A 57,671-nucleotide genomic window follows, 5' to 3' on the forward strand; every position below is an offset into this window, starting at 1 on the left:
TGGAGTGGGGGAAAGTCCTGCGGCACCTGTTTTTATTGAGGGACAAAAGGTAAAAATTTTACGGGGTGATCACATTGCTGAAGAATTTGAAGCGCTTTTGAGTGATTATATTCATACACGCTTTGGGCAAGGTTGAGGTAAAAATCGCATAAGGTTGAAGTAAAAAGGGTGTGTCGTTTTTTTTAAACAAGCTGTCTTCAATGTGAAGATGGTGCTGTTGTATGCTGCTTTAGCTATGGTCAATACTGTTGTTGGTTGCTTATTATTTTAGGTAAAACCAGATGATATGCCTGTTTTAGAATCAGAAGCTTATGAAGGATATTAATGAGTTTGAGTGTGTTAAGACTATTAAGCAAAACGATATGAATACTTTAAATAGATCCGTAAATGTTGTTGCTGGTTTTTTGGCTGCTCTTGAGACAGTAAAATATTTAACGGATTCTTCAAATATCAAATTATAGAAAGAACATTGTTTATTGATTTTTCAGGCATTTTCCCAGCATTTTTTTGGGTATCAAATTGATAGGATTGGAAATCCTTATAGCGATTATAGTCCTATTTGTCGTAAAATGTAAGCTTTTATATTGATATAAAATGATGTATACGGGTGCCTTTTTTGGCGTTATTGGGGGAGTGCATGACAAGTATATTAGCGTTTGGCTTTTTATTTAACGGTATAAGGATTTTAACTGGCGCCTTTATTGTCTTTTATATGCTTGAAAAAGGCTTAACGCTTATTGATATAGGTGTCATTAAGTCGTTTCAGGCTTTTATTATGATGGTTACCGATATTCCTCTGGGATATTTTGCTGATCGAAAAAGTTATAAAATATCGATCGTTTTGGCAGCGGCTTTTGCTGCCACATGGCTCTTTCTCATGGGATTTTCTACAAGCTTTTATGGTTTTCTTTTGGCAGAAACTTTTAATGCCTTATCGCTGACATTAATTGCTGGAGCCTATAATGCTTTACTTGTTCAATATGCAAAAGAAAAATTGACATCCACTAAAAAAGTGCTTGGTTCCAGCTCTCAATATAATTACATCGGCATGTTTATATTCAGTTTAATCGGGGCATATTTTGCTGATTATTCGAGCCAATATATATGGTATATCGCGGCGTTTTTAATGTTGATGACAACACTATTTGGTTTGTTTTTTCTTGATGACTTGAAGGGGGAGAAAAAACCAAATAAAGCGAATTCTCTCATTTGTGAAGCTAAGGAGATGTTATCTATTTTTATTAAAGTTCCTTATATCTCTTTATGCTTTTATTTTTCATTGATTTTTTTCAATATATTCTCGCAGTATTGGCAGTGGATATTTAAAGATCATAATATTAATGTCACTTATTTTGATCTTGGTGTGACATTTTCATTGATATTGCTCTCTCAGCTCTTGGCTAGTTTTCTCTTTACAAAACTAAGTGAAAGAGTGAATTTTATTTTACTGTTGTTTCTTTCGGCTTTACTGATTTCTACAGTCGCTTTCTTTGAACCAAGAAAAGAAATGGCTGTCATTTTAGTCTGTATGATTTTTTATCTCATTAAGTATACATATCTTCGTGTAGAAGTTATCTTGCACGATAGTATTAGTGATCATTTCAGGGCTACATATGAATCTTTCTTGTCAACCGTTGGGAGATTTAGCTTATTGGTATTTTTTTACATGAGTGCGTATATGGTCAATATATTTGGCTTTTTCTCACTCGTTTATATTTTTGCTATTTATTTATTGATTTACTTGTTGGCGGTATTTTTTTTAGAAGGAACTCTCAAAAAAGTTCAGTGAAAATATTAACTTATTACGATACGTATTTTATAGGGTTTCATAGTGGGGCAAGGCTTTTATTTATTAAGGCGCATCGTTGTTTTTGCATGTTGAATGAGAAAGCTGAATAGTCTCAGTTATTCTTATTTAAAATCTATGTATGTTGAAGCAATCAAAGTCATCTGCTTGTACGTTATAAGTGGGCGTGGCATAATAATCGTTAAAAGGGAAATAAAAATGCTGCTCATGAATATTGCACAAAGAGTTGCTGATAAGATTGGACGCTGATAAAGAAAATGATTGTGCCAGATTATATGCTTATTAAGGAATGGTGATGAAGCAGTTTTCCCCATTTTCATTGGTTCCTTGCTGCTAACCCTTTATCTCATTAGAGCTAATTTAAGCAGTCGGACAATTTATAGCCTGTCCTCATAAGAATTCCCGTATGATCGATTTTGATATTTTGATGATCTATTTTATTGTTGGTATATTTAGCGGATTTTACCATTGCCTCCTTTAAAATATCAATCATCTTGTTGAGATAATTTTTTTACGTTGTACATTCTCATTTTTGAGTATTTTCTCTTTGATTGTGGCGTTAGCTCTGTATTTTCTGATGTTAGAAAATACTCTTATCCAGATAATAAACTTATCTATGGAAACTTTGAATGATATCTCCCCTCGTTGAGAGGGAATAAAACCAAGTACAGAAATATTGTTGAGTACAATTTGCTATAAATAAGCCACAAGAAAACAGCATATATTGATATATTTGATAGGAATCTGTTAAGCCGTACAAATTATGGTCATTAAAAGGTAAAGCGATGAAATCGTTATCCATAACGCGTGTTGTAACATTTATAACTCTTTTTTTGTATCTGTGTTGTTGGGATGTACGCGCGTAGATAGTCTAGAGTAGTATAATAAACTTTACGAAGAATATATAAGTGAAAAATACGAGGCTTTTGAACATTTTCAAAAGCAGGAACAAGCAAGAAATTTCGTCTATAGCCGTGGCTATCAGAATATCGTACCAAAGTTTGACATTATACGGCATCGTCACATACTGATTGTTTTATGTGGACGTTTTGTTAATTTATTGCGTGGTGATTATAATGAATGGATATCAGCAGATATGTTACTCAATGTCATAAGCAGTTTGCGTTATGACTATAATTGGAGAGAAAGCGATTTTATCTGGGCTTATAATATGTCTATGAATTCTACCGACCCCATGATTGATTACGCGAAAAAGTTTCTTAATTCTTCAAGTGAAAATGGCATGAGTTTCAAAACACAAATGATTGATCTCGTGTCGAGTATGAGGACCGGTGATGATGAAAATGTTAAACAAATAGCGCGTTTTTGCATAGAGCTAAACACGATATATGACATGATGAAACCAAGAAGAATTTACAAATGACATTGAATGGATAATGAGAAAAATTCTCTCGAAGGATATTCAATGGCTATAATACTCTTGATAATCGCGGCATTTTCTTGGCCATGTTGCATGTTTTTTTATTATGGCTTCAAAAGGTGGACATATTTTCCAGCTTTTACAACAGGCATAGGTTCACTTACAATGATGCTTTTCATCTTAATAAGAAAATTGCACTTAAAGGAGGAAATTTGCACTTGGATTGAAAAAACTACTTATCACAAATTAGATTGCGCTATTATATATAATAATAAGGACTTTTTTTATCTTTCTGTTGCAATGATCATTCTCTGTTTAATCTTATCAATTTTCTTTTTATGTGATGAATTGAATAAACGAGATAAAGAGCGTGATGAATTAAAGTTGTACAGTGATCATGATTATTATTCAATTGAAGTTATTACACACTTTTGTAAATAAAAATGTTTCTGCTTTTGAAGGAGCATGCCGACACAATTATTCACTTTGCTAGCCCCTAATGTTGCGGACTGCCCTTGGCTTTTAAGACGGTTCATAAGAGGCAGTTTTTAGTCTTTTCTTTGATGTTTTGCCCCACACGGCTTTTCCCGCTTGTGACGTGCAAGCAAGTGATTTTGATTGATTTAACATACACAGATTTGAAATGAGAGAATCTTACGGTATTCAGGGTTCTTATTCAAGTTAAAAACCGCAAATTATCATTATAAATCAATGTATTATATATTTCTTGCTAAGAAAAGAGAGATCGGTAATAATATTTTTTTGGTCTTTCGTTCTATTGAAATTAATGGCTTTATTTATCCTGTTATGCCGTAACATACTGTCATTTGAGGGGTGGTGAAGGTATCTTGTTTGATACATTAAGTATTTTAAGAAGTGTATGGTGAATATTCTTAAGTCTTGTTTATTGCGTCTTTAGTTTAAGTGAATCGCATGCGTGGAAAACGAGAGAAACCTACTCGGTAGGACACTAGACTGTTTACAGAGCAGATTGGATTAAAAGACTTTGTTCTTTGAGGGTGGCATAAAAATCAAAATAGCCATTATATTCATTTTTTTCTGATATTTTAAATACGAGCTTCAAAAAAATGATGCCTAAACTAAACAACGAGCACTTTTGTAAAAATGTTTTTAGAGAGCAAGTAATACACGAGTGAATTTACAGAATGTGACCATATTTGATCTTTTACAACAAGATAGCGTGGAAAGGCATAAAAATTACGACTCTTTACTGAGGGCAGTGTACTCCTAGGGTTGGCAATAAACAACAGATGACTTTGATAAGGCTACAAAGCCAATCGGCATTTTTATTGTTTTTTGCGGGTTTATAAAATGCCTTGTTTTATTACTTATTCTGTTTATTTTTTGCCTTATCGTTAGAAGATTAAAGACATAAAGGAGAAAACGAGTTTTTCTCTTTCCGGTTGTTTTTTATTCGGCTTTAAAGCACCCACTACCCACTGTAATATCTTTTAAAACATGGTGATTACGCATTGTTTTACATTTTGTTTCTTTTAGTCTTTAATGAAAGGCATTTTTCATGCAAAATAGGATACCTAGAATGCATTTGTGTTATAAATTTACGCGGCTTGTTTTAATGAAATTCCTCTTAAGATTTGTCGCACCCATTTCATGATAAGGACTATAATGGAGATTAATGGTAATGTTTCTTGGAAAAGTCTATTATGCATTCAATAAATATGACGGTGTACACTATGTACAATAGGTGGATGAAGTTTAATTTTGGCGTATTGCACTAAAGTGTGCTGCTTGTTGGAGGGGGAGTGCTTTAGCGCCAAAAGGATGTAAGAATGCTTCTGCTTTACTGATGAGTGTATCTCGCTTTTTTTGGGTTTCTTTAATGCCGTAGAGATGAACAAAAGTGGCTTTTTGTGCCGTTTCATCTTTCCCAGCCGTTTTTCCTAGGGTTTGCGTGTTGGCGGTGACATCAAGAAGGTCATCGGTTAATTGAAAGGCTAAACCAAGATAGGTACCAAAATCAGTAAGTTTTTCAGTTAATTCTTTAGATGCATTGCCAATGATGGCACCTGCTTGGCAAGCAAAGCTTATCAGGGCTGCTGTTTTCATGTGTTGTAGAGTGATAATGTCAGTACTTTCTTGCGGTCTTTTTTCAGCTTCAAGGTCCAGCATTTGTCCACCTAACATACCGCCAAGCCCTGCCGATTGTGCAAGAGACGTGATCAGCTTGATTCTAATATCTGTAGATAAAATACTAGCTTTATGAGCAATAATTTCAAAGGCAAATGTTAAGAGGGCATTGCCTGCTAGAATTGCTGTTGCTTCATCAAATGCTATATGGACGGTGGGTTTTCCACGCCGGAGTATATCGTTATCCATAGCGGGAAGATCATCATGAATGAGCGAATAACAATGGATACATTCTAAGGCACATGCAACATCAAGAGAATGTTCTACAGGGACGTCAAAAAGTGCAGCACTTTGAATTACAAGAAAAGGACGCAAGCGTTTTCCACCGTTCAGCACACCATAGCGCATGGCTTTGATTAAGTTTTTAGGGCGTGAAATTTCACCATTTTGGATTTGATCACTTAACAGGGTATCAAGCCGTTTTTCAACGGTGTCTCTATGTTTTGCAAGAAGGGTGGTAAATTCGTGCATTCTTGCTTCCTTTGTTTTTACAAAAATGAAATTATGAAGTTTAAAGAGAAAGGTTGTCGCTTTTTCTTGTTTTCATAAATTGGCGTCGTTTTTTATTAAAAATCAACTTCTCTTTTTATCCGTATCTCTACTGTATGCGCAAATCCCTTTTTAAACCAAATAAAAATTGAATGAAGGGCTTATAAAAAAGCTTTCATTGGTGTATAAAATTCTTAAATTTTGCAGTGTTTTTGATATTCATTTGATTATTGTGACACCATTTTTGATAACAGGAAGGTCATTTTTGGTAAGAGGAGGATCATTTTGACATTGCCTCTTCTTTTTTATCAGTGTATAATATCCTCGAATTTTATGGTGTTTTAAATGAAGCATTGTCATTTTTGACATTGCTTTTTCTGTTTTAATGGATTTGGAGTGTCTTTTTATGGCTGTACCTAAACGAAAAACCTCTCCAGCGAAGAGGGGCATGCGCCGTTCGGCTGATGCTCTGAAGGCGCCGACTTATATCGAAGATAAAAATTCTGGTGAATTACGTCGTCCTCATCACATTGATTTGAAAACGGGAATGTATCGTGGGCGTTCCGTTTTAGTGGTTAAAGACTGAGCGTTTTCTTTCTTTTCCAGAGGTGAACTTCTTTTATTGCATCGATCAATACACGCTTGGGGCGTGCATTTTCGCTTTAAGGTGAATGTTGAGGTTCTCTTGCATCGTCTTCTATCGATGTGGAACAGGGGATGTATCGTGGACGTTCTGTTTTAGTGGTTAAAACTTTAGCGTTTTCTTTCTTTTCCAGTGGTAAACTTCTTTTATTTCATCGATCAATGCACGCTTGGGGCGTGCATTTTCGCTTTAAGATGAATGTTGAGGTTCTCTTGCATCGTCTTCTATCGATGTGGAACAGGGAATGTATCGTGGACGTTCTGTTTTAGTGGTTAAAACTTTAGCGTTTTATCTCTTTCAGTGGTAAGTTTCTCTTGATTCATTAGTGCATGCATTGGGTAAGATGCGTTTTTCGCTTTTTCTTGGGAACATATGTGGGATAAAGTTTTGCCGTAGAGAAATGATTCTATTGTGGGAGATGATTTTCTTGTTTTCTTGAGAGGCTATAAAGGGCTACTTGTATCAGTGTCTTTTATGATGACTTCGTTAAGAGCTTGGGTATTGATATAAGTTAGCTCAGTAATAGAATCATTTTGTATCGCACTTAATCTTTATTGATTATAGAGAGAATCCTATTAGACCGTAAAATATCGTCGTTTAAGGCAGTTGATCTATGTAAGGCTTTAAGCATATCGGTGTTTTTTATGAGAATATTTAAGGCAATGGTTGTCTATAGGCTTATATTGTGACATGTGATTCTCCTTAAAAAAATAGAGATCGACATCACATTGATTTATAAAGATCATTTGTTGTTTTGCGCCTTGAATGGAAGGTCTATCGTAGGATTTTCTCATTTCAAATCTCTCTATCTAGAATCAATCAAAACCACTTGCTTGCACGTCACAAGCGGGATGAGTGTGTGGATAAAATTTGTATAAGAAAGGACTCTTATGAATTGTCTTAAGAGCCAAGGGCTGTAGCACAACACCCACGAGCTGACAAATATAACGATGGTGCCGGCTTGCTTCTTCACAAACGTAAGAGATGGTGGTGGTCAATGGATTTACCGTTATACCTTTCCGGGGGCTGCGAAATGGGTTTGGGTGCCTTGAGAGATGTTTCTTTAAAACAAGCCCGTGAATTGGCAACTGGGTGGCGGGCTGTTTTACGTGAGGGGCGTGATCCCATTAAAGAACGTGAGAAACAAAAGCGTGAGGCAATGCGCAATCTCCATTATTTAAAAAATATTGCTTTAGATGCTTTTGAAAGCCGTAAAGCTGAATTAAAAAATGATGGTGAGGCGTGTGATTGGTTTTTACACTGACGCCTTTATATTCTCCCCAAATTAGGTTGTCTGCCCGTTTCAGAGATTACGCAAACTGAGATACGCAATACGCTTTCTCCCATTTGGCATGCAAAAGCTGGAACAGCTCAGACAGCACTGAAGCGTCTTAATCTTTGTCTTAAACATGCGGTTGCATTAGGGTTTGGATGTTGATTTACAAGCAACGATAAAAGCACGCGCGCTCTTAAGGTAAGCAACGTCATAAAACGTAAAATAGACCAGCTATGGATTGGAAAGATGTCCCTGCTTTTTATCAGTTACTCTGTAAAACACAAAACATAACACAACTGGCTTTGCGTTTGCTTATCCTGACAGGCGTTCATACTAATCCTTTGCGTCATATTCGTGAAGATCAGATTGAAGATGATATCTGGACAATTCCTGCTGAGAATATCCAATCTTTAGCGGTTTGTTTGAAACAGAGATTGAGACTTTTAAGAGTTCTATGAATCATTCTAGATTTTATGTGTCCGATTGGAGTAAGAATATTGCGTATATCTCGTAATCTCTGAAATGAGAAACCTCATTTGGGAAAAATATGAAATTGAAAGGGCAATGCTAACGTTCATTTTTATTGTTATTTTTTAAGTTAATTTTACAGCTTTCAAAAGTATTTGGAATGCCTTTTACAGAATGGAGATGATGGTTTTAGTTCATGCTTTTTTTATCGCGTTTTTTAATGGGGGGAATGCTTCTCATGCAAAATAGAGTGCCCAAGACAAAATATGCTTATGTTGTACTGTCACGCTTTTTTTAAAAGGAATATTTTTCAATATTTGTGGCATCCATTTTATGACGGTGTTTTTGAATGTTCCAATGGTTTTGTAGAAGGGGGTAAATGGTAAAGTTTCGGTGTAGTGTATAAACGGCACTATGATCTTTACGCTTAATAAAAAAGCAAGCCTGCAGCCTTACACATCTTGCCAGATTCCAATGTTGGTATATCCTTTGGTGCTTGAGACAGTGTCTCGCTCTTTTTGTACAGTTTTTACCCACAGATCAGCTCCGCTTGTGATTGACAAGCAAGTGATTTGATTAATTCAACATGAGAGCAATTTGAAATGAGTAATCTTACCATATTCAAGATTCTAATTTAATATGAATAATGCTAGATTATGATGATTAATCAGTTTGTTATCTATGAAGAAAGAAAATAAGGAGGAGGAATTTGTCGAAAAGTTAGATTGTTTATAGATTGGCGCTGGTTAAGAAACTTTGTCCTTAAGGGCAGAGAGGATGTTAAAAAATAAAACCAGCTTTTCGCTGGTTTTATCGAAATATCATCATTATGATGAAAGAGTGTATTATGCAGCGTAGACAGCTTTACTGTTTTCATCTGTTTCTTCTCTCTCAGTTTTAAACTCGCGTTCCGGCTTGTTGGAGAGATGCATCTCTATGAGATTGATAGCTTCTGTTTCAGAAAGACTATTGATAACCGCAATTTCACGGGCCATTCTTTCAAGAGCAGCTGTATAAAGTTGGCGCTCAGAGTAAGATTGTTCAGGCTGTAGATTAGAGCGGAAAAGATCACGGACCACTTCGGCGATACAAATAAGATCTCCTGAGTTGATTTTAGCATCATATTCTTGTGCACGACGTGACCACATGGTCCGTTTAACGCGTGCTTTTCCACGTAAAACTTTTAAGGCACGTTCGACAGAATCACTAGCAGATAATTTACGCATTCCAACGGAAAGGGCTTTTGCAATGGGGACTTTGACATCCATCTTATCTTTCGCGAAATGAATGACAAAAAGTTTTAATTTATGTCCTGCAACTTCTTGATCTTCAATCGCTATAATTTGTCCTACTCCATGCGTAGGGTAGACGATATATTCAGAGGTTGCAAATTCTTTGGTCTTGGAAGACGTTCCATGTTGGGATGCCATATTTTAGTTTACTCCCTTATGATCAACAAATGTATCGGAAAACAGGTTATAAACCTGAGGGTTGAGTTTTCTTTAACCAAGTATATTGTACCAATTAAGTGAGCATAAAAGCCGAGTACTTTTAAATCAAAAAAAAATACACCGCTTTACTATAACAAGCAAAGAAAAATACTTAGAAAGATGATCATGTTAAAATAACACTAACATCAAAATTTAAAAGAATCAATCATTTCGCTTAAGGATTTTTTATTTTTACAAGAGAAGTCTTTCAATCGTTGAAGGAGGAGAGTGTACACTTTATCATTACTCTTCGCCACTTCCTGGATTTTCTGAAAAATACTTTTCTAATTTATTTGGAACACCATCCATTTCTTTTGCTTGAGGAAGAGGATCTTTTTTGGTGGTTAGATTAGGCCATTTGTTTGCATAATGAAGATTGAGTTCTAACCACTTTTCTAATCCTGGTTCTGTATCAGGTAAAATCGCTTCTGCTGGGCATTCTGGCACGCAAACACCACAATCGATGCATTCATCGGGGTGAATAACAAGCATATTTTCCCCTTCATAAAAACAATCAACTGGGCAGACTTCAACGCAATCCGTATATTTGCAGTGAATGCAGTTGTCGGTTACTACGTGGGTCAAGATCAAACTCCATTTGTTACTTTAATTCTCTTTAGAGGAAAGTGTGTGCGTGTTTTTATGATTGGTGAGTTGATCGCGTAGTACAGCTAGTTTCGCAAAAGGTGAATCAGGATTAAGGCGCTTTTCTTTTTGAAAGGGCTTATGATTTGCATGTTTCCCTTGGGATTTGTGGAACTTATGAGAGCGTTTTGCTTGTGATGGTGCTTCTTGAGGGGAATTTTCATTTTTGTATTCCGCTTTTTTTACAGCGTTCTTCGATTTATTTTGCCACTTATTTCCTAATTTATCACGTTTTTTTTGTGCATGGTGGGGAAATTGATGCTTATAATGCCATAACAAAATAACTTTATCTTCTTCTGTAGAGCGAGGGGATTTGGCAAAATTCCCAACAGGTTCAGCTGCTGGTAAACGATTGGTTTTATGGAGATGTTTTTCAATACCAGAGGATGAAGTGTTTGGGAATGAGGTATTTTTTTCTTCTCGTGTTGTTTCTAAATCGCTTACTGTTTGCCATTGACTTCCAACGCATTCTGCTGCAGGAACATCTTGCATTGCCCTATTGACAGGGGAAGAGGCTTGGTGTGCAAAGAGATTTTGTTCAAAAACAGTATTGCTTATGCTGTACGATTGATAACCAAGTCCTTTGAGGATTTCTTCCATATCGTTTCCATTGGCCCCAAGAATGGACATCATGGCTGGTGTAACAAAAAAACTTTTGCCATCATAGGCTCCATCGGGTTTGGGATCACTTCCTTGTTTCCAATGAAGTGCGGGACGGATGAGATTGGCAAGACGTTCTAAAATATCAATCCGTACAGCACGTTGTCCTAAGATTCGGTAGCCGGCTAATTGATAAAATTGGCGGTTATAGGTAGGGTCAACAATTAAAGAGGTTCGACCAGCAGATAATGCTGAAAAAACTTCACCCAAACCAGTTTGATCTTGTCCCGCATTTTGAAGATTCCACAGGAGAGTAATGGCTTGAACCGGAGCAGGTTTAAGCATTCCGGCAACATAGATATGAAAAGCGCCAAAACGCACGCCTAGACGCCGAAGAACGGCACGTGATTCTTGCGCAAGGTTTTTGACAATGTCTAAGACTTCGCGGCGTGGTAAAATCCCTAAAGAGTTAAAAAGTTGTAAAGCAAGGCTGTTTGTTGAATCCGTTAAATTATCAGCATTACGCAAATCAAACAGGGGTTTTAAAGTCGTTTCAAAATGAAAGGTGACAAAGCGTTCTAATCGTTTCACAACGTTATTGCGGGATTCTCCCGTGAGTTGTTCATCTGCTAAAACAATCAGTTTTGGTTTAAAAAAATCTTCTGTTGCTACAAGTTGTCCTACGGGTTGACCAATCCAGCGCACAATTCCATCAGAACTGAGGGTAAAATCTCCATTTGCAGAAGCACAAAAACGTGTCGCGCGTTTGGAAAAAGCAAGAATCAAATTCTCATTCTCTGTTGAAATTTGCTTCTCAGCTATTTGATCGGTACTGTTTTTGTTGGCATAAAAACGAAAACCTTCAAATTTACCCCTTCCGTGTTTTTCAATGAGAATATCATCTTGAAGAATCTCATTCTGTTGAACAATCTTGCTATCCATGATCATTTTCTTTCTCAGTGTGACACTGGTCAAAAGCTTTTTGCGACAATTTCATAATGGTGCTCTTTCTTTAACACGTTTGTTGCGTTTGCTTCAATCACTCTTGTCATTTTTTGCTGTTTCTTTGCGCCTTTAAAACTTGAATGATTCTTTTTTCATTCAGTTTTCATTCAGTTTGGATGCTTTATATTTGCAAATTACACTTATTAGTTGTATTGTAAAGCTAAAAGCATAAATAAATTCTTCAATTTAAAAGGAAACGGAACCGGTTATCAAAAAACGGCATTTCTTTTGCATGATCACTTTATTTTTTTGCTGTTTTGTCATGAAAAGTGAAGAGAAAGTTTTTTCAAATATTTCATAGGCTAAAAGGCATATTGTAAAGGCATTTTGCAGGTGAAATTGTGTCTTATGTCAAGAAGTTTTACCATGACAGTAAAAAAAACAATTGCGATTATAAAATTACACGTTAAAGTAGTGGTCACAGAAGTTAACAACTTTTGCGTTCTTTTTAAGCGAAGAACAATGATGTCGTTGCCAAATCAATTTTGATAATTTTAATCGCAAGGGGTTATTATGGGTAATCTTTCAAATGCTGTTTATAAAAGCAGCAAAAATTATAGCGATGCAGACAAAAGCTTAGGACGTAATATGATGCGTTCTGCTATGCAAGCACCTTATCTTGAACGACAAAAAGAGCATGATTTGGCTCTGCGGTGGAAAGACAAACGTGATGATGATGCCATGCATCAAATTGCAGCGGCTCATATGCGTTTAGTGATTGCTATTGCTAATCGCTTTAAACGTTTCAAAATGCCATTGGGGGATTTGGTACAAGAAGGGTATGTGGGACTATTGGAAGCAGCTGCACGTTTTGAACCTGATCGGGAAGTGCGTTTTTCAACATATGCAACGTGGTGGATACGCGCTTCTATTCAAGATTATATTTTGCGAAATTGGTCAATCGTTCGAGGGGGAACGAGTTCTTCGCAAAAAGCACTTTTCTTTAATCTTCGGCGTTTGCGTGCAAAACTGATACAAGATGATAGTGCTTTGTCAAAACAGGATATTTTTCGCACAATCGCTGAAAAACTCGGTGTTTCCGTGCGCGATGTTGAAACGATGGATTTTCGTTTTTCCAGTTCTGATAATTCCTTGAGTGTTTCTGTTTCTGAGAACAGTGATAATCCCATTGCTAAGATGGATGTTTTGGTGGATGATAGTCCTCTTCCTGATGCTTTAATTGAGCAAGTCATTGATGGTCAACGGCGTACACAATGGCTTTACGATGCGTTGCAAATTCTCAACGAACGGGAGTTGGAAATTATTCGCTTTCGCCGCTTAAATGAAGAGGGGGCGACTCTCGAAGTTTTAGGTGAAAAGTTAGGAATCTCGAAAGAGCGCGTGCGTCAAATTGAAGCTAGGGCTTTGCAAAAATTGCGTTCTGCTCTCCTTACGATTCATTCAGAAGATGCTTACGATATATAAGCAGTGAAAGGCTTTTTGGGGGGGAAGAGAATATATTAAGTGGGGGCATATGAGAATATGATAAAGTCAGTTTTAGGGGATGTTCATATTTGTTTAGGAATATGCCTCCTTGGGAGCGCTACTGATAAACAGAGGAAGATAGGGGGCTGTTAGTTGGAGGAAATATATATATATCAAACGGAGGACTATAAAGGCATGATGAAGTTGGATTTTAAAGTGTTCCTCTTTATTTTCGAATATGCTTTAAGGGGGAGGGCGTGATACAGGCAGAAAAGAATCAAAACTGTAACGGATGAGAAGAAAGGCTTATTCTGTAATAATTTTCACTTTTGTACCTGCGGGTAAAGTTTGCGTTGGTGAGAGGGCGTTGAGGATGCGAAAGAGTTTTTCTTTATATGGTGTGTATTGCATTTTATCTGCAAGATTGGCAACGGTTTCTCCTTGTTTAACACGGACAACACGGATTTTTAAGGGCCGCAATTTTTTTAACTGTGAAGATGAAAGAGAATGAAAGCTTTGTAGCGTTTTTTGGGCAACCTCTGCAAAATTTCGAGAATTATATGGAGCGGCCGTCAAAAAACGAAAGATGTGGTTGTTGAATGGAATGACAACCACATCAAATTGCCATTGATCATTGGTAGCATGGGCCCGCGCTCCAAGTAAACTTTGGCTTTGAAAACCTTGACTTGTAAGTCCTTGAATTGTGATGGGGCGGATAGATGATTGATCTAGACCCATAATCCAGCCGCTTTTCAAATAATCACTCGCAGATATTTCAGCAGGATGTGGAATAGCATCAAAACGAATCGCAATTTTATCTGGTCCACTGGCCCAAACAGTGTGTGCTGAATGTTCTATTGTAAAATTGTTTGGAACAGAAAAAGCTATGCGCAATTGTGGGTGAATAAATTGGTTGCCTCGTACAAAACCTGTATAAAAGCCTCCTCCAAAAATTATGCCATCAATGCTTTTGAGAAAAGAATCATGATCGGATATTTTACTATTCCCTTTACTGATTTTACGCGCTTTTTCTATCGCAAGCCGAATGCGTTGAGGGGTAGTTGGGTGGGAGGCTAAAAAATCTAGAGAGGCATTTTGGGTGCCAGAAATATTACGAAAAGCACTATAGGCTTCCATTGTTTGAAGAAAGCGCGGTGAAGCAAAAGGATCATATCCTGATTGTTGGAGCATTTCGAGCGCAAGGGAGTCAGCTTCCAGCTCTTGATTGCGGGAAAATTGCGCGAGTTGTTGCTTGTTTTGCATAGGGTTATGAAGTTTTTTGCCAATAGAAGAAAGAAGACGTGAAGACATGTGATTGGTCATCTTTAATTGGGCTTCTTTTTGCAGGCGTAAAATGCCATGATTGGCTCTGATATGTGCTATCTCATGGGCTAAAATGGCTGCAACTTCTGAAGAATCATTGGCTAATGCCAGCATACCACGAGTGATGTAGATCGAGCCGTTGGGGAGCGCAAAAGCATTGATAGTTTCTGAGTTTAAAATTGTTACAGAATAGTTTTGATGAGAACTATGGGATGCAACTGCTAGTTTACGGACAATCTTTGCTAAAAGGTGTTCAAGTTTTGCATCATGATAAGCGCCACCATACATTTGCAAAATACGTGGGTGTTGCAGAGCGCTTAATGTGACATAGATATTGTGGTTGTTGGTACGTTTGATCGTTTTAGAAGAAGTGGAAGAAAGCCTATCATTTTGAGAAAAGGGTGTATGACAAGCTGAAAGGAGAAACGTTAAACTTATGAGAGTGGCTTTATACAGGCAAGAGCGAAAAAGAAAATTGCGGTGAAAAATGGGGTGCGTTGGACCATGGTGCACATTATTTCTGCGGAGTAATTTGGCAAATTGCATTTGTATCTTTGTATCGTATGTTTCTTTAAGAAAGGCATTAAGAATAAGGATTCGTTTGGCTATATCACGCTTTTTGTTTATAAAAAATGACTCTCACTTATAAAAAGATGCACTGTAAAGAAAATTTTGTGAAAGGCAAAGTATGGCATGACAACATTTACGATATTATTAAATGGGGATGTTCATATCACTGATCGTTTGCTTAATCAAATTCAAAACAGTCGGGTAATTGCTGCTGATGGTGGTATGCGTCATGCGGCAGCGCTTAATGTGACGCCTGAGTTGTGGTTAGGGGACTTTGATTCATCAGATGAGAACTTAATCCGTCAATATAGTCATGTTCCGCGTGAAGTTTTTCCCTCTGATAAAGATATGACAGATAGTGCTCTGGCATGTGAAAGAGCGCTGCAAAATGGCGCTAAAAAGCTTATTTTGTGCGGTGCTTTGGGAGGGGAGCGAAGTGATCATAGCCTTTCTCATGTGACGCAAGCGTTGATGATGGCTGAAAGGGGTATTTCAGTGTTGTTGACAAGCGGTTCGGAAGAAGGTTGGCCGGTTTTGTCAAAACCCTGTTCGTATGATTTGCCTAAGGGATGTTTGTTTAGTATTATCGGCTTTTCTGATTTAAAAAGCTTAACTCTTAAAGGGGTAAAATGGCCAATTTGTGACAAAAATGTGTCATTTGGCTCTTCTTTAACACTTTCTAACCGTATTTGTGGAACCTTTTCTTGCCATTTAGGTTCTGGAAAAGCTATATTGTTAGCGTCTGTATCTATTCCATAAAGCTCTTCCAATATATTCTGAATAAGGCAGGGGGGGGCCTAGTGATGAAGTGCCGACATAAACGATATATGTATTGATCTTGAGAAGGAAAGGTTTTGATATGTTAAAATCAATTTTTAGAGTGGCCGTTGTTTCAGCCATTGGTTTCAGTTCAGTCGCTTGTACTACAAACGATGAACGCGTTGCACGTTACGGCGTAGGAGGAGCAGCGATCGGTGCTTTGGCTGGAACTGCTATTGGTGGAAGTACGCCTGGAGCAGCACTTACCGGTGCAGCATTTGGTGCTTTGGCTGGAACAGTAACAGGTGCAGCTGCAAATCAAAGAAAACAACAAAGACAGGTATCACAATTGTGCACGTATCGTGGTCGTAGAGGGCATGTTTACCAAGCACCTTGTGGACAGAGAGTTCCTGTACGGCAATTGTGTGCTTACCGTGATGCAAGAGGGGTGATGTATAAAGCACCTTGTCCGCGCCGCGTTCGTTAATGGCGGTGCCGCTTTTGCGGCTTGACCGCATTTTCTTAAATTTTGGAAAAACGCCTTTGCTCAATCAAGCTTCTTTATCGGTTGAGCAGGGGGCGCGTATTGCGTTGGTTGGCCGTAATGGTTGTGGAAAGTCGACCTTATTAAAAATTGCCGCAGGAATATTAGAACCTCATGGTGGCGAAATTTTTCGCCACCCGCGAGTAACGCTCCGTTATGTCTCACAAAATCCGGATTGTTCAGGATTTGAAGATATTAATGCTTATATGGAAGCGGGGCTGGACGATACATCTGATGTTCAGTGGATTAATACGCTTCGCACAAATTTAGGGTTTTCTGGGGCGGAAAAATTGGAAACGCTTTCGGGAGGTGAAAAGCGGCGTGTTTCATTGTTACGGGCCATTGCTGCAAAGCCCGATATTTTGTTCTTAGATGAACCAACCAATCATCTTGATTTACCAACTATTGAATGGTTGGAAGCTGTTTTGGCTTCTTTGCGTTCAGCAATTGTGGTGATTTCCCATGATCGGCGATTTTTAGAAAATGTTACGCGGTCAACGGTATGGCTTGATCGTGGTACAACCAAAAGACTGGAAAAGCGTTTTTCTGAGTTTGAAAATTGGCGTGATAAAGCACTGGAAGAAGAAGCCATCGAACAGCATAAATTGGGGCGCCAAATTGCTCGTGAAGAGCAATGGTTGCGTTATGGCGTGAGCGCACGGCGTAAGCGTAATGTACGGCGCTTGGGCGAATTAAAAGACTTAAGACAGCGTCATCAAACCTATAAAGGGCAGCCGGGAAATGCACTTTTGACAGCAGCGAAAAGTCATGATTCTGGGCAATTGGTGCTTGAAGCAAAGAAAATTTCAAAATCCTATGGTGATCGCATTATCGTGAAAGATTTCTCTTTGCGCATTCAGCGGGGTGATCGAATCGGTTTGGTAGGACCCAATGGTATCGGAAAGACAACGCTCCTTTCTGCATTAATTGGTCAAGAAGCCGTGGATAGTGGGACGGTGAGGCATGGCTATAACCTCTCCATGGCATTGCTTGATCAGCAACGTATTTTAAATGAAGAAGAAACTTTAGCGCATTATTTAACAGGAGGAAGAGGTGATACTCTTGTGATCAATGGGCTGGAGCGGCATGTGGTTTCTTATATGAAAGACTTTTTATTTTCACCTGAACAAGCACGCACTCCCCTTAAAGAATTTTCTGGGGGAGAAAGAGCACGCCTCATGCTTGCACGCCTTCTTTCGCGTCCTGCAAACTTTTTGATTCTTGATGAACCCACCAATGATTTGGATATGGAAACTTTGGATTTGTTGCAAGAATTTATTGCTGATTTTGCGGGAACTGTATTGTTGGTCAGCCATGACAGAGACTTTTTAGATCGTACTGTAACGCATATGTTGGCACCTCAAGGTGATGGTCATTGGGTTTTGTATGCGGGCGGCTATAGTGATATGATGGCGCAAAACCAGCATGCTCTTCGCTTACAACGCAAAAGAACAGAATTATCGCAACGTAAAGCACCTTCAAAATCTCATACGGGAGAGCTTTCAAAACAGGATACATCAATAGATCATAGCTTGATAGGGCGAGAGAAAAAAACACGAAGTAAATTGTCTTATAAGCAGGTTTATGCATTGGAAAAATTGCCTGAAGAAATTGCTGTTTTACAGGACGAAATCAAAAAAATTGAGCAAGAACTCTCTGATCCAGCCCTTTATCGCAGTGATAAAGAGCGTTTTGAGCGTTTATCAACAACGTTGGAAAAAAAGAAAAATACTTGCACACAAAAAGAAGAAGAATGGTTAGAACTTGAAATTTTACGCGAAGAAATGGAAGCGTGTTCACGGTAATGTTTCAGATATTAATATCTAAGCATTTTAATTCGTATTGCATCATCGCTTTTCTTTAATTTGTTACAAGAGTTTGTCGCTGATTTAGCGGGAACAGTGTTGTTGACGAGTTATGGCAGAGACTTTTTAGATTGCACTGTAACATATAGCACTTCAAGGCGATGGTCATTGGGATTTGTATGCGGGGGCTAGTGATATGGTAGCGCAAAACAAGCATGCTCTGAGCTTAAAAGGCAAAGAAACAAAACTATCTTTGCCGTAAGTTTTTTCAAAATTTCGTATATGGAAGTACGCCAATTCCCTTGCATACTTTGCCAGTCCCCAATGTTGCTACAGCGCCCCTTGGAACTTGAGAGCATTCATAAGAAATATTCCCCTGTCTTTACCTTATGCTTTAAGCATACCACCCCCACTTATGACGGAAAAGCAAAAGATCCTCATTGATTCTAACGTAAGAAGTGTTGTGATGAGAAAAGCTTACTGTATTCGACATTATGATTTGAGTTTAAAAATGATGATTTGTTAAGATAAATCAACGTGTTATTGTAACATTGTCTAGGAGGAGGAAATGATGGCAATTAAAACAAAGCGAACAATTTCCACATTGATCAGTTTAGAAGATGCAGCTGAACTGTCTTCTTATTTCCTCCGTAATGCGAATCATCTGCGTCCTTTTGAACCTGTTAGATCTGATGGTTACCACAGCCTAACAGCTTGGGAAACACGAGCCAATGCATTTGCTTATGAAAGCGCACAGGGACAAGCATACCGATATGCTGTACGATTAAAAAATGAAAACACAGTCATCGGTGTTGTGAATTTTACAAATGTGGTTCGGGGTGTTTTTCAAGCCTGTCATCTTGGTTTTTCTCTTGATGAAAAACAACAAGGCAAAGGTCTCATGTTTGAGAGTTTATCGGCTCTAATACGCCATATCTTTCATGTTTATCATCTACATAGAGTGATGGCAAATTATAGACCTGAGAACATAAAAAGCGAACGTTTATTAAAACGCCTTCATTTTGAAAAAGAAGGCTATGCCAAAGACTATTTGATGATTTCTGGAAAATGGAAAGATCACATTCTAACCTCTCGAATCAATGATCTTTATGAGTCCGTTAATAGATTCGAATAAAGTTTTGTTAAGGGTCTTTTTATCAAATGTGTAAATATGCTGAATTTTTCCCTATCCTAAAAGACTAAGATCTTTAACCACCTCTTCTTTTGTAAACAGTTCAGATTCTCGTTTAGCGGATTTCAACTGCTGACTATTTTTATATGTTTCTTTTCGTAGATAAGAAATTGATTTATCATCATAACTCATTTTTTTAATTTGAAGAGAGTCCTCAATATCGGAAGACTTTCTCACTTCAAATTTATTGATGTTTAATCATAAAAAACACCTCTCTTGCACATCACAAACTGAGTTGGCATAGGTTGGCATACAAGTGAGGGTTTATGTGGATAAAAATTATTGAAGAACAAGAATAAAAATTCTCTGTATAAATCCTTTTAAATGTGAGGGCTGTTGCAATATTATGTATTCTGTGACCGATAGTCTCGTTACAAGTTACACAAACGGCTTATTGTTTGGGTGAAATTTTTATACATTCATTTGTTTTTTGTATTTTCTTTTCTTAAGAAAATTTCCAATGTTATCAATGGCTTTAATTCATACCAAGCGCATTTTTATATAGCTCAATGATTGCTTCTTCTTCCATTCGTTCATGTTCTTCTTTTTTACGCAGCCGTATAATGCTTCGAACAGCTTTACTATCAAAACCAGAGCCTTTAAGTTCAGTGTAAACGTCTTTAATATCATCAGAAATGGTTTTTTTCTCTTCTTCTAGTCGTTCAATACGTTCGATAAAAGAGCGTAATTGGTTTACGGATATAGCGTGTGTTTGATCGGTTACTGTATCGTTCATTGTATTTTTCTCCAAGTTATATATTTTAAGTTGTTTTTCGACGACGAATTTATGTTAAAAAAGCTTGAAAACAAAAAGTAAATCAAGCTACACAGCTTTTTTACAAATTGACTTTAAATATTTTGTAAAATTTTTAAGATATATGCATTGATAAAAGGGCTATAAAAAGAAAAATATAAAAATATACGTTTTAGATTTGAAAAGCTTTAAAAAAAAAGAAATGTGTAATTTGTTTTGAGAATTTGGCATTATAGAGGAAGTTTTGTGATTTTAAAAAAGCGATATTGGGTGTTTCAGAAAGGATTAAAAGTTTTTCTCTTGAGCATTTTGCTCTTGTTTCCCCTTGTTGTTTTTGCAAAAGCTGACTTTAGAGTTTGTAATACAACCCAACAGTCTGTAGGGGTTGCTCTTGGATATCGTACATTTTCAGGGTGGGTGAGCGAAGGCTGGTGGACGGTACCAGTGACGGAATGTAAAACTTTAATTGAGGGGCCTCTTGCTTCACGGTTTTATTATTTTTATGCGGAAGGGGCACAAAAAAAAGGGAACTGGGCAGGCTCTGTGACCATGTGTGTACAAGATAGCCAATTTACCATTCAAGGGGTTCATGATTGTTTCCCTCGAGGATATCAAAAGGCTGAATTTAAAGAGATCGATACCGGAAATCAAACCAGTTGGATGGTACAGTTGACGGATGAGTCTTTGTTAAACAATTCAGTTATACCTTCTCTTTCAGGAAATTCTCCACCGTGAAACGTGCACGTAAAGTAAAAATTATTGCAACTCTTGGTCCTTCTTCTTTTTCTCGTTTGATGATTGAGAAGCTTTTTAGGGCAGGGGCAGACGTTTTTCGTCTTAATATGAGCCATACTGATCGTGATATGCTGGGTGATTTGGTCAAGTCTATACGAGAAGTTGAAAAAACAGTTCGACGCCCCATAGGTATTTTGGTGGATCTTCAGGGGCCAAAACTGCGTGTGGGACGTTTTGCTAAGGGTCAAGAAGATTTGCGTGTTGGGCAAAGCTTTACGTTAGATAATCGCGATGTTCTTGGTGATGCACAGCGTGTTTTTTTCCCTCATGAGGATGTATTTTCGGCTGTTAAACCAGGGGATCGGTTGTTGATTGATGATGGAAGGGTGGAACTGCGTGCGCAAGTTTGTGATGATCACTTTGTACAGTGTCGCGTGGTTGCTGGTACCCGTATTTCTGATCGAAAGGGTGTCAGTTTTCCCGATACAATTTTGCCTTTTGATTCGATGACGTCAAAAGATAAGGAGGATCTTCAGGCTCTTTTACAGCAGCCTGTTGATTGGGTTGCTCTTTCTTTTATTCAACGTCCAGAAGATATTATGGCGGTGCGTCAGTTGACGAAAAGCAAAGTGTCTTTGATGGCTAAAATCGAAAAGCCTCAAGCCTTGGAGCATATAGAGAAAATTATTGAGGTATCCGATGGTATTATGATTGCACGGGGTGATCTTGGAGTGGAAATGCCCTTGGAAAAGGTCCCTGCACTTCAGATGGAGCTCATAAAAGCTTGTCGTTTAGCAGGAAAGCCTGTTGTGGTGGCAACACAGATGCTTGAATCAATGATTACATCTCCTGTTCCGACACGCGCAGAAGTGTCGGATGTTGCTACAGCAGTTTATGCAGGAACAGATGCGGTGATGTTGTCTGCTGAATCTGCTTCTGGTCGCTATCCTGAAGAAGCTGTGCTTATGATGGACCGAATCGCGCGGCAAATCGAACAAGATCATACTTATGCCGCTCAGGTTGGGGCACAACATCCAGCACCAGAATCAACAGGAACGGATGCGATTTCTCTTGCTGCGCGTCAGATTGCTGAAACACTTGCACTATCCGCTATCGTTGCCTATACGGCTTCAGGAACAACGGGGGTGCGCGCCTCTCGTGAACGCCCTAATAGACCCATTATTGCTTTATCGCCCATTGTGGAAACAGCACGGCGTTTGGCTCTCGTTTGGGGGCTTCATTGTGTGGTGAGCGAAGATGCTCGCAATTTAGAAGATATGGTTGATCGAGCAGCAGCTATTGCATTTCAGGAAGGCTTTTGCAAAGGGGGAGATCGCTTCCTTGTGACAGCTGGTGTTCCCCTTGGAACGCCTGGTGCGACAAATCTCTTGCGTATTGCTTCTGTCTCCCAAGATGGAACGAAAGGGATTTGAGCCGTTTGCGCATGGTGTTTTTTCATGCGCCTTTGAACAGGCTTTAAAAACAACGGGTGTGCGCCTCTTGTGAATGCCTCCATAGACCCATTATTCTTTTATCTTCTATCGTAAGATAGAAAGGTATTGCGTTAGGTTGTCCAGTTTGGGGATGGGAGCAGATGCGGTGATATTGGTCTGTTGATTTTGTTTTAGTTCTGAGGAAGCTGCTTTTACGGTAGGGCATTTAATGGGAGCCCCCCTTTTATTTCATTGAGACAGATTGGGGATGCTTTATTGATGTTTATACGAGCGAGATGTTTATTGATAATTGAGAGTTCATTCTTTCGCTTTTTGGATAAGAGCCTTGAAATTTTTCCCATTTTAAACTTTTGCAAACAGAATTGAATAAAATTAAAATTATGTGCCTAAAAAATCGTACTGGTATGTTATGAGAAAAAGTGATGGGTGAATGTGTTTTTAAAATATGCCTTGTCGAATCATTTACAACATATTGATTTATAATGATAATTTATCGTTATTAAACTTGAATTAGAACCCCGAATTCCGTAAGATTCTCTTAAATTTATTTATGTTTTGTTAATCATAACTCTTTGCTTGTACGTCATAAGCGGGTGGGTTTTATGGGAAAAAGCTGTACAAGAAAGGCGTCCCTCTTATGAATCGTTTTACGAGCCAAGGGGGCTATCGCAATACTGAGGGCTGACTATAATGATGATGCCGACTTGCTCTTTCTTTTATTAAGCTTGGAGATTTTGAGGGGTGGGGAGAGAGGTATGGATGAATTGTTTGTTTGTTATAAGGATAAAAATAGCGGTAGAGGATGTTTTCAAGAGCTATTATTGTTGTTTATGATGTTTGAGGTTGTATGAGATTAACATACTCTTCGGGTTTGACTTTTTTCCTGCTCTAAAGGATGAAAATACTAAAGTTCACGCTGGTTTATAAATGATACGGTTCTTTTCGGTGGGTTTCATCGGATGGATATCTCAGGTGCAAAGACTCCATGGTGCTTATAGTATCAAATAGCGGTGTTTTACGGTATAATAGATAAGGTTATTTTTTTAATATATATTGAATCTGCTTAATATTATCTAAGGGGCAAGGATTTTTGGGCATGCATTCATAGGGAACATGAATATAGCTCTTTTTTTCGAAGGGTGCTTTATTTGTTTGTTGCTGTTGTCATTTATATGATTTTTTTACAATGATGTTGATTTTGTTATCTTATTGCGCGGTTAAAAGACATCTCATTTGAAATGTGGTGATATAAGGCAGTCTCCTTGATATAGGAAGCGTTTGTGCGGAGGTGAAATATTCAGGGTAGGGCTTTCTTGTTGAGGTTTAAGTTAATCCCATAAGTCGTGAGTAGCTGGAATCCTTCCTATAAGAAACCAGACTGTTTACAGACTGGTGTGGGTTTAAGAATTTTTATCCTGTGAGATGTGGCGGACAAGTCAAATCTCTGGTTTATTACGCGCTGATGTAATTTTTAGAAATCTTCCTGTTCCTGTTCTTGTTCTTGAAGGTTTGTGCAGTTTTGATCATCTTTGAGCAATTGGTTGGTGAGATTTTCAATGCGTTGTGTGGTGTCACGCATAATTTTCCCCATGGTACGGTCTCTTTCGTTGTGGAGTCGTAAAAGAGTATTGTAGTCTTCTTGTAATTTTTTATTTTCTCGTTTTATTTCTTCCATTTCATCAATAATCATTATGCCAGCCATAACCGATAAACGATGGTCGCCAATTTCACCAAAATTGTTCTTTAAATGTGTGATATATTGATCCAATTGAGCAGCAAGCGCAATAAGACGACGTTCTTGTCCTTTGTCACAAGCCATGCGATAAACTTTACCATCAATGGTAACGGAAACAGTTTCCATACATTCAAACCTTTATCTATCAATGACAACACGAATTGTTTCCATTGCTTTAATAAGACGTTTGGAAACTTCTTTGTTTACGGACTCTAAGCGTTCAATTTGGGCTTCAGCTTTGTCAAGCGCTTGGGCAAGATGGCTGCGGTCAGCATTCATTCGTTGGATTTCTTCTTCCCATTCGTTATTTTTATCAATAACGGCATTGCGGTTTATTATGGTGATCTCTAAAGTTCTAAGTGCCTTTTCTAGGTGCTCTAAAGCATCTTGTAGAACTGTAGTCTCTTGGTTCATTGCTTTTATCCTTTGGGTAATTGTATCCTTTATCAATGTGTTATGCAAAAACGAATCACTTTCACTCTTGTATTGTGTGCATTTTATTTTTAAGTATGTAGGATATTTTAGCAAGCAAAGCAGGGGATAGATATAAATTAAAAGCTGGATTTTTTGCGCGTATTGGCATAAATGACATGGATATACAGAACGCGTGAGGGGAATGTTATTAATATTATTGAAGTGGTGGCAAAAAGTCTCACGCTAATGGTTAGAAAATAGTATTTCTTGAGAATTTTAAGAGAATACGGAAAAAGCAACAGAATAACGTATTTAACGAAATGGTCGATTATTCATGACAAACACCCACCAACAGAATCAGATGGCCAATGCTATCCGTTTTCTTGCTATTGATGCGATTGAAAAAGCAAATTCTGGTCATCCGGGCTTGCCAATGGGAGCAGCCGATATTGCTACGGTTCTTTATACAAGATTCCTTGCTCATGACCCCAAAAAACCTCGCTGGCCTAACCGTGATCGTTTTGTGTTATCAGCAGGACATGGGTCTATGTTGCTTTATGCTCTCTTGTATCTTTCTGGTTATGAAGATATTGGCATTGAAGATCTCAAAAATTTTCGCCAATTAGGAGCAAAGCTTGCTGGGCATCCAGAATATGGGCATGTGGCAGGAATCGAAACAACGACTGGTCCTCTCGGACAAGGATTGGCTAATGCCGTGGGGATGGCTCTTGGAGAGCGTTTGCAAAATGCCCGTTTTGGTGATCTTATCAACCATTACACTTATGCGTTGGTGGGCGATGGATGCCTTATGGAAGGGATATCTCAAGAAGCACTTTCCCTTGCCGGTCATTTGAAACTCAATAAGCTTATTGTGTTGTGGGACGATAATAATATTTCTATCGATGGAGAGATTTCCCTTGCTGACAGTACAGATCAGATTGCGCGTTTTAAGGCATCTGGTTGGGAGACACATAAAGTCAATGGGCATGATCAAGCAGCAATTGCGCGAGCTATTGAGGCGGCACAAAATTCCGATAAACCAACTTTGATCGCTTGTAAAACAACAATTGGCTTTGGAGCACCCAATAAAGCGGGTACCAATAAAATTCATGGAGCCCCTTTGGGCGCACGAGAAATCACTGAAACCCGTATCGCGTTAGGGTGGGATGCTGAGCCTTTCGTTATTCCAGCCGATATTCTCGATAATTGGCGCTTGGCTAGTCTCAATGCTGCTAAAAAACGCCAAAAATGGGAAGAAAAATTTGCTGATCTTCCTGTCTCAGAGCGTGTGGAGTTTGAAAGATTGATGCGGGGCGATCTCGTGGGCGGATTTGATGGCGCTATTGATACTTATAAACAGAAATTGGTTGAAGAGCGCCCCGTTGTTGCTACGCGTAAAGCTTCGGAAATGGCTCTTGAAGTGATCAATGAGGTCGTTGTTGAGACTATTGGTGGTTCGGCTGATTTAACCGGATCTAATAATACAAAAAGCAGCCAGATGAAAAGTATCTCTGCTGAAGATTTTTCAGGGCGCTATCTGCATTATGGAATTCGCGAACATGCAATGGGAGCTGTGATGAATGGTCTTGCCCTTTATGGCGGCTTTATTCCTTATGGGGGAACCTTTTTATGCTTTTCTGACTATATGCGTCCTGCTATGCGTTTGTCTTCTCTCATGGGGTTGCGGGTGATTTATGTCATGACTCATGATTCTATTGGTCTTGGTGAAGATGGTCCGACCCATCAACCCGTAGAGCATTTGGCTTGCCTGCGTGCAATGCCTAATCATTTTGTGTTCCGTCCTGCCGATGCTATGGAGACAGTTGAGTGTTGGCAATTGGCTTTGAAAGCATGCGGGACGCCTTCTACCTTGGCTTTAAGTCGACAAAATCTACCGCTTTTGCGTCAAGAGTATGAAGAAGAAAATCTCTGTATGCTTGGTGCTTATGAATTCCTAACAGCTAGCGATGATGCACAAGTGACGCTGTTTGCTTCTGGTTCAGAATTGCAAATTGCAGTGGAGGCACATGCGGTGTTAGAAGAAAAAGGCATCCCAACGCGTGTGGTTTCTGTGCCTTGTTTTGAACTTTTTTCTCAACAATCTCTCTCCTATCAGCGTGCTCTCATTGGAGATGCACCGATTAAAATTGCCATTGAAGCTGCTGTCGCCCAAGGATGGGATCGTTTTATTGGCTGTGATGGTGTGTTTATTGGTATGGAGGGCTTTGGGGCAAGTGGAACAATTGATGCCCTTTATGCGCATTTTGGTATTACTTGGGAAAATGTCGTTGCCACCGTTGAAAAAGAGCTGGAAAAGATCAAAGAGGAAAAGACAAAGTGACAGCTTGTGTTGTCATGAATGGGGTGATTGTAGGGCATCATATTCTGTGCAGTGCTGTGGATGATCTTGTGCATTATTGTGGATAAGTGAGTGAGTGATCAAGATATTGACATTGTGGGAATTAATGATTTTGGATTGGTGAAATACCCATTTATTGTGTTTTAAATGTTGTGCTTTTAAAAATTGATGAGGAAACATGTGAAATGACAGTTCGTGTTGCAATTAATGGGTTTGGTCGTATTGGTCGCAATATTTTACGTGCACTTGTGGAAAGTGGACGACAAGATGTTGAAGTGGTTGCAATTAATGATTTGGGATCGGTGGAAACAAATGCCCATTTATTACGCTATGATTCAGTTCATGGGCGTTTTCCTGGTATCGTTAAGGTGGTAGGGGATGCTATTGATGTGGGAGGTGGTTTAATAAAGGTATGCGCAGAGCGTGATCCTGCTCAATTGCCTTGGAAAGATTTGGATATCGATATTGCTTTGGAATGTACGGGCATTTTTACTGCGCGTGATAAAGCAAGTGCTCATTTAGATGCGGGGGCAAAGCGTGTTCTTATTTCTGCGCCTTCTGAAGGAGCAGATTTTACGGTCGTCTATGGGGTTAATCATCAATCTTTAAGCAGCGAGCATCGCGTTGTTTCAAATGCTTCTTGTACAACCAATTGTTTGGCGCCTGTTGCACAAGTTTTACACAACACGGTGGGCATTGAAAAGGGCTTTATGACAACAATCCATTCTTATACGGGTGATCAACCTGTATTGGATACAATGCATCGGGACCTTTATCGTGCACGTGCGGCAGCTCTTTCTATGATTCCTACCTCAACAGGAGCGGCAAAAGCTGTGGGATTGGTCTTGCCAGAATTAAAGGGATTGCTTGATGGTGTATCGATTCGTGTTCCGACCCCTAATGTTTCTGTGGTTGATTTGACATTTATCGCTAAGCGTTCCACAACAATCGAAGAAATTAATACAGCTATTGCTACTGCTGCACAAGGGCATCTGAAGGGCGTGTTGGACACGACAGAAGAAAAGCTTGTGAGTTGTGATTTTAATCATAATCCTCATTCAGCTATTTTCCACAATGATCAAACCAAAGTGATTGATGGTAAGCTCTGTCGCGTTCTGGTTTGGTATGATAATGAATGGGGCTTTTCTAACCGTATGAGTGATACGGCTGTGGCTTTTGCTCAGACAATATAAGAGGACCTCAGGGTCCTCTTTTTATAGGGAAAAGTCTCATTTTTGTGCAATTTTGAGAAAAACAGTTGGAGGCTGTTGTTCTCATGCGCTAGAGAGAAGAGGCTATTGAAAAATTGATGATGTGTTTTGTTTTAATACTGTGTCAATACGTGCTTTTAAAAGATGCATGAAAGAGTAAACTTTGAAAAAGTAAGATCTGAACGAGATACCTTTTGAGAAAACGTTAGAAAACAGGAGATGTAAACTCTTTTTCCTAGAAGTAAAAGGAAGCTTTAATAGAGATCAAGTTGAGCCAATGCATTTGTTTGCCACAATGGAATATGAAGATTAAGAGCAATGGTGGGCTTTTGTACATTTGACGATAAAAGCTTTGGATTTTTATTAAGCAAAGGGTGAGAGATAGGCTGTCGTGGATCTCTTGTAAAAGCAAAGAGGGGGATAAGTGGAAAGAAAAGTGGGCAGGGTTGTTGGATGCGTTTTTATTTGAAACAATGGAAAGTGAAGAGGAAGCAGTGATGGGGTTTCGTACACTTGATGATGTTGATGTTTTGGGTAAACGTGTTCTGGTGCGCGTAGATTTTAATGTTCCTATGGCGCAAGGTAAGGTATGCGATGAGACGCGTCTTGTACGACATAAAGAGACACTCGTTGAGCTGCAAAAGCGTGGTGCTAAACTTATTCTGCTTTCTCATTGTGGTCGCCCCAAAGGAAAGGTAGAGCAAGAGTTTTCACTCCGTCCTGTTGTGCAAGTGCTGGAAAAGATCATTAATCAGCCGGTTGCTTTTGCTCCGGACTGTATCGGTTCGGCGGTGCAGGTTGCAGTTGAGTCATTACAAAATGGTGGTGTTTTACTGCTTGAAAATGTTCGTTTTTATGCTGGTGAAGAAAAGAATGATTGTTCTTTTGCAGAAGCTTTGGCTCATAATGGAGATCTCTATGTCAATGATGCTTTTTCAGTTTCTCATCGTGCCCATGCTTCGGTGGAGGGAATAACGCATTTGTTGCCTTCTTATGCAGGACGGTCTTTGCAAGGTGAATTGCAGGCATTAGAAAAAGGACTTGGCAATCCAGCACGTCCTGTGGTTGCTCTTGTGGGAGGAGCAAAGGTTTCTAGTAAGCTTTTTGTGCTCAATCATTTGGTGGAAAAAGTTGACTCCTTAATTATTGGTGGGGGGATGGCTAATAGTTTTTTAGCTGCGCAAGGTATCCATGTAGGGAAATCACTGTGTGAACATGCATTGATGGAAACGATAAAAAAAATCATTAAAAAAGCGCAAGAGTGTCACTGTACGCTTCTGCTCCCTCAGGATGCTGTTGTGGGATTTCGTTTTGAAAAAGATGCACCGCATCGTCTTTATGACATTGAAGATATTCCACAAGATGGCATGATATTGGATATTGGGACGCGCTCTATTGCGCATATCAATACTGCGATAGATGAAGCTGCTACTCTTGTGTGGAATGGACCCCTTGGTGTTTTTGAGATGCCTCCCTTTGATAAGGGAACCATTGCCGTTGCACGCCATGCAGCAGAACGTAGTTTGACGGGAAATTTGGTTTCAATTGCGGGAGGGGGCGATACGGTTTTTGCCCTTAATCATGCCGGTGTTGCCAATGATTTTACTTATCTCTCAACTGCTGGAGGAGCTTTTTTGGAATGGATGGAAGGTAAGGTTCTTCCTGGTATTCTTGCTCTTATGCAGGCTTAAAGGGCTTCTTTGAAGGGAAGGTTAAAGAAAAGCTATACAATCGTGTAGAGTGTTTTGATAGTGTTGCGCACTTTTAGAAATTAAGACAAAATAAGAGGAATTTTTTATGAATGAACGGCTTGAAGATATTGCACTTGCTTTGGTGCATGCGGGTAAAGGTATTTTGGCGGCAGATGAAAGTACGGCGACCATTGGAAAGCGTTTTGAAAGCATTGGTGTTGAATCCAATGAAGATAAGCGCCGTGCTTATCGTGAAATGCTTTTTAGTACAAAAGAAGCGATGGAAAACGCCATCTCTGGGGTTATTTTATTTGATGAAACCATTCGGCAAAAAGCATCAATTGGGAAAATGTTGACGGATCTTATTCGGGATTCAGGCGCTTTGCCAGGGATTAAAGTTGATACCGGTGCAAAACCCTTGGCTGCTTTTCCCCAAGAAACAATTACCGAAGGGTTGGATGGTCTTCGTGAGCGGCTAAAAGATTATTATGCTTTGGGAGCACGTTTTGCTAAATGGCGGGCGGTAATTGCTATTGATGAACACACTTTGCCAACAAGAGGCGCCATAAGACAAAATGCACAAGCTCTTGCACGCTATGCTGCCTTATGTCAGGAGTTCAATATTGTGCCCATTGTTGAGCCGGAAGTGTTGATGGATGGATCATCGTGTGGGCATTCAATTACACGCTGCTTTGAGGTGACACGCACTGTTTTGCAGGCTGTCTTTAAAGAATTGTTTGAAGCTCGTGTTCTTTTGGAGGGGATGATTTTAAAACCCAATATGGTGATTGATGGAAAGGATGCTCGCAAGGCTTCTGTTGAAGAAGTTGCTGAAAAGACTGTCCAGGTGCTTAAACAGACTGTTCCTGCCGCTGTTCCCGGAATTGCTTTTCTTTCTGGAGGACAGTCTGATCAGGAAGCAACGGCGCATTTATCTGCTATGAATTCTTTGGGCGCATTGCCTTGGAAATTGACCTTTTCCTATGGACGCGCATTGCAAGCAGCTGCCTTAAAAGCATGGGCTGGAAAAGATGAGAATATTGCTGTTGCACAGAAGGCATTTAGTCATCGGGCTCGGATGAACCATCTTGCGGCTTTGGGACAATGGACAAAAGAACAAGAAAAAGCGTGCGATTGAAGCACAAGCTCTGTTCTTAAATGCGGAGAGATTTTTCATATTTCTGCGTGATTTTTTGGGTGCCCTCATCATGATAAAAATGGCGGGGGCATTTTAGGCTTAAAAGCTTTCTCAGAGAGTTTTTTCCTTGGACCTTTTAAAAGTCTTTAATGGGTGCTATCGAGAGATAAGATTGCGGGAGAGGTGCAATTTCGAGAAGGGGAGATAATGCTAGGAAATTTGTGAATGCACAGCACTTTAGTATGGTGTCGTTCATGAGGTGGTACTTACTTTTTGAGTGAAAATCATAAAGCTCATACTGTATTGAAGAGTTTGATATTGTGATATTTTTTCTTTTTCATGTTATCATTACTTGTCATCAGCAGAATTCATTTGATTGCAGTTTTAAAGGTGGATTAAGCGGGTAGATTAGAGAGTTGCGATTTCTGAGCGGATTGGAATACAGCTTATGAAGCTTTTCTGCATCAGGGTAGCTTCTTCTTCAATGGGGGTAGACTTTCTATTGGCGAACGAATTGAATAACTCTTGCGAAAGAAAATAGATTTGCCCCTCAATAAAACACCTATTTTTTGATGATATAATTAAAGATAACTAACTTCATAGCATCTTGGCTTAAAACGGGAGGAGTTGTGGACGCTATATCTTCTAAGAATACAAGCATCAAAAGAAAAAATCGATACGCAGAATAGAGCTTTTCTGCAATTATGATGCGAAAATTGTGCAATATGGTGCGTGGGGTATTCGAAGGGATCTTTACAGTATTTACTTTCACAATTTTTCTTATCCTGTTCAGCATACGTGGACCGGTTCATGCCGTACTAAGCTTCTTTGCAGGTGCGAGTGGAATAACGTGCTTTTTATTTTTTTTCGGATATCTTATAGAACGCCGCGAAGCAACAGCAGGATGAAGCCGGTATATCGCTCACATTACTCTTAACAATTCTTGAAGGCATTTTTTCTATTTGCTCCCTGTATGCTGCGTGGGGTTACGACGCTCTCTTATTCCGTTTAGCACCTCCTGGGTATGTTCTTATTCTCCCTGAATAAATAGGGTGCAATTCGTTTGCATACAAATCAAAATGAGAGGCTGTCTGCCTCTCAAATTCTTAATAATCGCTCTCCAAAATCATAACATCAAACTCGCGTTTAATAAATGGGCTAACAAGCCTTGGTCTTTAAGCTCAAGGCAACCCTTTACAAGTTGCGCCTAACGGCATCCTTGACCTTAAGACACCAAAACGGCTTATGAACAAACTCTCTTATTAAGCCACATCATCTTTTATTCTTCTCATGTGGTTCTGAAATCATGATATAAGGGGAAAGCTTCTCATCGTACCTAAATTGTACTTTATCGTGTGTTAAATGGAAAAATGAGAAAAAGCATCTTTATGCAATATAATCCAATTATAATTTTTTGATTTAAGCATAAAAGACTTAAAGTCTTCTACAAGACTGATACGATAAAAAGGGGAAAATCGCCTATATTGAGCAACTAAGGCGTATTTTAGGTGCTCTTGATATAGTTACCAAATGGTTTTGAAGACTTATCCTTTTCGCTCTATTTATTAAAAGGTTATTTTGAGGGGGCTTGGTTAATGAATGTAAAGGAAAATTAGCACGTAATATTTCGCTTTGCTGGTATAGATGCTGAATGAGTTAATTATCGAGAGGATCACTGAAGAGGGAGCGCTAAAAAATGGTGAAAATCCTCCGTACTTCGGTGAATTCGTGGTTGAAGATATAATCGTAAAACTTGGCTTATCTGTTCCTGAAACAGCTGAATGGTTTGAAATGGTTAGGGTGTCAGTTCTGCATATGCTTGGCTCGCTATACAAAAAAAATTATGATTTAGTGCAAGCTTTAAAACATAAATACCCTAAAGATATATCCTCTTTGTACATGTTCGTATCATCGTTAAAATGCTTTCTTAAAGCACGACAGAGGGGGTGCTATAAAATTGAGAGCTGTAAAATATATTGGGCTTGGAGGGGGTGAGAAGATGGTGTTCAATCGAAGTACTCTATCCTTATTTTTATGGGCTATGCCTGAAAGAGAGAGCTGGAGAGACAATTTATGAGCAAAGAGAACGGTGTTTTGAGGTTGCGGTGTCTGCAAGAGCAGAACAGTGGTCGTGGTGATATTTACAAACAATAAATTTGATAAAATTTTACAATTTTGCCAAAAGCCGGTTTATTATAAAAGCTGTTGCTCATGTGCTCTCACAAAGTTATAAGAAGCCCAAAAGTGCTAAAAAAGTCTTTGCTCTTTTTCAATAATATAAATCTGCAAACAGTGTTCAAAAAGTGTTCGTGTTTTTGAAAGAGAATAAAAGGATATTCTTGCAATAGAGAGAAGCGTATTTGTGAATTACAATTTGTCATGATTTTCAGTAAATACTATTGTTTAGAGCGGTGAGAGAGGGTATGAAAAGTTTTTCATATTCAGTTTTTTAAAGAGTGTGGTCAGTCTTTAGGGTAGTGCTTGTGTCCCTAGAGCCTATCAAGTGAGCCGCATAAGGGTTTCAGCAAGCGAGCACCTATTATACTTTTTGCCAGCGTATACTCTTTTGTCAGCGCCCCAATGTTTTGACAGCCCTTAGAACGTAAAGGGGCAAGGGAGGTATTTTACCTCTTTCTTGTACCGTTTTACTCCACACACCAACTCTGCTTGTGATGAGCAAGCCAAGAGATTTTGTTTGACTCACTATGAGGGTTTGACATGAGAAAATCCTATGGTATTCATGATCTTTCATGGAAAACAATGAATTATCCTTATAAATCAACGTGACAGTGCTGTTATGAAGAGAACTCCTTGCACATCTTAATAGCCCATAGCGATTAACTTGGTATCATTTTATATTCTGTACACAGAAGTGTCTTTATAAAAATACTCCATCTTGCGCAGAAAAAAGAAAAACATCTCAATGCTTGCTTTTCTTTTTTCCATGAGAGATTTAAATTGATAAGCCTGTCTGAAAAAAGTGCTGTTTATGCCCTTAAAGATATTGCTCTTGTATCAAGATTACTTATTCGGGTGAAAATTGGAGTTTTGCGAGGTAAGCATAAACGCCATTTTTTGCCACAAGTTCGGCATGGGTTCCTTCTTCCACAAGGGCGCCTTTATCCATAACAAGAATGCGATCTGCTTTTAAAATTGTTGCCAAACGATGTGCAATGATCAAGGTTGTGCGGTTTTGCATCAACCCTTCTAAGGCGTCTTGCACCAACTTTTCACTGTTTGCATCTAAAGCCGATGTTGCTTCATCAAGCAGCAACAGGGGTGCATTTCTTAAAATTGCCCGCGCAATACCAATGCGTTGTTTTTGCCCCCCAGAAAGCATGGTACCGCGTTCTCCTACTTGCGTATCCAAGCCATCTGGTAAAGCTTGAATAAATTCAAGTGCATTAGCCGCTTTAGCAGCAGCAAGGATTTCTTCTTCATGGGTATTTTCAGTTCCAAAAATAATATTATCACGCAATGTTCCATCAAAAATAGCAACATCTTGTGGAACATAGGAAATTGCACTGCGTAAATCTTGTAAAGAAAGGCGATTAATTTCCATGCCATCCAACCGAATTGTTCCATTTGTCGGATCATAAAAACGAAGGATCAAAGAAAAAATGCTGCTTTTTCCTGCTCCGGAAGCTCCAACAAAAGCAACCGTTTCGCCTGCTTTTACAGAAAATGAAAGCGAGCGTAAAACCTTCTCTTGTGGTCTAGAAGGATAGGTAAAATCAACCTGATCAAAAACAAGTTCACCTCGAACAGGTTGCTCCAATGATAAAGGATTTTTAGGTGCTACAATAGTAGGTTGTTCTTGTAATAATTCGGCAAGCCGTTCAGCAGCGCCTGCTGCTTGGATTAATTCTGCTCCCAGTTCCGATAATTGCGCAAAAGTAGAAGCTCCAAAAACCGCATAAAGGACAAATTGCCCTAATGTCCCTCCTGTCATCGTTCCATTCAAAACATCACGCGATCCAATCCATAAAACAGCAACCACACTGCTAAAAACCAAAAAAATTGCAAACCCCGTAAAAAAGGAGCGCAAGATTACAGAAGCACGTGCTGTTTGAAAAGCACGTTCTATCAATTGTGAAAAACGTATTGTAACGAGTTTTTCAGCGGTAAAAGCTTGCACAGTGCGAATAGCACTTACCTGCTCTGTAGCAACAGCATTGGCATCTGCGAGACGATCTTGCGCCGCGCGGGTACGAGAGCGAACTTTACGTCCAAAGACTACTAAGGGAATGGCCACAACAGGAATAGCAGCTAAAACCAACAAAGACAATTTAGCATTGGTGATCACCATCATTACGACGGCTCCGATCACGATAATCAGCTGACGCAATGCGGTAGAGGCGGTAGAGCCCACAGCTAATTTTATTTGTGTGGTATCTGTTAGAAGCCTTGAAACAATCTCTCCTGAATGTGACCGATCAAAAAAAGCAGGAGAAAGTTTCATAATATGGACAAACACATCACGCCGTAAATCGGCAACAATCCGTTCTCCTAAGGTGATAACACAGTAATAACGGGCTGCTGAAGCAAATGCGAGAAACAAGGCTAAGATAAATAAAATTCCAAAGTAAAAATTGATATGTCCATGGCTTGAAGTAGAAAACCCATGATCAAACATTTGGCGGATAGCCACAGGCAAAGCTAATGTGACTAGAGCAGCAACAGATAACGCTAGAAAAGCAAAGATAAACAACCAACGATAGCGCAAAAGATAAGGAACAAAAATTGCAAGCGAAGAGAATGAAGATTTTTTAGGGGAAGACTTTGTCGATTTTTCTGAACGAGAACGTAATGTCATAAAATTTTGCTCACTGTATTGGATTTGTAACACTTGATACAATGATGTATCTTGAACACTTGTTTTTTGATGCGTGCTCAGTTATAGGAATAAATACTTTAAATCAATGTATCAAAAAGACAAAGGAAGTGCACTTAAAAAAACAAGCAAGTGCTATTTCATTCTATAAACGCAAAAGGTTTGACGCATGAAAGCGAATATTCACCCCAACTATCATAAAATTACCGTTGTTATGACGGATGGAACCCAATATACGACGCGCTCTACTTGGGGAAAAGAAGGCGATACTCTTAATCTAGATATTGATCCAAGAACGCATCCGGCATGGACAGGTGGCTCCCAAACACTCGTAGATCGTGGTGGTCGTCTTTCTAAATTCAAAAATCGTTTTGGTAATATTGGCATGTAAAAGCCTCCTTTTATGGGGTACAAAGGTTTTAAACAAATCGATTGCAAACGATGAGTTTTTTATCCTATCAAAGAGTGCACTTTAAATATTAATTCAAAAACGCATCCGACATAAACAGATGGGTCTTAAATACTTATAAATCATTGTGGTTGCGTTTTTAAATTCAAAAATCATTTTGAATATATGCATAAATCCTTTCTTCCCTAGAGTATAAAGACTTGAAATAAAATAATTGTAAACTTTTCTTCTTTTTTGGAACTGAACATACCCATGGAGAGGAAATTTTGGCCGCTTCTAAAGCGGCCAATGCATTTGAATTTATTCAAGCTTTACCAGATGGCTTGGATACGCAAGTAGAAGAACGTGGTACCATGCTTTCTGGGGGGCAAAAACAACGCATTGGTATTGCACGCGCGATTTTAAGAAATGCAGCCCTCTTACTGCAAGCCGGCACCATCATTATATTTGCCAACTCGTGGATGTTGCTACAGCCCTTGGCACTTGAGATAATTTATTATAGGCATTTTAAGTTCTTTCTTAATAGTTTTTTATTCACGTGGGCTCTCTCCGCTTGGTACGTGCAAAAAACATGGTTTTGATTGGTTCACCATGGAACAGGTTTGAAATGAGAGAATCTTACGGTATTCGGGATTCTCATTCAACCTATAAAATAATGAATTATTATTATAAATCAAAATGTTGCTGCTTGATGAAGCAACATTTTCTTTAGATGCAAACAGTGAAAAGTTAGTGCAAAATGCCTTAGAAGGATTGATGCAAAATTGTACAACCTTGGTCATTGCCCATCGTTTGGCAACAATTTTAAAAGCTGATCGTATTCTCGTGATAGATAAAGGCGCTTTTGTGGAAGAAGGAACACACAACTCATTATAAAAAAATAATGTTTATGCGCATTTGGCTAAACTGCAATTCTCATCTGAGTAAGTGATCTTGATACAAGAGCAGTATTTTTAAGGGCATAAACAGCACTCTTTTCAGACAGGCTTATCAATTTGAAACTCTCATGGAAAAAAGAAAGGCAAGCATTGAGATGTTTTTCTTTTTTAATAGGCTGTTCTTTTTTTTTGCCTGAGATGAAGTATTTTTATAAAGACACTTCTGTGTATAGAATATAAAACGATATCCAGTTAAATCGCTATGGACTATTAAGATGAGCGAGGAGTTCTCTTCATAACAGCACTGTCACGTTGATTTATAATGATAACTCATTGTTTTTCATGAAAGATCTTACATGGAATTTCTCGTTTCAAATTTGATTATGTTGCATTAGTCAAAACCATGTCTCTTGCATATACCAAGCAGGGAAGATTGCGTGAAGTAAAAATACTTAAAGAAAGAATAAGTCTTCTTCATGAAGCGTCTCAAGTTTTAGGGGCTGTAGTAATATTGAGGGGATTAGGAAAGTGTATGATGATGTCGCTTTACTAAAAAAGAGCCGATAAATGAGTAGAAAGACGCTTTTTATCAATTTTATAAAACAAGGTGAGCACGCAGCCATGTTTTGCTGTGTTAGGCTTTTGAGTACTTTGAACCAATATTGTGGGAGTGCATTTTAAGAATTATAAAGCTCTTCTTAAAATTGCATAAATCATTAGAGCAGTACAATTAAATACAAATTGTTTTATTTTACCAGAAAAAATATCTATATTTTGTGTATTGTTTTTATTAAAATATAATATGTAGTGATTTTCAAATAAGATGTACACATAATGATACAATATCGAGGGATCGATAAAAGAGCTGCGTTAAATATTGGTGGGAATAAAAGAGAGCAAGAATGAGTGATCAGGATACTTTCAGAGTTATAGTAGGAATAGTTATAATAGGGAGCATAATCTATAGTCTTTGGTTAGCAAATTATCAGAAAAAGCAATTAATTGAACAACTTGAACAGTTTGAGAAATTACTGCAGCTAAAAGATCGAGAGTGCGCGATATACCAAAATATTATTGCACAATGGGAACAAAGGCTTGTTAAAAAAACTCAAAAAATATCGCCAAAATGGATTAAACAATGGGATGAAGAAGCAAAGCATTGGGAAAGAGATTTACTGGAGATAAAAAATCCTGAACATTGGCTATCTTCTGAATCGAGCGGACAATGGCCTTTGATGGTAAAAGATATTTGTATGCAAGGATATGGAGAAGCGTGGTTTTTGTATGAAAAGGCGCTGACAAAAGAACTGACTGATGAACATATCAAAAAATAAATGAATTAATGATGCGTCCAATTTTTAAAGAAACTTATCCTAAAGTTGTGCGATTCATGAGACAGAATGGTGTCACATTACGAAAGTTTGTGGACCCTTTGACGAAAAAAAAGCGCTATAAGCCTACAATGCTGTTGTTTCATTGGTGGTTATATATGATTGATGATATGATTACGGCTGAATATGAACAGCAACTACAAGACAAGGCTTCAGGATACTATGAAGAGTTAAAGTCTTTGGAAATTTATTATGAAGATATACCTAAATATACAGAATATGAAACGCTAGAAGAGATACTGTCTTGTTGGTATCTTAGTCTGCCTAGAGATGCTGAATTACTATGCATTTGTAAAAGAGAGCTTCTAGCATTATTGTATGATATTTCCAGTGCTTATAAAGCGGCAAGAAAAACTTTTATTTACTATAAGCAGCTTATTGATACGGTAAAAGAAGGATATATGGCCTTTGATAAGGATTGTCGTTACTCCACGGTTAGAAATGACATTGATGTTTGTAGAGAGAAAGATAAAGAAAAGAAAAAGGGGTTGCGTATTGCTAAAGAGACTCCAACATATGAAAAAGCCTATAAATTAGGAGTCATAGAATGGATGAAGTGGTCAAGTAAGAAATGTGATAATCAATGGATCTTTTGGAAAATGCTTGTCAAAATAGGAAATTCAAAAGAAAAATTAAAAATCATTTTTGGTGATGAAAAGGTAAATGCACTGGAAGAGGCTATCAAAAAAGATCAAGAACAGTTCGTGAGCGAATTTCAAGAAGCAATTCTCGAGAACAAAAATGTGCATTTTTATAAATCCCATGCCTATTTGATACATACTTTAGAATAATGCTGAAAAGAAGGAGAAGCTGGTAACAATTGTATGAATCGGTGAATTTACTGAAACCTCTGTTATCACACGCGGTGGTGAAACATATTGATAAGCAGTGAGAGTAATGTACAGCAGCTCTTACCAAAAAGGAGAGAGTGGGCTCTTCTAGAGTCAAGTTTTTGCGCGCAGTGTAAGAGTGATCTCTCAAGAGAAGTAGGAGAGGTTTTTGCCTCAGGTGCGATAATTGTTTCTTGTGGCGTTTGGTTGTGATGTTTTTTTGTTTATTGCCTTTTGCAGATTGTTTGGAGGGGGATTTGGATAACAGAAACGTCAATAAGGTAAGCTATTGGGGATTGCTTTTGTGGTGGGTATAGCGGGTATATTTTTTATTCGTGATGATGTTTTTGTCACTATCTAATCAGTTATTTCCTATCGTTATTTGAAAGAAAATTTAAAACTTTCTCTTCACGTGTTTTTTTAAAGTTCTAAGGGTTTTGTAAAAAAACTGTAAGAATTAAATGCTTTTTTGAAGTTTTTTTTTATAGTTTGATGCGAATGTGTTTATTGCAAGCAATGATGTGTTTTTGCGAAATATATCGCTGCTGCCTTCTTTATCAGTGACAAAAACACCGGTTTTGCGAAGCATCAGTATGCTGGTAGTTTTATCAAAAATGTGCAGGTTATCTCCCCAAAAACCATCGGTTTTTTCTGCGGCGACATAAGATAAACTCAAGAGCAGCGCTAAGACAGTGCAGTCCAGTAACTTCCATCATTATATTGCGTAATTCAATAAGATAGGCTCCATGATTTGGGCGACCAAAATGAGGCATTCCTGTGGCAATGACACAATCTTCTAGTCTGCGTCGAGCAGAAACGCGACAGCGGCGGTCATTGAAAAAAGCACCACACCCGCGTTCTGCGGTAAAGAGTTCATCACTCACGGGATTGTAAATGACACCACCAACGATTTTTCCTTGGCTTTCTAAGGCAATGGAAACAGCAAAAAAAGGAATGCCATGGAGAAAATTTGTGGTGCCATCTCAAAGGGTCAACAATAAAACGGTGTTGTGAATCTTCTCCAGTGATTTCTTCTGACTCTTCCATCAGAAAACCAAATTTGGGGTGTGCTTTGCTTAATTCATTGAAAATAATTTTTTCCGCTTTGCGATCTGCTTGGCTGAGGTCATCTGCTGGATTTTTTTAGGCTTAAATGCCTTTTTTGAGAACTCTTTCTAATTTTAGGCGAATGTGTTCATTTCCGGCAATGATGTTTTTTTTGCGAAATATATTGTTGCCGCCTTCTTTATCGGTGACAAAACCACCGGCTTCACGAACCATCAGTATTCCAGCAGCCATATCCCAAATTTGCAGGTTATCTTCCCAAAAGCCATCGGTTCTTCCAGCAGCCACATAAGCTAAATCAAGAGCAGCAGCACCAAAACGGCGAAGTCCGGCAACCTCTGCCATCACATTACGTAATTCAATAAGGTAGGTTCCATGATTTGGGCGACCAAAATGAGGCATTCCTGTGGCAATGACACAATCTTCTAGTCTGCGTCGAGCAGAAACGCGACAGCGGCGGTCATTGAAAAAAGCACCACACCCGCGTTCTGCGGTAAAGAGTTCATCACTCACGGGATTGTAAATGACACCACCAACGATTTTTCCTTGGCTTTCTAAGGCAATGGAAACAGCAAAAAAAGGAATGCCATGGAGAAAATTTGTGGTGCCATCTAAAGGGTCAACAATAAAACGGTGTTGTGAATCTTCTCCAATGATTTCTTCTGACTCTTCCATCAGAAAACCAAATTTGGGGCGCGCTTTGCTTAATTCATTGAAAATAATTTTTTCCGCTTTGCGATCTGCTTGGCTGACATAATCTGCTGGTCCTTTCAAAGACACTTGCAAATTTTGCACTTCACCGTAATCACGTACCAACGAGCGTCCTGCTTTCATTGCAGCTTGCACCATGACATTCATGACTGCAGAATGGGCCATTTTTTATTCCTTTATTTATCTTTTTCATTTGCGCGACGCAAATAAATCAATTCATTGGTGTCTACAATGATACGTTCACCAGCATTCATAAAGGGGGGAACAAGAATACGAATCCCGTTTTCAAGAATGGCGGGTTTATAAGAGGAGGTAACCGTTTGTCCTTTGATGGCAGGGTCGGCTTCTGCAATCGTGACAGCAACTTGATCAGGAAGTGAGATGCCAATAGGCTTTTCTTGATAAAGTTCAACTGTAACTGTCATCCCATCTTGGAGAAAAGCAGCACGTTCACCAACAAAATCCTTTTGAAGTTCTAGTTGTTCATAAGATTCTGAATCCATAAAGACCAAAGCATCCCCTTGTTGATAAAGAAAGGTGAAATCTTTTTGTTCAAGGCGCACGCGTTCGACTGTCTCAGCAGCGCGAAATCGCTCATTAAGTTTTGTACCATCAATCAAATTTTTCATTTCAACTTGGTTAAATGCACCACCTTTTCCTGGTTTTACAGCGTTGCATTTAACAGCAACCCATAAGCTTCCTTGATGTTCGATCACATTACCAGGGCGAATTTCATTGCCATTAATTTTCATCGTTTCTATCCAATTCTATTCTTGCAAAAAGAACTCTCTTGTTGTCTTTATGGCGCTTTTCTTTGCTGCCTTTAACAGTCAAGCTCTTTTGTTATTTTCGGGCTAAAATCCCTTTGATTAACCTTGCGGCTCTCTCATGGTCCTGTGTGCTCTTTATGGGCTTTCTCCTGCTTTTTGCAAAGAGAAAAGCTTAAGTAAAAAAGGACCTTTATGTATTTTTGCTTTTCAGCTCTTTGCAAGACCATAAAAAGCGCTCAGACGCAAGCTTTTTAAAAATTTGCACAAAAATTTTTTAGAATTTTGGGGGAAATTTATCCCGTTGTGTCGTAAAATATCATCATTGATGGCAATAATATAATTGATGGCAATGATATAATTGATGGCAATGATATAAGTTCCCTAAAACCATGAGATGTTTTTAATTAAGAATATGTGATGAATATGTGAATACGGAGTTTATTATAGTGTCTCATGGGATAGAGCGTGGTGTGTTATCGGAGGGTGTTCGTTTGTATTCTCATCAGAGATGAGCTGTAAAATGGCTCTTTGTTTTATCGAGGTTAGGACTCTAAATTTTTTGAGAAGCAGGTATTTTTCTGTACTTGATGCGATTTCATCATGAGAGTACGGGGGCTGTTGTTTTGTTAAGATATCAGCATAGAAAAAGGAAAGTAGAACATTTGAGATAGCGGCAATTTATTTTAAACGCCCTATGCTGACACGATTTAAGCCGTTTTCATATTTCTGGATTTGTTGGAAAGTGGCACCTAAATGTTAACCTAATGTTTTTTGAGACATTTTTAGCATTTTTTGTCTCAAACGAATTTTTTTATCAATGAAAATGTCGTTATCAAGATTTTTGGCTCGCATTTTAAAGCCCCCGCCGGTTGCGAGCGCCCTCGCGTTGGTATTCTGGGAGTCTAAAAACACTGACCTCAAATCAGCATTTTGCTTTTAGTGCTTAAAGCACCTGGACAGAGCACAATCTCCCGGAATTTCTATAAATTTTATCTTTTTGATGCAGAGAGGAGTATTTTAAAAAACAGGAAGGAGCTTTATTGCTTCTTTGTGCGCTTTTTCTAGTTGTGCCTTATCCATGCCTTGGAGCATTATTTCAAGATCAGGAGCTTGCATTTTTGCCTCCTTTGCGAGCATATACCATGCCGCTGCCATTATTATATCGCCTTTTGTTCCTGTGCCATCTCGATAAAGCCTTGCAAGGGAAATCTGTGCTGGTGCTACCATGTTGATAGCATTTCTTTGAAGTAAATGAAAAGCACGCTGAAAATCTGTTTCTCCTCCACGCCCCTGTACAAGCCATTGTGCTAAATGAAGTTGAGCTTTTAAGTGGTTGTTTTGAGCCGCTACCTCCATGAGCTTGCGGGCATTGCGATCATCTTTTGGTCGCTTTAACGTGCCTAAGGAAAGAATTTTTGCAGCAGAAAAAGCCGCTTCAGCATCGCCAAGAGCAGCACCTTTTAAGTACCATTTTAAGGCTTGCTCGATTGCTTCATTTTCACGACTTTGGGAAGAAACACCAGGGAGAGCTTGTTTTTCCTGTGAGGCTTTATAAAGAAGCAGTTGTCCATAATAAAAATAGGCTTCCTTGACGCCTGCTTTGACAGCTTTTCGAATGAATTGCGCACCAAGTTCTTGATTTTGTTTTATAAAGTTACCATCAAACAACATAAGTCCATAGCGTAGTTGTGCTTGGGGTTCTCCCTGTTTTGCAGCGCGTTCAAACCATAAAGCAGCACGCGCACCGTCAATAGGAACAGCACATCCTTCCATATAAATTCGGGCAAGAAGAGTTTGTGCAAAAGGATCATTTTTTTCAGCACGTCGGAGTGCTTCACGAAAAGCTTTTAAATAATAACCTTGGATGTAATAGTCATAGGCTTGGTCATAGTCTCCAGCTTTTAAGGGCTGAAAGGGTTCTTGAGTGTTTGAAGCTTCTTGAATCGTATTGAAAGAGCTTTCAGAATTTGAGATTTCTTCAGTGTTTCCCGCTGAACTTACAGCAGAACTTGCAAGCCCAATCACGCCTAAGATGAGCAGCTTCACGCTTCTCTTGATCATGGTGTTTTCTCCTCATTACCGATCAGAATTTTCACATTTTTTTTTCATCATTACAAGCCGTATAAGAATTTCATTTCTATATTACTTTTTATCTCTCAGTTTTTCGTCTTGGTTCAAGGTAGGGTTGGGTAAGTTAAAAAAGTAGCATAAATGTCGACGAGAGACAGACTGTTTAAAACAGTCCTGTTAAAAATAATAATGATGAAGGGTTATCGTATGTAAAGATGCTTATCTTCTATTATATCAATGGCTTCTCCCCCTAAAATGAAAAAATGCTTACAATGGAGGTTGCTTTTAAAAATACGTATGAATGCTTATGAATAGCGCACGCTATCCGTGTGATGTTAGCTTGCATTCTCATCAGAGATCAGCTGTAAAAAGGCTTTCTTTTTTACCGTTGTTAGAACTCTAAATCTTTTGAGCAGCAGGTATTCCTCTGTGCTTGATGCGATTTCATCATGATGATACGGGGGCTGGTGTTTTGTAATGATATCCGCGTAAAAAAAGGCAATAGGAACATTCAAAATATCAGAAATTTCCATTAAACGCCCTGCGCTGACACGATTTAAGCCGTTTTCATATTTTTGAATTTGTTGGAAGCTGACGCCTAAAGCGTGCCCTAAAGTTGTTTGAGACATTTTTAGCATTTTTCGTCTCAAACGAATTTTTTTGCCAATAAAAAGATCAATATTAAGATTTTGAGATTGCATTTTTCCCCGCCGGTTGCGAGCGCCCTCGCATGAGTATTCCGGGAGCTTGAAAATACTGAACTCAAATCAGCCTTTTTGCTTTTAGTGCTTAAAGCACCTGGACATAGCAAAAACTCCCGGAATTCCGGGATACCCACAAAGTGGGATAAATTCATGTTTGAGTTTTCGGGTTTTCAAGGCCCTATTGATCGTTGCGTATGCGACCAAAACATCTTCTAATTCATAAAGTAATTTTAGGAAATTTACAATAAAAATTAAAATAGTGTCTCTTAACGTGTCGTTTCTTAAAATGGAGGGGTGGCATGTTTTGCATTCAAGCAATAAAGTGTTCACAAAGGGGACTTTGAATAGCACACACTATCGCGTGATGTTAGCTTGCATTCTCATCAGAGATCAGCTGTAAAAAGGCTTTCTTTTTTACCGTTGTTAGAACTCTAAATCTTTTGAGCAGCAGGTATTCCTCTGTGCTTGATGCGATTTCATCATGATGATACGGGGGCTGGTGTTTTGTAATGATATCCGCGTAAAAAAAGGCAATAGGAACATTCAAAATATCAGAAATTTCCATTAAACGCCCTGCGCTGACACGATTTAAGCCGTTTTCATATTTTTGAATTTGTTGGAAGCTGACGCCTAAAGCGTGCCCTAAAGTTGTTTGAGACATTTTTAGCATTTTTCGTCTCAAACGAATTTTTTTGCCAATAAAAAGATCAATATTAAGATTTTGAGATTGCATTTTTCCCCGCCGGTTGCGAGCGCCCTCGCATGAGTATTCCGGGAGCTTGAAAGTACTGAAATCTAATCAGCTTTTTTTGCTTTTAGTGCTTAAAGCACCTGGACATAGCAAAAACTCCCGGAATTCCGGGATACCCACAAAGTGGGGTAAATTCATGTTTAGATTTTCGGGCTTTCAAGACCCTCTTGGTCGTTGCGTATGCGACCAAAACATCTTTTAATTCATAAAGTAATTTCAGGAAATTTACAATAAAAATAGTTTTTTACTTACAAAATTTGTTTTTTAATGAGAGGCTATCTTCCTCTTAAATCTCTCTGGAATGATTGTCAAAATCATGACATTAGCCCCCGTGTTTTTTGAGAGGGTTAAAAAGCCTTAAGTTTTAAGATCAAAAGAACTTTGGACGCTTAAAAGTTAAACATTTTCAATTCGCTAATATTAACAACATAGCCAAGAGTAATTATCTTCAATATTCAGGAATAGAAAGGACATATATTATGAAGACCACCCTTTCTCCGCTAATTTCAGAGTTCGAAACCGTTGAACAGGAAAGCAGCTACACTGCATGGCTGCGCGATAAGGTAGCGAGCAGTCTTGCAAATCCATATCCTCCTATTCCGCATGATGAGGTTATGGCTGAAATGGAAGTTATAATCAGTCAGCTTGAAGCTGAACAGAAAAAGTGATGCTTCCGGTTGTTTGGTTGTCTTCGGCGCGCGACGATTTGCGTCAGATTTTAACTTATATTGCTCGCGAAAATCCATCTGCTGCGCGCCGAATGAAAAGGTTTTTGGAAGCATCCTTACTGCCATTGGCTGAACATCCATATTTATACAGACAGAGTGAGAAGGTATTAGGATTACGAGAAATTGTAGCGCATCCAAATTACCTTATATTGTATCGAGTAGCTGCACATCAAATCGAAATTGTAGCTGTAGTACATGCCTGACGTGAATTTCCTATTTTTCTTTAATCTAATCAGAGGCTATCTGCCTCTTAAACCTTTCTGGAACAATTACCAAAATCATGACAACAGCCCCGCGTTTATCAAAGAGACAAAAATGATCTTCTACGGTAGTGAATTCACACGCGGTCTCTTCATTAAAATTTGCACAATCGCTTGCTGTTTGAATAAGGGGGGAGGTGATCGTTTCTTTGTGCTATAGGATGTGTGTCTGTGGAATGTGGTGAGGTGCCTTGTGATTTTGGGTGTGCGCTTTAAAAAATAAACATAAGCATTATTCAAATTTAACGTGATGCTGTAGTAAATTTTTTTGCATCTAATTTCTTTGCATCTAAATTGAAGCCGGCTTCACATAGTCGATGAGAAAGATCTTTAAGTGTTTCTTTTACGTGTTCTTTAAAAGGAAGGTATATAATTCCATTAATATCTGAAGGGAGTTCAAGGTCTTGTTTTTTTAGAATAGCGACATTTTTGCGAGAAAGCGCAGACATTAACATGCCCATTTCGAAAATAACGTTTTGTCGCGCACGGGGTTGTGCTGCTTTTTTGCCGGCAGATTTGGCATAGCCTATATCATCGGGAGTAAGCAGCACAATACCAAATTTTATGAAATCGCTACAGATTCCTTTTTCTAAAGCTTCAATGATGGTTAAGCCATTCCCGCCAGTATTTTGTAAAATGTATGGTTCAAGATTAAAATCATTAAGAATAGATGTAAGTTGCTTTAGGGCAGTACGGTCATGACCATGAACGATAAAAATTTTTTTAGGAGAAGATTCTAAGGTATTGGAAGCAGTCTTTGGAGAAGGATTCGTTGATGTTTCTTGTATGTGTTTAACCAAAGCTTTTTCTAGATTTGTCACAGCGGATTCTTTGCCTTGAACGTTGATTGTTCCTGTGCTTTCATACCAATTAATAACGCCTCCTTCGGAGGTTTTGATCTGATATCCTTTAGAAGAATTAAGTGATAGAGACTTAATTTCTATGATTTTATATCCAGCTGTTTTAACTATATCTTTAAGGTCTTCGAAGGTTCCGCTATATTTCACTGTTTATATTCTTTCAATATTGCTGGCTATTAATATAAAATGTTGGTTTATTTTTATAACTATTTGAATTTAAATAGCTTTATGATTTCATGTTCTTATACGATGCACAAAAAGAAACGGTCACCTTCCATTCAATTGATTGAAACGTGGGAAAACTTGACTAAATGATGGGAAATTTTACTGCGTGATAAAGCGATCTGATTGAATTGTGAATGAACGAAACGAATTTTTCTCCTATTTGTATATGCCGTTATGTGCTCTATATAAGAAGCACGAAAGTTAACGCTTTATTTATAAATTCTCCTCCTATATTACAAGGGGGTTTTCTCACATTTTTCTTGCATTGTTTTAAGCAGTATTAAGGGGTTGTCGTTCCTCAAAATGACTTCTTCTACAGCAATGAATTCACATCCAGTCTTTAAGACTTCATCAAAGGTTGAAAAATCGCTTCCTGCTTGGATAATGGCGGGGGTTTGCATAATTTCTGCCCACCATGTTGCTAACTGGAGATTGCGGGGGTGCGCTTGGGGTTTTTTATCAGCCCCGAGTTTTCCAAAGAACAGGTAATCAACACCTGTTTCCGCTGCAAGCATAGCACTATGGCGATTGCGTAGATTGCCAAAGCCTATGATTTTTTGTTCCTTTTGCTGATTTTTGAAGCTTTCAAGAGCGTTAAGATCATCTTCTATGTGTAATCCATCAGCCTTTATGCGCCCAGCAATGCGGCTGTCATCAGCGATGAGAAGGGCTGCGTCATGATGTTGAATATCTTCTGCGTAAGTTTGCGCTTGTTGTTGTAAAAAAGAGCCATCATCTTTCAACCTTTCAGAATCATAGAGGATGACGCATGCAAAAGACTTTGTTTGCAAAATTTGCTGCAAAAATGTGTGTGGGGTGTTGCGCCGAACATCAAGTGTTAAAATCAACTGAGGGAAAAGAGGTGGATCAATTGGTTTATTTTTTTGTTGTGTCATGTCAAATCCCTGTTTCTTAGAAAAAATAACGCTTAAAAATTAAAGTTTCATTCTATTATGCTTATTTGCGATGAAAGTGACCACCATTTTCACGTAATTTAAAGGATTTGTGGGTGTGTGGAAGCCTGTTTATGAGAAATGAGAGTGTTTTTAAGCATAATATGTTACCTTTTCGCTGTGATACACGTATGGACGCTTTTCGTTCTTTTGCCTTTAAAAAACTTTTGCTTTTAAAAAAATAAACGCTTAAAATGAAACTTGACTCTTAAAAATTAAAATTTCATCCTGTTCATGCTTGTTGGCAATAAGGGTAAGCACCATTTTTATGGGACTTCAAGGGGGGTGCAACGTGTGGGAGTCCACTGATGAAGTACCAAGGTATTCTTGAGCATAATACTCAACCTTCTCATCGTGATACACGCATTGACGTTTTTCGTTCTTTGGCCTTATTGACGATTTTCATCAACCATATTCCCAGAACGATCTATGAGTCTTTTACTCATAGAAATTTCGGTTTTTCTGATTGTGCAGAAGTGTTTGTTTTGCTTTCAGGGATTGCTCTTGGGTTAAGCTTTCATGGACGGTTACAGCAAAAATCCTTTGCTTTTATTATCCGAAAACTTTGGTACAGAGCTCTGCAGCTCTATGGGGCATATCTTTTTACGACTTTTGTCACGTTAAGTCTTTTTTTTGCTGCCTTTTTATTATGGCGAACAGAAAAACTTTTATCGATGAACAACGTGGGACTCTTTTTTAAAGAGCCTGGTATCGCATTTTTGAGTACCTTAAGCTTTGGGCATCAATTGGGATATAATAATATTCTTCCTCTTTATATCGTTTTGATGTTTTTTGCGCCTTTTATCCTTTATTTGAGTTGTAAGCAGACAAAATGGCTGCTTTTGGGCTCCTTTACACTGTATCTTATCTGCGGATTTTATAAAATTGCTCCTCCTTCTTATCCTTTAAAGGGAAAGTGGTTTTTAAATCCTTTGTCTTGGCAATTCTTATTTGTCATAGGATTGACCAGTACTTTAGCGCTTAAACAAGGAAAAAAATCGCTTTTCAGTCTTTTTGGATTGTTTGTGCGGCAGCGTATCTCTTGTTGGCGCTGTTATGGGTTCGCTTAAACTGGTGGGGCATTTTGGGGTGGCTTGGCTGGTCTTCCCCATTGTTGAACTTTAATAAAACCTTTTTAAGCTTGCCACGTTTACTCCATGTTCTTGCATTAGCCTTTCTCATTCTTTCTTTGCCGCGCATCAATAAATGGTTTTATGTCTCTCAGAAACATCCTTTAGCAATTTTAGGAAAACATAGTTTACCGGTCTTTGTAACGGGAACCATTTTTGCGATGTTTGGACAAATTATAAAAACAGTGATGACAGAAACGTTTTTTTCCGATACCCTCTTAATAATAACGGGTATTGCTTTGCAATTTGGAGTCGCTTATTATTGTGAAAAACGGCAATCTTGGCAGTGGTCCTTTTCAAGGAAAATGATCCGTTTATAAAAAATATTCCTGTAGTGTTTGTTGGGCACGTTAACCTTAGTATAAAAAGTGCGTTGCGCAAAAAAATTAAAAGAGGTAGCAGTTTTAAAAAAAAGCGTTCTATACAGCAACAAAAGAAACTTTTTAATACTCTATTCGTTAAGGGGTATGATTTTGTGCTGATACTTGGAGTATAAAAGCGTGAGTGTACATAAACGTCCATATGATGAACCTATTATCATGATTGAGCATAATGCTTTTGAAAATGCTTTTAATCGTCTCTATGAAGAAACAATGGCGCTGATTGAAAAAACCGCAGCGTATATTGACTCAGAAGGGAAATTAGTAGCACGCTCTCTTTCGGCAGAGGTTTCTGCAGTTTATGCGAAAGAGGCTATGTATTTAAGTACACGACTTATGCAAATCGCTTCTCAACTCCTTCTTCTTCGCGCAGAGCGTGAAGGGGAAATGTCATCAGAACAAATAAAAAAAGAAATTGTAAAAGTATCTCTTCATACACCGACATTGGAACTTGAAACCCCTCATTGGCAAGAACTGCCAGAAACTTTTCGCCAATTTGTTTCTCATTCATTGCGTTTAGAAGCGCGCATAACCTATATGCGTGCTGGGTGGGAAACTGCGGCCTCCTCTGCTCTAGAAGATGATAATCCAGTAGGAAAACAAATCGAATTGCTCAAAACAGCCTTTGGGCGTTCTTAGAGGGACTCCCCTTGCTTTGTGCGAAGGAGAAATATCATCAGAACAAATAAAAAAAAGAAATTGTAAAAGTGTCACTTCATACACCGACATTGGAACTTGAAACCCCTCATTGGCATGAATTGCCAGAAACTTTCCGTCAATTTGTTCTCGTTCATTACGTTTAGAAGCGCGCATTTTTTTCATTTAGAGATGCTGCTGTAGTTTAAGCGTTCTGGTCAATAAGGGGCGGCTTTATCTTGAACGATGATAATCTAGTGGGAAAACAAATCGAATTGCTCAAAACAGTCTTTGGGCGTGCTGAGAATAATAGCTCCTTGCTTCTTTCTTGCGATATTTAGAGCAGTATACCCATTTTTTTTTACAACCGAAATTTCACAACTAAAACTAATCTAGAGTGCTTTTTTCTGCCTAATTTTATTTGAGCGTAGGAAATATCTTGAGCTTATAGCTGAAGGGTATAGGTATTGATTGTAAATTATGGCATGGGATGGAGTATGGTTGGTTTTGTGGGAAATCGGCTTTGGTTGATTGCAGCTGGAATACTTTCTGTTGATCTATCGTGTGATTTTGTTTTGGCTCTGATAATGATCTGGCTCTAAGATAGAGTAGGGGCTTGTACATCAATTTATTTGTGCTCTATAATTTATGCCTATAAAGCTGCTGTAAAGTGTGTGTTAATGAGGATGATACACATTGTTACAGTTTTTGGGCTTCTTTTGTTTTGAATGGAAGGTATTTTCCCTCGCGTAAAATAAAATATCCAAAATAAAGTGCCATATAATGAATGTCCCATGGGTTCCCTGTGCCCCTATGCATGTTCCTCTCTATGAAATGTTATTGTGGTGTGATGGGTATATTCAAAAACACCTCTCAGTTCTTATTCATATCCGTTGAGCCTCTCTCATCTTTACGCTTGCAAAGGAGAAAGCCGGCACGATCATCATCTTTGCCAGTCCCCAATGTTGCGGCAGCCTTTGGAACTTGAGACAATTCATTAGAAGCATTTTTAGTCCTTTCTTGTACAGTTTCACTCTATACGGCAATCCCACGTTTCATATGTAAGAGAATGGTTTTGATTGCTTCAATATAAACAGATTTGTAATGAGAAAATCTTAGGATATTCGGGATTCTTATGCAACATACAAAATAATTAATTATCTTTGTAAATCAATGTGTTGAGTTATTGTGGTAGCGTCATGCTATAATGTAAAAAGTTTCCGCAAAGTGTATACTATCCATTGCATAGCCTCTTTACACATTATGAATGTGCAATTCAGCATTCTCTCTTTGCTCGCTTGCGATGTTTAACCGTTATGGCATTGGATATGATATAGAAAGGGAATTTTTATGCTTTAGAGGGTGCTTGCTTGTGATGTGTGAATGGTTTTGATTGATTTCAGTTACGCTTCATAAAGTATGTTCCATAAAGATGCTGTTCGTTGTGTGTTATAATTGTATAAATTTGGGAGGATGATTATCTTTTTACTGGTTTTGTCTTGGGTTGCTGGTTTCTTTGTGGTCTTGTCTTTATTCACATCTTTATTCACAGGGGGGAAAAGTGTATAGACTGTAGTTTATGGCAGAGACGATTCGTATTATAGGCATTGATCCCGGATTACGGCGTACAGGGTGGGGCGTTATCGATGTTGCGGGTAATCGTCTTCAGTTTATTGCAGCAGGGACGGTTTCTTCTGATGTACAGTGTGAGCTGGCTTCCAGACTATGTCAGATCCACAAAGGTCTTTCAGAGGTTGTGCATCAATTTATGCCCCATGAAGCCGCTGTAGAACATGTATTTGTCAACAAAGATGCTACAGCAACTTTAAAACTTGGCCAAGCGCGTGCAATTGCACTGCTGGTTCCTGCGCAAGCAAATCTTCCTGTTTTTGAATATGCGCCCAACAAAGTGAAAAAATCAGTTATTGGGGTTGGACATGGGGCTAAAGAACAAATCCATATGATGGTCAAAGTTCTCCTCCCACGGGCTGAATTTGATAGCAGTGATGCGGCTGATGCTCTTGCTCTTGCTCTTTGTCATAGTATGCACCGTAACAGTATTGACCGATCTTATCAGGCAAGGATGGCGATATGAGTGGGGTGGAAGCATGATTGGCAAATTAAAGGGCACTCTTGAACATATCTTTGATGATCATATCCTTCTTGATGTTCACGGTGTGGGGTATGTTGTTTTTGTGTCAAATCGGCTGCGTCCTTCTTTACCCTCTGTTGGGGAGGCGTTAAGCCTTTTTATTGAAACGCATGTTCGGGAAGACGCAATCCGCCTTTTTGGTTTTGCTACAAGAGCTGAACAGGAGTGGTTTTGTCTTCTACAAAATGTTCCTGGAGTAGGGGCAAAGGTTGCTTTGGCAATCTTGGGTACTTTATCGCCAGATGAACTTGCACAGGCTATTGCTTTAAACGATGTTGCGATGATTAGTCGAGCGCCAGGCGTTGGTAAAAAAGTCAGTGAAAGAATTGTGGGTGAACTGAAAAGTAAAACACTCCCCTTTGAACAAGCTGTCAAGACTGTTTCGGTTTCTCAGCGTGAGATGACCAATCAACCTGCGCATGATGCGCTTTCCGCGTTGATGAAGCTAGGGTTTGAACGGGAGCATGCATCTCGTGCTCTTGCTCTTGCGATGAATGCTCTTGAGGGGGAAACTGTTTCTTCTGCCCTGCTGATCCGCCATAGTCTCAAATTGCTTTCTTCTCCTACTTAAAATCAAGGTAACAATGCATAAAGATGAAGATAAACGCCTTCTGGGTTCCGCCCCCCTTCCTAACGATCCAGATCGTTCCTTGAGGCCACAAGTTCTCGATGACTTTATTGGTCAAGAAGCGGCGCGGGCTAATTTAAAAATATTTATTGAAGCAGCAAAAACGCGGCAAGAAGCGCTGGATCACGTTTTGTTTGTAGGGCCACCGGGGTTGGGAAAAACAACGCTTTCACAGATTATGGCAAAAGAATTAGGCGTTAATTTTCGCTCTACTTCAGGGCCGGTCATCGCTAAAGCAGGAGATTTAGCCGCTCTCTTGACCAATCTTGAAGAACGTGATGTCTTGTTTATTGATGAAATTCATCGCTTAAATCCGGCGATTGAGGAAATTCTTTATCCAGCCATGGAAGATTATCAACTTGATTTGATCATTGGGGAGGGGCCGGCCGCACGCTCGGTGAAAATTGATCTGGCTAAATTTACTTTGGTGGCAGCAACCACACGTTTGGGGCTTTTAACCACACCTCTACGAGACCGTTTTGGCATCCCAATTCGTCTCAATTTTTATACGATAGAAGAATTGGAATATATTGTGCAGCGTAATGCACGACTTTTTGCCGTTAAGATCAGTGATGATGGTGCTCATGAAATTGCACGCCGAGCACGCGGGACGCCTCGTATTGCCGGACGGCTTTTACGGCGCGTTTGTGATTTTGCTCTGGTTAAACAGGCAAAACAAATTGACCAAAAAATCGCCGATGAAGCCCTTTCGCGCCTTGAGGTTGATCATCTTGGGCTTGATCCGCTTGACCGCCGCTACTTGCTCCTGATTGCGGAAACTTTTTTAGGGGGACCGGTGGGGATTGAAACGATTGCTGCTGCTTTATCAGAACCACGCGATGCCATTGAAGATATTGTTGAACCGTATTTGCTCCAACAAGGTTTTATTCAAAGAACCGCTCGTGGACGCATTCTAACTGAAAAGGCTTGGAGCCATTTAGGGCTTTCTGCTCCAGCCTCTACAACGTCTATACAAAGGCGTTCTCAACTTTCTGATGCTCAAGACAATTCATCACTTCAGACATCTTTATGGGATGGGGAAGATGATTAAGACATTCTCTTTATTAAAAGAAACTATGTGAATATTTTATAGCAAGGTCATAAAATACAAGAGACGTGCCTTCTTTTAGCATATTCTGGCTAAAAAGGTTTGGCACTATATTAAAGATTTTTTGCTTTTCACAACTTCAACACAAAAATGTGTTCAATCTTTTGATTGATAGATAATTTGCTATATTAGATGATTTTATGGGATATGAAGTCGATGACAGAAATAACACCTTTTAAGAGCAATCATACAAACGCTTTTCATAATTTTCAGGTCCGCGTTTATGTTGCGGATACAGATTTTTCCGGTGTAGTTTATCATGCGCGTTATCTTGAGTTTTTTGAACGAGGACGTTCAGAGTTTTTACGCGATACCGGTTTTAATAATAAGATGTTAGCAGCAGGGGGTGAGGGGGAAAAACTATTTTTTGTTGTTCGTCATATGGAAATTAATTTTTCAAGACCCGCTAAAATTGATCATCTTTTAGTCGTTAAAACACGTGTTACTCATATCCAAGGGGCCCGCTTTTTTATGGAGCAATCTATTTTGCATGAGATGACTGCGTTGGTAACAGCCAAAGTTGAAATTGCTCTGATTAATGAGGAGGCAAAACCGCGACGTTTACCCAAAGAGCTTTTTGCAAAAATGCTTGGTTAAAAGTGTTATTCATTGAATTAGCAGTTTCAGGAGAGATCAGCAGATATAAAGTAATCTATAATCTAAGACTATACATTTATCATAGCCTAGATGTTTTCTAACAAGGTTACACGATACAGCAAAAGAAAGCACCTCTGCTACAATAACTACAATAAATTGAAGATGATATCCCACAAAATTAAACACGCCCTATCCATGTTATGATTCGAAATCAATGTCATATCATCCATTTTCTGCTATAAGCTCAAGATATTTTTCTTTCTTTTGAAGAAAGGTTTGTTGGCATCAGAAAACAGCGAAAAGGTACAAAATATAAAAAAATAAAAATGTATATACCCAGCAACATATTGCAATAAAGGGATAATAAGCTATTAGGTCGAAAATTGTCTTAAAAACACCCAAAGGGTGTTTTTAAGCAATTTGATTTGTTTTTTTACTGGATTGTCATTTGGTCTCACAAGAGCGCGTCTCTCATCCATTTCTATCCATCATGCATAACTTTATGTGCGCTTCTAAGCGTAGTAAATGAGTGAGAGATCAATGTATACAAAGCAGAAATGCATTCTTGCATTTAAAGTTTCAAAAGCATATTATTCTATATAATATATTGACTTAGAAAGATAAATTATCACTTCTTACGGGCACAAACCCTAATAGAGGAAGAGAATAAAATACTTTTATTTCAAATCTGTTCATGTTGAAACAATTAAAATCATTTGCTTATACATCATAAGAGAACAATATAAACCATTGAAAAAATTGTAAAAATGTTCCTTATGGATCATTCTCAATGCAATAATGATCAAATATCGCAAGTGAGCAAAGAGAGCGAAGAAGCCGGTTTTCATGAAGTAAAGATATGAAAAGGCTTTTTTCATGTCACAGAAGCTTGTACGTTATACCATGGTACCAGAGAGATGATAGGCATTGAAAGGGGCTAATTCACAACACAATGAGATTACATGAGACTTACACTAGATTATATAGGACTTATAGGGGGGCCTGGGTGAGGTGCATTGTTGTGAGGCGTTTTAGGGTGGTTTAGTGTCGTTTTTTGTGCCCGATGGTGTGATCTTATTAAAGAATGAGAGAAACAATAGCCTGAGGCAAAGCGTCATCTTTTATGATGATAACATATTTATTTACAATGATAATTCATTGCGTTGTCACTTTCAGATAATTCTGAAACTTGTAAAACTTTTTCTTTTCAAGCTCTATTGCCGCGAATTAATCAAAAACATTTTCTTACATGTCACAAGCGGAGTTGGTGAGTGGGTACAAAAACACTTAAGAAAGGAATAAATGCCTCTTATGAATCTTTTCAAGTGCTAAGACTTATTGCAGCATTTTAAGCTAGAAACGCGTATGATGATTTAGCGTTCTTTTCATAGGCGTAAAGATGGTGGTGCATAATAGATTTTATATCATGCATTTTTATATCTTTTATTTTTATAGCATTTATGGAGAAATCCTGATCGTTATATTTTTCATAAATGCTGTTGTGAAATGAGAGGGGCGTGCATTGAGGGATGTCTCTCGTCATAACTTTTTAAGGAAATTTAAGAAACAAGTCTTGTTTTAGCGCATGGATTTATGTGAGACTAGAGTCTTTACTTAAATTTAGAAACTATAAAATAATCTGTTTTATAAATTTTAAAAATGCATCTTTCATTTAGAGGGACAAAAATTATGCCGCATTTAGAACTAACGAATCCAGAAACAATTGGAATGTTGCATTTGTTTATGCAAGCGAGTTGGATCGTGAAAGGTGTTATGATCGGGTTGCTGCTCGCTTCTATCTGGAGTTGGGCAATTATTTTTGATAAAATTTTTACGTATCGGAGAATACGGCGTGAAATAAAGCAGTTTGAACGCACATTTTGGTCTGGCAAAGCGCTAGAAGATCTTTATGCATCATGCAAAAGTCAACGTACCAATAGTATATCCGCAGTTTTTATGGCAGCAATGGTTGAATGGAAAAAATCTCTTGAAAAAGGGACCCATACATCGAAAAGTTTGCAGAGCAGAATTGATAAGGCTATGGATTTGACGCTGGGACGTGAAAGTGAAAAAATAGAATCAAAATTAAGTTTTCTTGCGACACTGGGATCTGCGGGACCTTTTATCGGACTTTTTGGAACAGTTATTGGTATTATGGAGTCTTTTCTTTCTATTTCAGCTTCTCAAAATACATCACTTGCCATTGTCGCGCCAGGGATTGCAGAAGCGCTTTTGGCAACCGCTATTGGTTTGTTTGCAGCAATTCCAGCTGTTATTGCTTATAACAAGTTGACTCATGAAAGTGCGCGCATCATTGCACAAATAGAAAATTTTGCCGATGAATTTTCAACAATTGTATCGCGGCGTATTGATGAAACACGCACAGCACCTTCCTCTTTATAAAAAGGATCTTATCCCATGGGCTTTTCTGTTGCTTCTTCTTCTCGCAAAAATACACGTAGGCGGCATCATTCACGAAGCCAACTGATGAGTGAGATCAATGTCACTCCTTTTGTGGA

General features: G+C 38.6%; 49 protein-coding genes and 4 pseudogenes (2 of these 53 cut by a window edge). 35 read left to right on the forward strand and 18 right to left on the reverse strand.

Translation table 11 applies throughout. The annotated features are described in order from the left end of the window. The 3 genes from ispG to ACFINI_RS02800 all read left to right on the forward strand — a co-directional run. Positions 1–136, forward strand: partial view of a flavodoxin-dependent (E)-4-hydroxy-3-methylbut-2-enyl-diphosphate synthase gene (gene ispG, locus ACFINI_RS02790; RefSeq protein ID WP_375621015.1) — the 3' portion only. It extends 1,106 nt beyond the left edge of the window; 136 of the gene's 1,242 nt are visible here — the last part of the coding sequence; its start codon lies beyond the left edge, outside the window; its stop codon occupies positions 134–136. 501 nt (positions 137–637) lie between these two features. Then, positions 638–1,789 carry an MFS transporter gene (locus ACFINI_RS02795; protein ID WP_375621014.1) on the forward strand — a complete coding sequence of 384 codons (1,152 nt, stop codon included), beginning with the start codon at positions 638–640 and terminating at the stop codon, positions 1,787–1,789. 1,078 nt (positions 1,790–2,867) lie between these two features. Beyond that, a complete protein-coding gene (locus ACFINI_RS02800; RefSeq protein ID WP_375611730.1) occupies positions 2,868–3,191 on the forward strand; it encodes a hypothetical protein in 324 nt (107 codons plus the stop codon). A 1,734-nt stretch (positions 3,192–4,925) separates the two neighbouring features. On the opposite strand, the gene ACFINI_RS02805 is transcribed toward ACFINI_RS02800, so the two are convergent. Next, positions 4,926–5,828, reverse strand: a complete 903-nt coding sequence (locus ACFINI_RS02805) for a polyprenyl synthetase family protein (RefSeq protein WP_375611731.1) — start codon at positions 5,826–5,828, stop codon at positions 4,926–4,928. Positions 5,829–6,252: 424 nt separating this feature from the next. Here ACFINI_RS02805 and rpmF point away from each other — a divergent pair, with 424 nt between their 5' ends. The 4 genes from rpmF (at position 6,253) to ACFINI_RS02825 (ending at position 8,223) form a co-directional block, all read left to right on the forward strand. Then, the gene (gene rpmF, locus ACFINI_RS02810; RefSeq protein ID WP_005774555.1) at positions 6,253–6,432 is read left to right on the forward strand and encodes a 50S ribosomal protein L32; all 180 of its coding nucleotides are present in this window, start codon (positions 6,253–6,255) and stop codon (positions 6,430–6,432) included. A gap of 1,018 nt (positions 6,433–7,450) precedes the next feature. Beyond that, a complete protein-coding gene (locus ACFINI_RS02815; protein WP_375645585.1) occupies positions 7,451–7,753 on the forward strand; it encodes an integrase arm-type DNA-binding domain-containing protein in 303 nt (100 codons plus the stop codon). A 60-nt stretch (positions 7,754–7,813) separates the two neighbouring features. Then, positions 7,814–7,927 (forward strand): hypothetical protein, encoded by a 114-nt coding sequence (locus ACFINI_RS02820; protein WP_375645726.1) that lies wholly within the window; start codon positions 7,814–7,816, stop codon positions 7,925–7,927. A 71-nt stretch (positions 7,928–7,998) separates the two neighbouring features. Continuing rightward, positions 7,999–8,223, forward strand: coding sequence for a hypothetical protein (locus tag ACFINI_RS02825; RefSeq protein WP_375645589.1), 225 nt, complete (start codon positions 7,999–8,001; stop codon positions 8,221–8,223). Between the two features lie 855 nt (positions 8,224–9,078). On the opposite strand, the gene ACFINI_RS02830 is transcribed toward ACFINI_RS02825, so the two are convergent. The 3 genes from ACFINI_RS02830 to ACFINI_RS02840 all read right to left on the reverse strand — a co-directional run bounded on the left by ACFINI_RS02830 (position 9,079) and on the right by ACFINI_RS02840 (position 11,910). After that, positions 9,079–9,663 carry a CarD family transcriptional regulator gene (locus ACFINI_RS02830; RefSeq protein WP_273790499.1) on the reverse strand — a complete coding sequence of 195 codons (585 nt, stop codon included), beginning with the start codon at positions 9,661–9,663 and terminating at the stop codon, positions 9,079–9,081. A 303-nt stretch (positions 9,664–9,966) separates the two neighbouring features. Beyond that, positions 9,967–10,308, reverse strand: coding sequence for a ferredoxin FdxA (fdxA, locus tag ACFINI_RS02835; protein WP_015856977.1), 342 nt, complete (start codon positions 10,306–10,308; stop codon positions 9,967–9,969). Positions 10,309–10,329: 21 nt separating this feature from the next. Then, positions 10,330–11,910: a hypothetical protein gene (locus ACFINI_RS02840; RefSeq protein WP_375613182.1), complete on the reverse strand. Its 1,581-nt coding sequence runs from the start codon at positions 11,908–11,910 to the stop codon at positions 10,330–10,332. Positions 11,911–12,486: 576 nt separating this feature from the next. Between ACFINI_RS02840 and ACFINI_RS02845 the strand changes: the two genes are divergently transcribed. After that, positions 12,487–13,398 (forward strand): RNA polymerase factor sigma-32, encoded by a 912-nt coding sequence (locus ACFINI_RS02845; RefSeq protein WP_375613183.1) that lies wholly within the window; start codon positions 12,487–12,489, stop codon positions 13,396–13,398. Positions 13,399–13,704: 306 nt separating this feature from the next. Here the strand turns inward: ACFINI_RS02845 and ACFINI_RS02850 are convergent, their stop codons facing one another. Then, complete coding sequence (locus ACFINI_RS02850; RefSeq protein WP_375645592.1) at positions 13,705–15,267, reverse strand: M48 family metalloprotease; 1,563 nt, start codon at positions 15,265–15,267, stop codon at positions 13,705–13,707. Between the two features lie 147 nt (positions 15,268–15,414). Between ACFINI_RS02850 and ACFINI_RS02855 the strand changes: the two genes are divergently transcribed. The 4 genes from ACFINI_RS02855 to rimJ all read left to right on the forward strand — a co-directional run bounded on the left by ACFINI_RS02855 (position 15,415) and on the right by rimJ (position 19,534). After that, the gene (locus tag ACFINI_RS02855) at positions 15,415–16,050 is read left to right on the forward strand and encodes a thiamine diphosphokinase (protein ID WP_375645597.1); all 636 of its coding nucleotides are present in this window, start codon (positions 15,415–15,417) and stop codon (positions 16,048–16,050) included. Positions 16,051–16,150: 100 nt separating this feature from the next. Then, entirely contained in the window at positions 16,151–16,537 is a 387-nt protein-coding gene (locus ACFINI_RS02860; RefSeq protein ID WP_375645601.1) for a hypothetical protein, read from the forward strand. Then, entirely contained in the window at positions 16,537–18,399 is a 1,863-nt protein-coding gene (locus ACFINI_RS02865) for an ABC-F family ATP-binding cassette domain-containing protein (protein ID WP_375645730.1), read from the forward strand. The genes ACFINI_RS02860 and ACFINI_RS02865 overlap by 1 nt, the downstream gene beginning before the upstream one ends. A gap of 571 nt (positions 18,400–18,970) precedes the next feature. Continuing rightward, positions 18,971–19,534 carry a ribosomal protein S5-alanine N-acetyltransferase gene (rimJ, locus tag ACFINI_RS02870; protein WP_375645605.1) on the forward strand — a complete coding sequence of 188 codons (564 nt, stop codon included), beginning with the start codon at positions 18,971–18,973 and terminating at the stop codon, positions 19,532–19,534. 532 nt (positions 19,535–20,066) lie between these two features. Here rimJ and ACFINI_RS02875 read toward each other — a convergent pair. Further along, entirely contained in the window at positions 20,067–20,327 is a 261-nt protein-coding gene (locus tag ACFINI_RS02875; RefSeq protein ID WP_005774567.1) for a DUF2312 domain-containing protein, read from the reverse strand. Positions 20,328–20,591: 264 nt separating this feature from the next. On the opposite strand from ACFINI_RS02875, the gene ACFINI_RS02880 reads away from it, so the two are divergent. After that, positions 20,592–21,080: a DUF1036 domain-containing protein gene (locus ACFINI_RS02880; protein ID WP_273790491.1), complete on the forward strand. Its 489-nt coding sequence runs from the start codon at positions 20,592–20,594 to the stop codon at positions 21,078–21,080. Further along, positions 21,077–22,513 carry a pyruvate kinase gene (gene pyk / locus ACFINI_RS02885; protein ID WP_375645609.1) on the forward strand — a complete coding sequence of 479 codons (1,437 nt, stop codon included), beginning with the start codon at positions 21,077–21,079 and terminating at the stop codon, positions 22,511–22,513. The genes ACFINI_RS02880 and pyk overlap by 4 nt, the downstream gene beginning before the upstream one ends. Positions 22,514–24,005: 1,492 nt before the next feature. Here pyk and ACFINI_RS02890 read toward each other — a convergent pair. After that, positions 24,006–24,395 (reverse strand): cell division protein ZapA, encoded by a 390-nt coding sequence (locus ACFINI_RS02890; RefSeq protein WP_375629691.1) that lies wholly within the window; start codon positions 24,393–24,395, stop codon positions 24,006–24,008. Between the two features lie 12 nt (positions 24,396–24,407). After that, entirely contained in the window at positions 24,408–24,683 is a 276-nt protein-coding gene (locus ACFINI_RS02895) for a DUF4164 domain-containing protein (protein WP_005774573.1), read from the reverse strand. Between the two features lie 334 nt (positions 24,684–25,017). Here ACFINI_RS02895 and tkt point away from each other — a divergent pair, with 334 nt between their 5' ends. The 5 genes from tkt to ACFINI_RS02920 all read left to right on the forward strand — a co-directional run bounded on the left by tkt (position 25,018) and on the right by ACFINI_RS02920 (position 33,077). Beyond that, positions 25,018–27,024: a transketolase gene (gene tkt / locus ACFINI_RS02900; RefSeq protein WP_375640601.1), complete on the forward strand. Its 2,007-nt coding sequence runs from the start codon at positions 25,018–25,020 to the stop codon at positions 27,022–27,024. Between the two features lie 203 nt (positions 27,025–27,227). Then, positions 27,228–28,235, forward strand: coding sequence for a type I glyceraldehyde-3-phosphate dehydrogenase (gene gap, locus ACFINI_RS02905; protein ID WP_375645614.1), 1,008 nt, complete (start codon positions 27,228–27,230; stop codon positions 28,233–28,235). A 515-nt stretch (positions 28,236–28,750) separates the two neighbouring features. Beyond that, positions 28,751–29,944 (forward strand): phosphoglycerate kinase, encoded by a 1,194-nt coding sequence (locus ACFINI_RS02910; protein ID WP_375621050.1) that lies wholly within the window; start codon positions 28,751–28,753, stop codon positions 29,942–29,944. Between the two features lie 106 nt (positions 29,945–30,050). Then, positions 30,051–31,082, forward strand: coding sequence for a class I fructose-bisphosphate aldolase (locus ACFINI_RS02915; protein ID WP_375621004.1), 1,032 nt, complete (start codon positions 30,051–30,053; stop codon positions 31,080–31,082). A 1,644-nt stretch (positions 31,083–32,726) separates the two neighbouring features. After that, a complete protein-coding gene (locus tag ACFINI_RS02920; RefSeq protein ID WP_375645619.1) occupies positions 32,727–33,077 on the forward strand; it encodes a hypothetical protein in 351 nt (116 codons plus the stop codon). A gap of 1,030 nt (positions 33,078–34,107) precedes the next feature. Here the strand turns inward: ACFINI_RS02920 and ACFINI_RS02925 are convergent. Next, entirely contained in the window at positions 34,108–35,898 is a 1,791-nt protein-coding gene (locus ACFINI_RS02925; RefSeq protein WP_375645623.1) for an ABC transporter transmembrane domain-containing protein, read from the reverse strand. A 187-nt stretch (positions 35,899–36,085) separates the two neighbouring features. On the opposite strand from ACFINI_RS02925, the gene rpmE reads away from it, so the two are divergent. From rpmE to ACFINI_RS02950, 5 genes and pseudogenes are all read left to right on the forward strand, one after another. After that, on the forward strand, positions 36,086–36,307 hold the full coding sequence (gene rpmE / locus ACFINI_RS02930) for a 50S ribosomal protein L31 (RefSeq protein ID WP_005774581.1): 222 nt from the start codon (positions 36,086–36,088) through the stop codon (positions 36,305–36,307). A gap of 284 nt (positions 36,308–36,591) precedes the next feature. Continuing rightward, the gene (locus ACFINI_RS02935; protein WP_375621001.1) at positions 36,592–36,906 is read left to right on the forward strand and encodes an ATP-binding cassette domain-containing protein; all 315 of its coding nucleotides are present in this window, start codon (positions 36,592–36,594) and stop codon (positions 36,904–36,906) included. Between the two features lie 97 nt (positions 36,907–37,003). Further along, positions 37,004–37,201, forward strand: a pseudogene (locus tag ACFINI_RS02940) (ABC transporter); the annotation flags it as partial. 904 nt (positions 37,202–38,105) lie between these two features. Next, positions 38,106–38,537 carry a hypothetical protein gene (locus ACFINI_RS02945; RefSeq protein WP_375645630.1) on the forward strand — a complete coding sequence of 144 codons (432 nt, stop codon included), beginning with the start codon at positions 38,106–38,108 and terminating at the stop codon, positions 38,535–38,537. 8 nt (positions 38,538–38,545) lie between these two features. Further along, positions 38,546–39,385, forward strand: a complete 840-nt coding sequence (locus tag ACFINI_RS02950) for a hypothetical protein (protein WP_375645634.1) — start codon at positions 38,546–38,548, stop codon at positions 39,383–39,385. Positions 39,386–39,881: 496 nt separating this feature from the next. Here the strand turns inward: ACFINI_RS02950 and ACFINI_RS02955 are convergent. The 7 genes and pseudogenes from ACFINI_RS02955 to ACFINI_RS02985 form a co-directional block, all read right to left on the reverse strand. Next, positions 39,882–40,567: pseudogene (locus ACFINI_RS02955) on the reverse strand (inositol monophosphatase family protein); the annotation flags it as partial. Between the two features lie 6 nt (positions 40,568–40,573). Then, on the reverse strand, positions 40,574–41,365 hold the full coding sequence (locus tag ACFINI_RS02960; RefSeq protein ID WP_375633435.1) for an inositol monophosphatase family protein: 792 nt from the start codon (positions 41,363–41,365) through the stop codon (positions 40,574–40,576). An 11-nt stretch (positions 41,366–41,376) separates the two neighbouring features. Continuing rightward, entirely contained in the window at positions 41,377–41,952 is a 576-nt protein-coding gene (gene efp, locus ACFINI_RS02965; protein WP_015856958.1) for an elongation factor P, read from the reverse strand. Between the two features lie 459 nt (positions 41,953–42,411). Continuing rightward, positions 42,412–42,822, reverse strand: a pseudogene (locus tag ACFINI_RS02970) (helix-turn-helix domain-containing protein). Between the two features lie 165 nt (positions 42,823–42,987). Then, complete coding sequence (locus ACFINI_RS02975) at positions 42,988–44,031, reverse strand: tetratricopeptide repeat protein (RefSeq protein WP_375613198.1); 1,044 nt, start codon at positions 44,029–44,031, stop codon at positions 42,988–42,990. 344 nt (positions 44,032–44,375) lie between these two features. Beyond that, entirely contained in the window at positions 44,376–44,741 is a 366-nt protein-coding gene (locus ACFINI_RS02980; protein WP_375611749.1) for a helix-turn-helix domain-containing protein, read from the reverse strand. Between the two features lie 370 nt (positions 44,742–45,111). After that, complete coding sequence (locus ACFINI_RS02985) at positions 45,112–45,477, reverse strand: helix-turn-helix domain-containing protein (RefSeq protein WP_375611749.1); 366 nt, start codon at positions 45,475–45,477, stop codon at positions 45,112–45,114. A 497-nt stretch (positions 45,478–45,974) separates the two neighbouring features. Between ACFINI_RS02985 and ACFINI_RS02990 the strand changes: the two genes are divergently transcribed. Together ACFINI_RS02990 and ACFINI_RS02995 are read left to right on the forward strand one after the other, a co-directional pair. Continuing rightward, a complete protein-coding gene (locus ACFINI_RS02990; RefSeq protein WP_375645638.1) occupies positions 45,975–46,163 on the forward strand; it encodes an antitoxin in 189 nt (62 codons plus the stop codon). Beyond that, positions 46,163–46,426 carry a type II toxin-antitoxin system RelE/ParE family toxin gene (locus ACFINI_RS02995; RefSeq protein ID WP_375645642.1) on the forward strand — a complete coding sequence of 88 codons (264 nt, stop codon included), beginning with the start codon at positions 46,163–46,165 and terminating at the stop codon, positions 46,424–46,426. The genes ACFINI_RS02990 and ACFINI_RS02995 overlap by 1 nt, the downstream gene beginning before the upstream one ends. Before the next feature lie 299 nt (positions 46,427–46,725). On the opposite strand, the gene ACFINI_RS03000 is transcribed toward ACFINI_RS02995, so the two are convergent. Together ACFINI_RS03000 and ACFINI_RS03005 are read right to left on the reverse strand one after the other, a co-directional pair. Next, a complete protein-coding gene (locus tag ACFINI_RS03000; protein WP_375645646.1) occupies positions 46,726–47,490 on the reverse strand; it encodes a TIR domain-containing protein in 765 nt (254 codons plus the stop codon). A gap of 311 nt (positions 47,491–47,801) precedes the next feature. Then, complete coding sequence (locus ACFINI_RS03005) at positions 47,802–48,464, reverse strand: thiamine phosphate synthase (RefSeq protein WP_375645650.1); 663 nt, start codon at positions 48,462–48,464, stop codon at positions 47,802–47,804. A 365-nt stretch (positions 48,465–48,829) separates the two neighbouring features. Here ACFINI_RS03005 and ACFINI_RS03010 point away from each other — a divergent pair. From ACFINI_RS03010 to tolR, 9 genes and pseudogenes are all read left to right on the forward strand, one after another. Beyond that, positions 48,830–49,971 (forward strand): annotated as a pseudogene (locus ACFINI_RS03010) (OpgC family protein). Between the two features lie 180 nt (positions 49,972–50,151). Continuing rightward, the gene (locus ACFINI_RS03015; RefSeq protein ID WP_375620987.1) at positions 50,152–50,670 is read left to right on the forward strand and encodes a DUF1465 family protein; all 519 of its coding nucleotides are present in this window, start codon (positions 50,152–50,154) and stop codon (positions 50,668–50,670) included. 464 nt (positions 50,671–51,134) lie between these two features. Then, the gene (locus ACFINI_RS03020; protein ID WP_375645655.1) at positions 51,135–51,269 is read left to right on the forward strand and encodes a hypothetical protein; all 135 of its coding nucleotides are present in this window, start codon (positions 51,135–51,137) and stop codon (positions 51,267–51,269) included. A gap of 977 nt (positions 51,270–52,246) precedes the next feature. Then, the gene (gene ruvC, locus ACFINI_RS03025) at positions 52,247–52,762 is read left to right on the forward strand and encodes a crossover junction endodeoxyribonuclease RuvC (protein WP_375613206.1); all 516 of its coding nucleotides are present in this window, start codon (positions 52,247–52,249) and stop codon (positions 52,760–52,762) included. Between the two features lie 13 nt (positions 52,763–52,775). Continuing rightward, positions 52,776–53,390 carry a Holliday junction branch migration protein RuvA gene (ruvA, locus tag ACFINI_RS03030; protein ID WP_375611757.1) on the forward strand — a complete coding sequence of 205 codons (615 nt, stop codon included), beginning with the start codon at positions 52,776–52,778 and terminating at the stop codon, positions 53,388–53,390. 13 nt (positions 53,391–53,403) lie between these two features. After that, entirely contained in the window at positions 53,404–54,498 is a 1,095-nt protein-coding gene (gene ruvB, locus ACFINI_RS03035; protein ID WP_375613207.1) for a Holliday junction branch migration DNA helicase RuvB, read from the forward strand. A 213-nt stretch (positions 54,499–54,711) separates the two neighbouring features. Further along, the gene (gene ybgC / locus ACFINI_RS03040; RefSeq protein WP_375645659.1) at positions 54,712–55,152 is read left to right on the forward strand and encodes a tol-pal system-associated acyl-CoA thioesterase; all 441 of its coding nucleotides are present in this window, start codon (positions 54,712–54,714) and stop codon (positions 55,150–55,152) included. Positions 55,153–56,841: 1,689 nt separating this feature from the next. After that, positions 56,842–57,555, forward strand: a complete 714-nt coding sequence (gene tolQ, locus ACFINI_RS03045) for a protein TolQ (protein WP_375611760.1) — start codon at positions 56,842–56,844, stop codon at positions 57,553–57,555. A gap of 15 nt (positions 57,556–57,570) precedes the next feature. After that, positions 57,571–57,671: the start of a protein TolR gene (gene tolR, locus ACFINI_RS03050; RefSeq protein WP_375611761.1), read on the forward strand. 352 nt of this gene lie beyond the right edge of the window; only the first 101 of its 453 coding nucleotides appear in the window; its start codon is at positions 57,571–57,573; the stop codon falls past the right edge of the window.

This window comes from Bartonella sp. AA56HLJMS, assembly GCF_042197145.1.
Taxonomy (GTDB): Bacteria; Pseudomonadota; Alphaproteobacteria; order Rhizobiales; family Rhizobiaceae; genus Bartonella.

Excerpts from the sequence above, each read along its gene's own strand:
- ruvC (WP_375613206.1), top strand. The coding sequence starts at position 52,247 with ATGGCAGAGACGATTCGTATTATAGGCATTGATCCCGGATTACGGCGT.
- efp (WP_015856958.1), bottom strand. The coding sequence starts at position 41,952 with ATGAAAATTAATGGCAATGAAATTCGCCCTGGTAATGTGATCGAACAT.
- ACFINI_RS02920 (WP_375645619.1), top strand. The coding sequence starts at position 32,727 with ATGCTGAATGAGTTAATTATCGAGAGGATCACTGAAGAGGGAGCGCTA.
- ACFINI_RS02960 (WP_375633435.1), bottom strand. The coding sequence starts at position 41,365 with ATGGCCCATTCTGCAGTCATGAATGTCATGGTGCAAGCTGCAATGAAA.
- ACFINI_RS02950 (WP_375645634.1), top strand. The coding sequence starts at position 38,546 with ATGATGCGTCCAATTTTTAAAGAAACTTATCCTAAAGTTGTGCGATTC.
- ACFINI_RS02985 (WP_375611749.1), bottom strand. The coding sequence starts at position 45,477 with ATGCAATCTCAAAATCTTAATATTGATCTTTTTATTGGCAAAAAAATT.
- ACFINI_RS02895 (WP_005774573.1), bottom strand. The coding sequence starts at position 24,683 with ATGAACCAAGAGACTACAGTTCTACAAGATGCTTTAGAGCACCTAGAA.
- ruvB (WP_375613207.1), top strand. The coding sequence starts at position 53,404 with ATGCATAAAGATGAAGATAAACGCCTTCTGGGTTCCGCCCCCCTTCCT.
- ACFINI_RS02805 (WP_375611731.1), bottom strand. The coding sequence starts at position 5,828 with ATGCACGAATTTACCACCCTTCTTGCAAAACATAGAGACACCGTTGAA.
- gap (WP_375645614.1), top strand. The coding sequence starts at position 27,228 with ATGACAGTTCGTGTTGCAATTAATGGGTTTGGTCGTATTGGTCGCAAT.
- rpmF (WP_005774555.1), top strand. The coding sequence starts at position 6,253 with ATGGCTGTACCTAAACGAAAAACCTCTCCAGCGAAGAGGGGCATGCGC.
- tolQ (WP_375611760.1), top strand. The coding sequence starts at position 56,842 with ATGCCGCATTTAGAACTAACGAATCCAGAAACAATTGGAATGTTGCAT.
- ACFINI_RS02990 (WP_375645638.1), top strand. The coding sequence starts at position 45,975 with ATGAAGACCACCCTTTCTCCGCTAATTTCAGAGTTCGAAACCGTTGAA.
- ACFINI_RS02915 (WP_375621004.1), top strand. The coding sequence starts at position 30,051 with ATGAATGAACGGCTTGAAGATATTGCACTTGCTTTGGTGCATGCGGGT.
- ybgC (WP_375645659.1), top strand. The coding sequence starts at position 54,712 with ATGACAGAAATAACACCTTTTAAGAGCAATCATACAAACGCTTTTCAT.
- ACFINI_RS02825 (WP_375645589.1), top strand. The coding sequence starts at position 7,999 with ATGGATTGGAAAGATGTCCCTGCTTTTTATCAGTTACTCTGTAAAACA.
- ACFINI_RS02860 (WP_375645601.1), top strand. The coding sequence starts at position 16,151 with ATGTTAAAATCAATTTTTAGAGTGGCCGTTGTTTCAGCCATTGGTTTC.
- ACFINI_RS02875 (WP_005774567.1), bottom strand. The coding sequence starts at position 20,327 with ATGAACGATACAGTAACCGATCAAACACACGCTATATCCGTAAACCAA.
- ACFINI_RS02850 (WP_375645592.1), bottom strand. The coding sequence starts at position 15,267 with ATGCAATTTGCCAAATTACTCCGCAGAAATAATGTGCACCATGGTCCA.
- ACFINI_RS02995 (WP_375645642.1), top strand. The coding sequence starts at position 46,163 with ATGCTTCCGGTTGTTTGGTTGTCTTCGGCGCGCGACGATTTGCGTCAG.
- ACFINI_RS02925 (WP_375645623.1), bottom strand. The coding sequence starts at position 35,898 with ATGACATTACGTTCTCGTTCAGAAAAATCGACAAAGTCTTCCCCTAAA.
- tkt (WP_375640601.1), top strand. The coding sequence starts at position 25,018 with ATGACAAACACCCACCAACAGAATCAGATGGCCAATGCTATCCGTTTT.
- ACFINI_RS02855 (WP_375645597.1), top strand. The coding sequence starts at position 15,415 with ATGACAACATTTACGATATTATTAAATGGGGATGTTCATATCACTGAT.
- ACFINI_RS02840 (WP_375613182.1), bottom strand. The coding sequence starts at position 11,910 with ATGGATAGCAAGATTGTTCAACAGAATGAGATTCTTCAAGATGATATT.
- ACFINI_RS02865 (WP_375645730.1), top strand. The coding sequence starts at position 16,537 with ATGGCGGTGCCGCTTTTGCGGCTTGACCGCATTTTCTTAAATTTTGGA.
- ACFINI_RS03005 (WP_375645650.1), bottom strand. The coding sequence starts at position 48,464 with ATGACACAACAAAAAAATAAACCAATTGATCCACCTCTTTTCCCTCAG.
- ACFINI_RS02980 (WP_375611749.1), bottom strand. The coding sequence starts at position 44,741 with ATGCAATCTCAAAATCTTAATATTGATCTTTTTATTGGCAAAAAAATT.
- ACFINI_RS02910 (WP_375621050.1), top strand. The coding sequence starts at position 28,751 with ATGGGGTTTCGTACACTTGATGATGTTGATGTTTTGGGTAAACGTGTT.
- ruvA (WP_375611757.1), top strand. The coding sequence starts at position 52,776 with ATGATTGGCAAATTAAAGGGCACTCTTGAACATATCTTTGATGATCAT.
- ACFINI_RS02945 (WP_375645630.1), top strand. The coding sequence starts at position 38,106 with ATGAGTGATCAGGATACTTTCAGAGTTATAGTAGGAATAGTTATAATA.
- ACFINI_RS02795 (WP_375621014.1), top strand. The coding sequence starts at position 638 with ATGACAAGTATATTAGCGTTTGGCTTTTTATTTAACGGTATAAGGATT.
- ACFINI_RS02830 (WP_273790499.1), bottom strand. The coding sequence starts at position 9,663 with ATGGCATCCCAACATGGAACGTCTTCCAAGACCAAAGAATTTGCAACC.
- rimJ (WP_375645605.1), top strand. The coding sequence starts at position 18,971 with ATGGCAATTAAAACAAAGCGAACAATTTCCACATTGATCAGTTTAGAA.
- ACFINI_RS02845 (WP_375613183.1), top strand. The coding sequence starts at position 12,487 with ATGGGTAATCTTTCAAATGCTGTTTATAAAAGCAGCAAAAATTATAGC.
- ACFINI_RS02890 (WP_375629691.1), bottom strand. The coding sequence starts at position 24,395 with ATGGAAACTGTTTCCGTTACCATTGATGGTAAAGTTTATCGCATGGCT.
- ACFINI_RS02975 (WP_375613198.1), bottom strand. The coding sequence starts at position 44,031 with ATGATCAAGAGAAGCGTGAAGCTGCTCATCTTAGGCGTGATTGGGCTT.
- rpmE (WP_005774581.1), top strand. The coding sequence starts at position 36,086 with ATGAAAGCGAATATTCACCCCAACTATCATAAAATTACCGTTGTTATG.